Source organism: Mycobacterium pseudokansasii (assembly GCF_900566075.1).
Classification (GTDB): Bacteria; Actinomycetota; Actinomycetes; order Mycobacteriales; family Mycobacteriaceae; genus Mycobacterium; species Mycobacterium pseudokansasii.
Genome location: NZ_UPHU01000001.1, coordinates 2,996,634 through 3,054,304, shown reverse-complemented (window position 1 = coordinate 3,054,304; position 57,671 = coordinate 2,996,634). Strand labels below are relative to the sequence as shown.

At 65.6% G+C, this 57,671-nt stretch carries 46 protein-coding genes, 1 tRNA gene and 8 pseudogenes (2 of these 55 cut by a window edge); 20 read left to right on the top strand and 35 right to left on the bottom strand.

Annotated elements, in window-relative coordinates; all coding sequences use genetic code 11:
• Both EET10_RS13860 and EET10_RS13855 read right to left on the bottom strand, forming a co-directional pair.
• Positions 1–1,597: pseudogene (locus EET10_RS13860) on the bottom strand (Tex family protein); it reaches 709 nt to the left of the window's first position.
• A 103-nt stretch (positions 1,598–1,700) separates the two neighbouring features.
• Positions 1,701–2,405, bottom strand: coding sequence for a potassium channel family protein (locus EET10_RS13855; RefSeq protein WP_122502227.1), 705 nt, complete (start codon positions 2,403–2,405; stop codon positions 1,701–1,703).
• Between the two features lie 152 nt (positions 2,406–2,557).
• Here EET10_RS13855 and EET10_RS13850 point away from each other — a divergent pair, with 152 nt between their 5' ends.
• On the top strand, positions 2,558–4,054 hold the full coding sequence (locus tag EET10_RS13850) for a potassium/proton antiporter (RefSeq protein WP_036403238.1): 1,497 nt from the start codon (positions 2,558–2,560) through the stop codon (positions 4,052–4,054).
• Here the strand turns inward: EET10_RS13850 and EET10_RS13845 are convergent.
• From EET10_RS13845 to EET10_RS13825, 5 genes are all read right to left on the bottom strand, one after another.
• On the bottom strand, positions 4,021–5,373 hold the full coding sequence (locus tag EET10_RS13845) for an acyltransferase family protein (protein ID WP_122502226.1): 1,353 nt from the start codon (positions 5,371–5,373) through the stop codon (positions 4,021–4,023). The two genes, EET10_RS13850 and EET10_RS13845, sit on opposite strands and share 34 nt — an antisense overlap.
• Before the next feature lie 84 nt (positions 5,374–5,457).
• Complete coding sequence (gene mmaA2, locus EET10_RS13840; protein WP_122502225.1) at positions 5,458–6,321, bottom strand: cyclopropane mycolic acid synthase MmaA2; 864 nt, start codon at positions 6,319–6,321, stop codon at positions 5,458–5,460.
• Between the two features lie 135 nt (positions 6,322–6,456).
• Positions 6,457–8,310 carry a serine/threonine protein kinase PknE gene (locus tag EET10_RS13835; RefSeq protein WP_036403244.1) on the bottom strand — a complete coding sequence of 618 codons (1,854 nt, stop codon included), beginning with the start codon at positions 8,308–8,310 and terminating at the stop codon, positions 6,457–6,459.
• Between the two features lie 170 nt (positions 8,311–8,480).
• Positions 8,481–9,221: a hypothetical protein gene (locus EET10_RS13830; protein ID WP_167480175.1), complete on the bottom strand. Its 741-nt coding sequence runs from the start codon at positions 9,219–9,221 to the stop codon at positions 8,481–8,483.
• 91 nt (positions 9,222–9,312) lie between these two features.
• Positions 9,313–10,809: an MFS transporter gene (locus EET10_RS13825; protein WP_036403246.1), complete on the bottom strand. Its 1,497-nt coding sequence runs from the start codon at positions 10,807–10,809 to the stop codon at positions 9,313–9,315.
• A 290-nt stretch (positions 10,810–11,099) separates the two neighbouring features.
• On the opposite strand from EET10_RS13825, the gene EET10_RS13820 reads away from it, so the two are divergent.
• Complete coding sequence (locus EET10_RS13820) at positions 11,100–11,963, top strand: SCO6745 family protein (protein WP_036403249.1); 864 nt, start codon at positions 11,100–11,102, stop codon at positions 11,961–11,963.
• A 165-nt stretch (positions 11,964–12,128) separates the two neighbouring features.
• Here the strand turns inward: EET10_RS13820 and EET10_RS13815 are convergent.
• The 3 genes and pseudogenes from EET10_RS13815 to EET10_RS13805 form a co-directional block, all read right to left on the bottom strand.
• Positions 12,129–12,641, bottom strand: a pseudogene (locus EET10_RS13815) (MMPL family transporter); the annotation flags it as partial.
• Between the two features lie 53 nt (positions 12,642–12,694).
• A pseudogene (locus EET10_RS30850) lies at positions 12,695–13,982 on the bottom strand (condensation domain-containing protein); the annotation flags it as partial.
• Between the two features lie 57 nt (positions 13,983–14,039).
• The gene (locus EET10_RS13805; RefSeq protein WP_036403258.1) at positions 14,040–14,270 is read right to left on the bottom strand and encodes an MbtH family protein; all 231 of its coding nucleotides are present in this window, start codon (positions 14,268–14,270) and stop codon (positions 14,040–14,042) included.
• A gap of 537 nt (positions 14,271–14,807) precedes the next feature.
• On the opposite strand from EET10_RS13805, the gene EET10_RS13800 reads away from it, so the two are divergent.
• From EET10_RS13800 to EET10_RS13785, 4 genes are all read left to right on the top strand, one after another.
• A complete protein-coding gene (locus EET10_RS13800) occupies positions 14,808–15,905 on the top strand; it encodes a GGDEF domain-containing protein (RefSeq protein ID WP_122502224.1) in 1,098 nt (365 codons plus the stop codon).
• Between the two features lie 110 nt (positions 15,906–16,015).
• Positions 16,016–18,553, top strand: a complete 2,538-nt coding sequence (locus EET10_RS13795; RefSeq protein WP_122502787.1) for a glycogen/starch/alpha-glucan phosphorylase — start codon at positions 16,016–16,018, stop codon at positions 18,551–18,553.
• Between the two features lie 86 nt (positions 18,554–18,639).
• A complete protein-coding gene (locus tag EET10_RS13790) occupies positions 18,640–19,296 on the top strand; it encodes a VldE C-terminal domain-containing protein (RefSeq protein ID WP_174719733.1) in 657 nt (218 codons plus the stop codon).
• Between the two features lie 360 nt (positions 19,297–19,656).
• Positions 19,657–20,145 carry a hypothetical protein gene (locus tag EET10_RS13785; RefSeq protein WP_122502223.1) on the top strand — a complete coding sequence of 163 codons (489 nt, stop codon included), beginning with the start codon at positions 19,657–19,659 and terminating at the stop codon, positions 20,143–20,145.
• Here the strand turns inward: EET10_RS13785 and EET10_RS13780 are convergent.
• Positions 20,132–20,617: a pyridoxamine 5'-phosphate oxidase family protein gene (locus EET10_RS13780; RefSeq protein WP_122502222.1), complete on the bottom strand. Its 486-nt coding sequence runs from the start codon at positions 20,615–20,617 to the stop codon at positions 20,132–20,134. The genes EET10_RS13785 and EET10_RS13780 overlap by 14 nt on opposite strands.
• A gap of 327 nt (positions 20,618–20,944) precedes the next feature.
• On the opposite strand from EET10_RS13780, the gene EET10_RS13775 reads away from it, so the two are divergent.
• A complete protein-coding gene (locus EET10_RS13775; RefSeq protein WP_218028462.1) occupies positions 20,945–23,194 on the top strand; it encodes a beta-glucosidase in 2,250 nt (749 codons plus the stop codon).
• A gap of 202 nt (positions 23,195–23,396) precedes the next feature.
• Here EET10_RS13775 and EET10_RS13770 read toward each other — a convergent pair whose 3' ends face one another.
• Positions 23,397–23,687, bottom strand: a complete 291-nt coding sequence (locus tag EET10_RS13770) for a sensor domain-containing protein (RefSeq protein WP_167480174.1) — start codon at positions 23,685–23,687, stop codon at positions 23,397–23,399.
• 40 nt (positions 23,688–23,727) lie between these two features.
• A pseudogene (locus tag EET10_RS30845) lies at positions 23,728–23,911 on the bottom strand (transposase); the annotation flags it as partial.
• Here EET10_RS30845 and EET10_RS13765 point away from each other — a divergent pair.
• The 4 genes and pseudogenes from EET10_RS13765 to EET10_RS30835 form a co-directional block, all read left to right on the top strand.
• Positions 23,906–24,239, top strand: a pseudogene (locus EET10_RS13765) (transposase); the annotation flags it as partial. The pseudogenes EET10_RS30845 and EET10_RS13765 sit on opposite strands and share 6 nt — an antisense overlap.
• 1,054 nt (positions 24,240–25,293) lie before the next feature.
• Positions 25,294–25,479 carry a hypothetical protein gene (locus EET10_RS30225; RefSeq protein ID WP_211187939.1) on the top strand — a complete coding sequence of 62 codons (186 nt, stop codon included), beginning with the start codon at positions 25,294–25,296 and terminating at the stop codon, positions 25,477–25,479.
• A gap of 10 nt (positions 25,480–25,489) precedes the next feature.
• Positions 25,490–25,813: a hypothetical protein gene (locus EET10_RS30840; RefSeq protein WP_051490522.1), complete on the top strand. Its 324-nt coding sequence runs from the start codon at positions 25,490–25,492 to the stop codon at positions 25,811–25,813.
• The gene (locus EET10_RS30835) at positions 25,777–26,058 is read left to right on the top strand and encodes an HNH endonuclease (RefSeq protein WP_321191547.1); all 282 of its coding nucleotides are present in this window, start codon (positions 25,777–25,779) and stop codon (positions 26,056–26,058) included. Before EET10_RS30840 ends, EET10_RS30835 begins: the two co-directional genes overlap by 37 nt.
• 155 nt (positions 26,059–26,213) lie before the next feature.
• Here the strand turns inward: EET10_RS30835 and EET10_RS13745 are convergent.
• The 8 genes from EET10_RS13745 to EET10_RS13710 all read right to left on the bottom strand — a co-directional run bounded on the left by EET10_RS13745 (position 26,214) and on the right by EET10_RS13710 (position 31,318).
• Positions 26,214–26,287: transfer RNA gene (locus tag EET10_RS13745), tRNA-Pro, on the bottom strand.
• 68 nt (positions 26,288–26,355) lie between these two features.
• Positions 26,356–26,823: a lipocalin-like domain-containing protein gene (locus EET10_RS13740; RefSeq protein ID WP_036403274.1), complete on the bottom strand. Its 468-nt coding sequence runs from the start codon at positions 26,821–26,823 to the stop codon at positions 26,356–26,358.
• A gap of 12 nt (positions 26,824–26,835) precedes the next feature.
• Entirely contained in the window at positions 26,836–27,609 is a 774-nt protein-coding gene (locus EET10_RS13735) for an IclR family transcriptional regulator (protein WP_036403276.1), read from the bottom strand.
• On the bottom strand, positions 27,606–28,427 hold the full coding sequence (locus EET10_RS13730; protein WP_036403278.1) for a beta-keto acid cleavage family enzyme: 822 nt from the start codon (positions 28,425–28,427) through the stop codon (positions 27,606–27,608). The genes EET10_RS13735 and EET10_RS13730 overlap by 4 nt, the downstream gene beginning before the upstream one ends.
• On the bottom strand, positions 28,424–28,774 hold the full coding sequence (locus tag EET10_RS13725; protein ID WP_036403281.1) for a beta-D-galactosidase: 351 nt from the start codon (positions 28,772–28,774) through the stop codon (positions 28,424–28,426). Before EET10_RS13725 ends, EET10_RS13730 begins: the two co-directional genes overlap by 4 nt.
• Positions 28,774–29,598, bottom strand: a complete 825-nt coding sequence (locus tag EET10_RS13720) for a cyclase family protein (RefSeq protein WP_036403283.1) — start codon at positions 29,596–29,598, stop codon at positions 28,774–28,776. Before EET10_RS13720 ends, EET10_RS13725 begins: the two co-directional genes overlap by 1 nt.
• A 2-nt stretch (positions 29,599–29,600) precedes the next feature.
• The gene (locus EET10_RS13715; protein WP_063468183.1) at positions 29,601–30,518 is read right to left on the bottom strand and encodes a 3-hydroxyacyl-CoA dehydrogenase family protein; all 918 of its coding nucleotides are present in this window, start codon (positions 30,516–30,518) and stop codon (positions 29,601–29,603) included.
• Complete coding sequence (locus EET10_RS13710; RefSeq protein WP_099188383.1) at positions 30,512–31,318, bottom strand: SDR family NAD(P)-dependent oxidoreductase; 807 nt, start codon at positions 31,316–31,318, stop codon at positions 30,512–30,514. Before EET10_RS13710 ends, EET10_RS13715 begins: the two co-directional genes overlap by 7 nt.
• Positions 31,319–31,645: 327 nt before the next feature.
• Here EET10_RS13710 and EET10_RS13705 point away from each other — a divergent pair.
• A pseudogene (locus EET10_RS13705) lies at positions 31,646–31,900 on the top strand (PE family protein); the annotation flags it as partial.
• 166 nt (positions 31,901–32,066) lie between these two features.
• Here EET10_RS13705 and der read toward each other — a convergent pair.
• Genes der through EET10_RS13675 form a run of 6 tightly spaced genes read right to left on the bottom strand, consistent with a single transcriptional unit; the run spans position 32,067 to position 37,323 of the window.
• Positions 32,067–33,467, bottom strand: a complete 1,401-nt coding sequence (der, locus tag EET10_RS13700) for a ribosome biogenesis GTPase Der (RefSeq protein WP_036403286.1) — start codon at positions 33,465–33,467, stop codon at positions 32,067–32,069.
• Positions 33,464–34,147: a (d)CMP kinase gene (gene cmk / locus EET10_RS13695; RefSeq protein WP_063468185.1), complete on the bottom strand. Its 684-nt coding sequence runs from the start codon at positions 34,145–34,147 to the stop codon at positions 33,464–33,466. The genes der and cmk overlap by 4 nt, the downstream gene beginning before the upstream one ends.
• Positions 34,148–34,176: 29 nt before the next feature.
• The gene (locus tag EET10_RS13690; protein WP_099188381.1) at positions 34,177–34,932 is read right to left on the bottom strand and encodes a pseudouridine synthase; all 756 of its coding nucleotides are present in this window, start codon (positions 34,930–34,932) and stop codon (positions 34,177–34,179) included.
• A complete protein-coding gene (gene scpB / locus EET10_RS13685; RefSeq protein WP_036403292.1) occupies positions 34,929–35,648 on the bottom strand; it encodes an SMC-Scp complex subunit ScpB in 720 nt (239 codons plus the stop codon). Before scpB ends, EET10_RS13690 begins: the two co-directional genes overlap by 4 nt.
• On the bottom strand, positions 35,648–36,463 hold the full coding sequence (locus EET10_RS13680; protein WP_036403294.1) for a segregation/condensation protein A: 816 nt from the start codon (positions 36,461–36,463) through the stop codon (positions 35,648–35,650). The genes scpB and EET10_RS13680 overlap by 1 nt, the downstream gene beginning before the upstream one ends.
• Positions 36,460–37,323 (bottom strand): ParA family protein, encoded by an 864-nt coding sequence (locus EET10_RS13675; RefSeq protein ID WP_036403296.1) that lies wholly within the window; start codon positions 37,321–37,323, stop codon positions 36,460–36,462. Before EET10_RS13675 ends, EET10_RS13680 begins: the two co-directional genes overlap by 4 nt.
• 180 nt (positions 37,324–37,503) lie before the next feature.
• On the opposite strand from EET10_RS13675, the gene EET10_RS13670 reads away from it, so the two are divergent.
• Positions 37,504–39,051 (top strand): DHA2 family efflux MFS transporter permease subunit, encoded by a 1,548-nt coding sequence (locus tag EET10_RS13670; protein ID WP_063468180.1) that lies wholly within the window; start codon positions 37,504–37,506, stop codon positions 39,049–39,051.
• A 9-nt stretch (positions 39,052–39,060) separates the two neighbouring features.
• Here EET10_RS13670 and EET10_RS13665 read toward each other — a convergent pair whose 3' ends face one another.
• Positions 39,061–40,278: a cytochrome P450 gene (locus EET10_RS13665; protein ID WP_122502219.1), complete on the bottom strand. Its 1,218-nt coding sequence runs from the start codon at positions 40,276–40,278 to the stop codon at positions 39,061–39,063.
• 509 nt (positions 40,279–40,787) lie between these two features.
• Between EET10_RS13665 and EET10_RS13660 the strand changes: the two genes are divergently transcribed.
• Genes EET10_RS13660 through EET10_RS13650 form a run of 3 tightly spaced genes read left to right on the top strand, consistent with a single transcriptional unit; the run spans position 40,788 to position 44,515 of the window.
• Positions 40,788–41,843, top strand: a complete 1,056-nt coding sequence (locus tag EET10_RS13660; RefSeq protein WP_425461708.1) for a PPE family protein — start codon at positions 40,788–40,790, stop codon at positions 41,841–41,843.
• A 53-nt stretch (positions 41,844–41,896) separates the two neighbouring features.
• Positions 41,897–43,072, top strand: a complete 1,176-nt coding sequence (locus EET10_RS13655) for a PPE family protein (protein ID WP_063468177.1) — start codon at positions 41,897–41,899, stop codon at positions 43,070–43,072.
• A gap of 51 nt (positions 43,073–43,123) precedes the next feature.
• Positions 43,124–44,515, top strand: a complete 1,392-nt coding sequence (locus tag EET10_RS13650) for an amino acid permease (protein ID WP_051490525.1) — start codon at positions 43,124–43,126, stop codon at positions 44,513–44,515.
• Here the strand turns inward: EET10_RS13650 and EET10_RS13645 are convergent.
• Genes EET10_RS13645 through EET10_RS13620 form a run of 6 tightly spaced genes read right to left on the bottom strand, consistent with a single transcriptional unit; the run spans position 44,501 to position 51,341 of the window.
• Positions 44,501–45,889 (bottom strand): alkaline phosphatase family protein, encoded by a 1,389-nt coding sequence (locus EET10_RS13645; protein WP_036403302.1) that lies wholly within the window; start codon positions 45,887–45,889, stop codon positions 44,501–44,503. The genes EET10_RS13650 and EET10_RS13645 overlap by 15 nt on opposite strands.
• Positions 45,886–47,004, bottom strand: a complete 1,119-nt coding sequence (eboE, locus tag EET10_RS13640; protein ID WP_036403305.1) for a metabolite traffic protein EboE — start codon at positions 47,002–47,004, stop codon at positions 45,886–45,888. The genes EET10_RS13645 and eboE overlap by 4 nt, the downstream gene beginning before the upstream one ends.
• On the bottom strand, positions 47,004–47,855 hold the full coding sequence (locus tag EET10_RS13635) for a TatD family hydrolase (RefSeq protein WP_036403307.1): 852 nt from the start codon (positions 47,853–47,855) through the stop codon (positions 47,004–47,006). The genes eboE and EET10_RS13635 overlap by 1 nt, the downstream gene beginning before the upstream one ends.
• A complete protein-coding gene (locus tag EET10_RS13630) occupies positions 47,852–49,246 on the bottom strand; it encodes a TIM barrel protein (RefSeq protein ID WP_244601939.1) in 1,395 nt (464 codons plus the stop codon). The genes EET10_RS13635 and EET10_RS13630 overlap by 4 nt, the downstream gene beginning before the upstream one ends.
• 26 nt (positions 49,247–49,272) lie before the next feature.
• A complete protein-coding gene (locus tag EET10_RS13625) occupies positions 49,273–50,118 on the bottom strand; it encodes an SCO3242 family prenyltransferase (RefSeq protein ID WP_081260759.1) in 846 nt (281 codons plus the stop codon).
• Positions 50,115–51,341 carry an inositol-3-phosphate synthase gene (locus EET10_RS13620; RefSeq protein WP_036403313.1) on the bottom strand — a complete coding sequence of 409 codons (1,227 nt, stop codon included), beginning with the start codon at positions 51,339–51,341 and terminating at the stop codon, positions 50,115–50,117. Before EET10_RS13620 ends, EET10_RS13625 begins: the two co-directional genes overlap by 4 nt.
• A 133-nt stretch (positions 51,342–51,474) precedes the next feature.
• Between EET10_RS13620 and EET10_RS13615 the strand changes: the two genes are divergently transcribed.
• From EET10_RS13615 to EET10_RS13600, 4 genes and pseudogenes are all read left to right on the top strand, one after another.
• A complete protein-coding gene (locus EET10_RS13615) occupies positions 51,475–52,227 on the top strand; it encodes an O-methyltransferase (protein WP_122502218.1) in 753 nt (250 codons plus the stop codon).
• Positions 52,228–52,356: 129 nt separating this feature from the next.
• Positions 52,357–55,590 (top strand): DEAD/DEAH box helicase, encoded by a 3,234-nt coding sequence (locus EET10_RS13610; protein WP_122502217.1) that lies wholly within the window; start codon positions 52,357–52,359, stop codon positions 55,588–55,590.
• 532 nt (positions 55,591–56,122) lie between these two features.
• Positions 56,123–56,383: pseudogene (locus EET10_RS13605) on the top strand (type II toxin-antitoxin system antitoxin MazE5); the annotation flags it as partial.
• Positions 56,380–56,709, top strand: coding sequence for a type II toxin-antitoxin system PemK/MazF family toxin (locus EET10_RS13600; RefSeq protein WP_036403315.1), 330 nt, complete (start codon positions 56,380–56,382; stop codon positions 56,707–56,709). The pseudogene EET10_RS13605 and the gene EET10_RS13600, both read left to right, overlap by 4 nt.
• A 437-nt stretch (positions 56,710–57,146) precedes the next feature.
• Here the strand turns inward: EET10_RS13600 and EET10_RS13595 are convergent.
• A pseudogene (locus EET10_RS13595) lies at positions 57,147–57,671 on the bottom strand (IS1634 family transposase) (its annotated part continues 843 nt past the right edge of the window); the annotation flags it as partial.

Genomic DNA, 57,671 nt, shown 5'->3' with positions numbered 1-57,671 from the left:
TTGGTGAACGGGCCCGTCTTGTCACGATGGGCGACGATCGCTTCGGCCAGGGACTCGGATATCCCCGACACCCGCGCCAGCAGCGGAACCGACGCCGTGTTCAGGTCAACGCCCACCGCGTTCACCGCGTCCTCCACCACAGCGTCGAGGCTGCGGGCCAGCACCGCCGGGGTCACGTCATGCTGGTACTGCCCCACCCCGATCGACTTCGGGTCGATCTTCACCAACTCGGCCAGCGGATCCTGCAGCCGCCGAGCTATCGACACCGCTCCGCGCAGCGTCACGTCGAGCCCGGGCAGCTCGTGCGCCGCATAGGCCGAGGCCGAATACACCGAGGCGCCGGCCTCGCTCACCATCGCTTTGGTGGGTGCGGGGGCTCCGGCACCGCGGATGTCGCTGATGAGTTCGGCTGCCAGCGTGTCGGTCTCACGTGAGGCCGTGCCGTTGCCGACGGCGATCAATTCGACGCCGTGCCGCGCCACCAGCGCGGCCAACGTCGCCTTGGCCACATCCCATTGCCGTTGCGGCTGATGCGGGTAGATCGCGCACGTGTCGAGCACCTTGCCGGTCGGGTCAACCACGGCAACCTTGACCCCCGTCCGGAACCCGGGATCCAGGCCGAGGGTCGTGCGCGCTCCGGCCGGAGCCGCAAGCAGCAGGTGAGTCAAGTTCGTGGCGAACACCGCGACGGCCTGCTGTTCGGCGCGTTGCCGCAGCCGGATACGGACATCCACGGCTGCCGACGGCATCAGCCTGGTGCGCCACGCTAACCTCACCGTCGCGGCCAGCCACGGCGCCGCGGCCGTCTGCGCCGACAGGTCCACGCCAAGGCTGGCGGCGACCATCGCTTCGTAACCGTCGTCCGCGCCGCCGTCGAAGGTCAGGGCAAGGACCTTTTCCTTCTCACCGCGCAACACGGCCAGCACCCGGTGCGACGGCATCGTCTGCAGCGACTCGGCGAACCCGAAGTAGTCGCGAAAATTCTGTGCGGCAGCGCTATTGGCGACATCTTCGGACCACGGCGCGCTACGAAGCGAGCCTTGCGCCCAGAACTTCTCCCGGACGGCGCCGACCAGCTCGGCGTCCTCGGCGGCTCGCTCGACCACGATGTGGCGGGCGCCGTCCAAGGCGGCAGCAACATCGGCGACGTCAGCGACATCAGCGCACACGAAGGCCGCCGCCGCGGCCTCCGGAACGAGGAAGGGGTCGGACAGCAGTCGATCGGCCAGCGGCTCGAGCCCTGCCTCGCGGGCGATCTGCGCCTTGGTCCGACGCTTCGGTTTGTAGGGCAGGTAGATGTCTTCGATGCGGGACTTGGTGTCGGCGCCCAGCAGCGCTGCCCTCAGCTGGTCGGTCAGCTTTCCCTGTTCCCGGATCGATGCCAGCACCGCGCCCGGCGTTCGTCGAGCTCCCGCAGATACTGCAGACGCTCGGCCAGGGTCCGCAGCTGCCCGTCGTCGAGACTGCCGGTGGCCTCCTTGCGGTACCGGGCGATGAACGGGACCGTCGCGCCGCCGTCGAGCAACCGGACCGTGGCGGCCACGTGGGCTTCCCCGACGGCCAGTTCCTCGGCGAGCCGGGCGGTAACGGATTTGATTGCGGTGCTTGGATTCACGCGCAGGAACCCTACCGAATTGTCCCGACACAGCTCGGGCAACCGGGCACGGCGCGTCGCTAGGCGCGCCCTCCCCGCCGAACCCTCAGGCCGACGGCGGGCGGCCCGGCCTGGTCGAGGCACGTGCGGGTGCGGTGCTGTACATGGCGGCCCACACCGAGCGCTCCAGGAAGCTGTCGGCGATGAACAGCATCTCGTCGCCGGCCCGGAGCACGTCGTCGGGCTGCGGAACTTTGACCGCGTCACCTCGCAGCACGGTGACCAAAGCGGTGTTGGCCGGTAGGTCAAGCTCGCACACTCGCCTCCCCACCAGCGGATTGTCTTCGGGCAGCGTCAGTTTCGTCAGCGCCGCCCGGCCCTCGCGCAACACCATCATCCGCACCAGGTGGCCGACGTCGATGGCACCCTCGACACCGGCGATCATGGCGCCCGGCGTCGAGACCGCCACATCGATGCCCCAGGCGCGGCCGAACAGCCACTCGTTGCGCAGGTCGTTGATCCGCGCCACCACCCGGGGCACCTCGAACTCGGTCTTGGCCAGCAGACCCATCACCAGATTTGCCTTGTCGTCTCCGGTGGCGGCGATCAGCACGTCGCACGTCTGCACCCCGGCCTCGTGCATCGTCGACAGTTCGCACGCGTCGGAGTGCAGCCAGTCCGCGGCGGGAACCGTGTGTGGTTCAAAGTTGTCCCGCTGCCGTTCGATCAGCAAGACCTTGTGGCCGCGATCCAGCAATTCCTGGGCGACCGACCGGCCGACCTTGCCCGCACCGGCAATTCCGATCCGCATTTTTCCCGTCGCCACCCAATCATCTTGTCTCATGGCCGCGGCACTTCCGGCTGTACGCCCGACAGCGGAGCCGACCCGTACTGATTTACTGGCAGCACGCCGCTTCGCGCGCCGAGCTACCGCCGCCGAGATCACATCTGGACGGAAACCAAATGAGCTTGCAGCAGCTGTATCTGGCTTTGTTGATCGGTGGCCTCGTGCTGCTGGCCAGCATTGTGGGCACCCGGTTGGCGACTCGGGTGGGATTTCCCAGCATGCTGCTCTTCCTGCTGGTCGGCGTCGCCGTCGGTGAGGACGGGCTGGGGTTGAAGTTCGACGACGTACAGCTGGCCAGAAACGTTGGTACCGCGGCGTTGGCCCTGATTCTCGTCGAAGGCGGATTGACCACCCGGTTCACCGACATCCGCACGGTGCTGGGACCCGCGGCAACATTGGCCACCGTCGGGGTACTCGTCAGCATGGCGGTTACCGCCGTTGGCGCACACCTGCTGCTGCGCGTCGACTGGCAGGTGGCCCTGTTGCTCGGAGCCATCGTCTCCTCGACCGACGCCGCAGCGGTGTTCTCGGTCCTGCGGGTGCTTCCGCTGCCGCGGCGGGTCGCCGGGCTGCTCGAGGCCGAATCCGGGTTCAACGATGCACCCGCTGTGATCCTGGTGTTGATGTTCAGTGCGGTGCCATTCGCCGTCGAGCCCGGGCGCGCGATCGCCGACCTGCTGTTCGAGCTCCTCACCGGCGCCGCGGTGGGGGTGGCTATCGGCTACCTGGGCGCCTTCGCACTGCGACGGATCGCGCTGCCCGCCTCCGGCCTGTACCCGATCGCGACCTTCGGGTTGGGTTTGGTGGCGTTCGCGGCCGCAGGGGCAAGCCACGCCAGCGGATTCATCGCCGCCTATCTGGCCTCGGTGGTGCTGGCCAACTCGGGACTGCCGCACCGGTCGGCAACCCGGTCGTTCGCCGAGGGGGTCGGCTGGCTGGCGCAGATCGGGCTGTTCGTGCTGCTCGGACTGCTGGTGGACCCCGGCGACGTGGCGCACGACGTGGTGGCCGCGATCGTCGTCGGACTGCTGTTGCTGCTGATTGCCCGGCCCCTGTCGGTGGTGGCATCGTTGGCGGCGTTCCGCATCCCGTGGCACGACCAGGTCTTCCTGTCGTGGGCGGGTCTGCGCGGCGCGGTGCCGATCGTGCTGGCCACCTTTCCGGTCGTCGCGGGCGTCCCGGACAGTTATCGCCTGCTCAACATCGTCTTCATGCTGGTCGTGGTATTCACCTTGGTGCAGGGCCCGAGCCTGCGCCCGATTGCGCATCGGCTGGGACTGATTTCCCGCGAAGCCACCCGCGAGATCCAGGTGGAAGCGGCGCCACTGGACGTGCTGGACGCGGAACTGCTGACCATGACCGTGCAGCCGCCGTCGCGCCTGCACAACGTCACCGTCCTGGAGCTGCGGCTGCCCGACCCGGCCGTGATCACCCTGATCATCCGTAACGGCCACACCTTCGTCCCGATGCCCGACACGCGGATCGAGCGCGGCGACGAACTACTGATCGTCACCACCAGCAAGACGCGGGCTGCAGCCGAGTCGCGACTTCGCGCGGTGAGCCGGCGGGGCAAGCTCGCCTACTGGTTCGACGAGTACGGCGAACCCGACTGACGCGCGGCCGGCGTCGGCCGCGACACCGGACCCGAGCTCGTCCGGGCAGCCAGCAAAGCCGCCAAGAAGCATCCCAGCGCTGTCCACCCCGCGATCCCGCCGAGCCCGTCCTTGGCCATCGCCACCAGCGCCACACCCGCCGTGACCACCAGTGCGCCGGCGGCCACCGCCCGGGCGCCGGTGGCGTTAGCCGGCCCGTCCCACCATGGCAGCCGTCGATGCTCGAGCGGCGCGAGCAGCCGAAACACCACGGCCATGACGAGGGCGAAGACGACGGCGCGCAGCGCCAGGCGAGCCCAGAACCCGAGCGCGTGCACGTCGTATGCGTCGAGGCCCGCGGCGTGCAGGGCAACGGCGGCAACCGCGATCGACGGGATGTGCCACAGGTAGAGCGTCATCGCTCCCCCGTTACCCACCGCGACGGCGTGCCAGACGCGCGGTCGGGCCGCCCACCGCCGGAGGGCGCCCGCGGCGACGACGAACGCGCACGACATCCACGTGCAGTGCAGCGCCAGCAACAACGTCGGCGGCGACACGTTGGACATCCGTTCGGCACCTGTCACCACCAAAGACACGTCGTACACCCCGACCAGAGCGAGGGTGAGCTGCGTGGTGAACGCGCCGACGGCCGTCGCGATCGCCGCGCGAGGGCCGATCAGCCCGCGCGCATAGCCGACACCGACGGCCACCGGGATCAGCCACACGATCACGAAGTTCGCCACGCCCGACTCGGCAGTGCCGACCGCGAACCGCATCTGGTCGACGACGGCGGCTGCCAACAGCAACGACCCGACCGCAACCGCCACCCCGCGACCCGTCCCCAGCCTGGTCAACGCCGGCACGAAGGCAAGCACCACGAGATAGACGCCGAGGAACCACAACAGTGCGACGCATTCGCTCCCGAGTGCCGCCGCGGATTCGGAGCCGACGGTCACACGCACCACGACCAGAGCGGCGATCCACGCGGCGAGGTACCAGAACACCGGACGGCACAGCCGCTGCGCCCGGGTGAACAACCAGGTGCCCCACGGCATGCCGCGGCGCCAGCCGTATGCGCCCGCGGCACCGCCGGCCAGGAAGAACAGCGGCATCACCTGAACCAGCCAGGTGATTGGGGTTAGCGCCGGCAGCTGGCCGAGCAAGTTGGCTATTCGGACACCATGGGAGTCGATGGTGGCCAGCAGCAGCGCGCAGTGACCGAACATCACGACGACCAGCGCGCCGAGGCGGGCGACGTCGACGGCGCGGTCGCGGTCAGCGGGCGTGTGGCGCGCGATGGCACGCGCACTGACAGAGGACTTCAACGTGGTCGCGGGCATGCGACCAGCATGGGCAGCCGCACGGCGCGGCGGATGAGTAGGACTACCCGTCCCAGGGTGTCAGGTGGCCCGCAGCCGAAATCCCTACTTCTGCAAGGTGAACTGGTTGACGTCGATATAGCCGTCGCGAAAAAGTTTGGCGCAGCCGGTCAGGTACTTCATGTAGCGCTCGTAGACCTCTTCGGACTGGATCGCGATGGCCTCGTCCTGGTGCGCCCGCAAAGCCTCGGCCCACAGGTCCAGGGTCCGCGCGTAATGCAGTCGCAGTGATTGGCGCCGAGTCAGGGTGAAGCCCGCCGTGGTGGACTGCTCCGCCACCATCTCGATGGTCGGCGGATGACCGCCCGGGAAGATCTCGGTCTGGATGAACTTCAGGAAGCGGGCCAACCACAAGGTGAGCGGCAGGCCGGCATCGACCATCTGCTGCATGGTCAGACCGGTGATGGTGTGCAGCAGCATGGCGCCGTCGGCGGGCAGCATCTGATATGCCCGCGCGAAGAAGTCCGCGTGACGGTCGTGGCCGAAGTGCTCGAAGGCGCCGATGGACACGATGCGGTCGACGGGCTCGTCGAACTGCTCCCAGCCCGCCAGCAACACCGTCCGGCTGCGCGGGCTGTCGAACTCGTCGAAGGTCTTCTGGACGTGGGCGGCCTGGTTTTTCGACAACGTCAGGCCGACGACGTTCACGTCGTACTTTTCGATGGCCCGGCGCATGGTGGCGCCCCAGCCGCAGCCGACGTCGAGCAGCGTCATGCCCGGCTGCAGGCCCAGCTTGCCCAGCGACAAGTCGATCTTGGCGAGCTGGGCCTCCTCCAGCGTCATGTCGTCACGCTCGAAGTAGGCGCAGCTGTAGGTCTGGGTCGGGTCCAGGAACAGCCGGAAGAAGTCGTCGGACAAATCGTAGTGCGCCTGCACGTCGTCGAAATGCGGCGTCAGCTGTCCAGCCATGGGTTGCTAGTGCCTTTCCGGCCCGGAGACCGATTTATGGTGCCCGCACGAATGCGCACCGACAATATCCCCCAAGGCGTGCCCGGGAAATGCTAGCCGATTCCGTGTCGCGTCGCTAATTCCAAGCGGACCACGTCATCCGGTCAGCCTGGTCAGCCAGCTCGAATTCTGCAGATCCACGGCCTTCTTGCCGTCCCACACGAATGGAGTCCCATTGGCGTTGAACGTGGCGAGGGTCTCACTGGCAGCGGCCGCCTTCGACTGGGCGGTGCCACGGTCACTTCCTGACTTGATGCAGCTGATCGCTGTGGTGTTGGCGCCCACGGTCTGGGCCAGATGTGCCAGTTCGGCGTCGGTGCGGTCGGAGGCGGCGCCTTCCTGGGGCTGGAAGTCGCTGCCGAACAAGGCGGAATAGAAATCGCTGTAGACCTTCGGATCATTTTGGGCCGCGACGCAGTATGAGGCCGCCACCGCACGCGTCGAGTAATTCTTGGTGTGCGATTGGTCGTCGAGGAAGTTGAGCAGGTGATAGCGCACCGCGAGCTTCTTATCGGCCACCGCGGTTTCAATGTCGCTCGCATACGACCTGATGAAAGCGCCGCAAGGCGGGCAGATCGGCTCGTTGAAAATGTCGATCGTTGTCGCGGCGGCGGAACTGCCGACAAAGACGCCGTCATTGAGCACCCGAAGCTCAACCGCGTCGGCCGGCTGCGGCGACGACGTAGGCCCCGGCCGCGGTGCCGACGACCGCCACGGCTGGGCGATAACGATGCCCAGACCGGCTGTTATGGCTACCACGAAGGCCACCGCAACGCCCACCCAAAGCCACGGCTTGCCGCCGCCGGCGGGCGGTACTGAAGGTGGCCCCGGCGGTTGGCCCCATGGCGGTGCCCCGGTGGTGCCGCTGTAACCCGTGGCCCATCCGGTAGCGCCGGCCCAGGACGGGGGCTGCGGTGCTGCGCCCGTCGGCACCGGCGACCCGGGCGCCGACGGCGGGGGCCACCCGGTGCGTGGTGACCCGGCGGGAGTCGGCGGCAGTGACCCGGCGGGAGTCGGCGGCGGTGCGAAAGCCGCGGGCGGCTGGCCGACGACCGCCGCCGGCAGTTGGGCCACCTGGCTGCGCTGCAAGATGTCGGTGGCCCGATCCTGGTCGGGGGTGGCCAGCGCCGCATAGGCGGCCGCGGACAGGTCGCCGCAGGTGGCATATCGGTCGGCCGGATCTTTGGCCATTCCGCGAGCGATCACCTCGTCGAAAGCGGCCGGGATCCCCGGTCGTGCGGCGCTGGGCCTGGGGATGGCCTGACTCAGGTGCGCACCCATGACGCTGAGCTGGTCGCCTCGATACGGCGGTGATCCAGTCAGGCACTCGTACAAGACGCAGGCCAAGGCGTAGATGTCGGCCCGATAGGTGACCTCGGTGTTGCCGAAACGCTCCGGCGCCATGTAGTAAAGGGTGCCCACCGTGCTGCCCAGCTGCGTCAGCTTCTCGTCGGTGGTGGCGCTGGCGATCCCGAAATCGACGAGGTAGGCGAAGTCGTCGCCGCTGACCAGAATGTTTTCCGGCTTCACGTCGCGATGGGTCACCCCGGCGGCGTGTGCGGCATCCAGGGCCGAGCCGATCTGGCGCACCACCGCCACGGCTCGCGGCGGGGTCAGCGGACCGTAGCGCTTCAAAATGGTGGCCAGATCCTTGCCGTCGATCAGGCGCATGTCCAGGTAGAGCTGCCCGTCGATTTCGCCGTAGTCGTGAATGGGCACGACATGCGGTTCGTGCAGCCGCCCCGCGGTGCGGGCTTCGCGCTGCATCCGGGTGCGGAAGACCGGGTCGCTGGACAGTGTCGGCGACATGAGCTTCAGCGCCACGACACGCTCGCGCACGGTGTCTTCGGCCTCATAGACATCGCCCATGGCGCCTCGACCTACCAGACGACGCAGTCGATACGGACCGAATTCCGAACCCTCCCGCGAATCCGCGGCCGAATCACCCATTCCGACTCCTCACCCGCCTTCCGCGCCCACCAACCGACGACCAGCGCCTACGCCTGGAGCCCATTGCCGGTGCCACAGAGCGGTACGCGGTGACGTGCAGGCATAAGGCTAACGGTTTGGCCCTCCGGGGGGCGCGACGAACACCGAGAATGCAAGCGGCGACAGCGAATCTATTCCGTGTCCACCCGCAGGTCGCTCAGCTGCATCGACACCAGCGTCGGGCCGGGCAGCGAACGATTGCCAGGGCCGATCGGGTAGACCCGCCGCCGCGTCTGGAAAACCAGCCCACCGGCGTGCGCGGGCTCGGTGCAGTAGTGCGCGGCCCGTGCCCAGTAGCCGACCACCTCGGCGACGTAGTCGTGTCGACGCAGCCGACCGCTGGCATCGAAATAGAAACTCTGCCGCGGCGAGTGGGTAGGGATGTGCGGCGGGAACGTCGCGTTCAGCCGCCGCCAGGTCTCCCCGCCCTGCTGCCAGGTCCCTGCCTCGTCGACCTCGACACCGGCGCGCGTCAGCAGGTAGGGCGTGGTCAGGTAATTCCACATGGCGTAGCCGGCGAAGTACACCGAATCCAGCGGATCCCACCGAAAGTTCCGGCGCAGGCCCGTGCGGCCGAAGAACATCGGCCGCGGGTTTGCCCGTGAGCTGAGGACGTGGCCGTCGTGACTCTCGATCCGCACCGCCCCGTTGTCGAAGACCCCGCGCTGCCCGTCAACCGGGAACGGGTCAATGACCGTGCGCGGTTCCTGGACGTCGACCGTGATGCGGTAGTCGGCAAACCGGTTGCCCGGGACGCGGGTACGGACCAGCAGCCCGCCGCTGCGTACCCGCCCATGAATTCTGACGGCGGATCGCCATGGCTGCAGCCCGCCGTGGGCTTCCAGCGCCTCATCCAGCAGGGTGCTCGTCATTGCCACATCCTCGGCGTCGATCGGTGCTCATCGAGGTAATCGAACACCAATCGCGGCGCGCGCACTGGCCGGTCGGCCCCGTCGGTGCGGGTCATGAGGGCTGGCCCTCGCGGGCATCCGCCGTTTGGTCGTCCTGCTCGGCGTCGGCCACGGTCAGCGGCAAGGCCAGCTCTTCGAGCGGACGCCGTTCGGCCGCGACACCAAGCCACAGTTCGACCAGACCGGCCGCGGCCATCACCGCCGCACCGATGAGGAACGACCAGAACACCTGGCTGCGCTGGCCGGAATTGATCAACTGGCCGAACAGCAACGGGCCGCTGATCCCGCCGATCGCGGTGCCGACGGCGTAGAAAAACGCGATTGCCAGCGCCCGGGTCTCCATCGGGAAGATCTCGCTCACGGTCAGATAAGCGGCGCTGGCCCCGGCCGAGGCCAGGAAGAACGCCACAGCCAGGACGACGATGAATGTCCAGACACCACCGGTGCGAGTCACGAACAGCACCGCAAGCACAACGGCCACGACCGCGGACCCGATGTATGAGAACGTGATCATGGGTTTGCGGCCGACGGTGTCGAACAGCCGCCCCAGCGCCAGGGGCCCGACGAAATTACTGAGCGCCCACACGATGAAGAACACCGGCACGTGCCCCGATGCGACCCCGTAGAAACCGCTCAGCAGCGTGCCGAGGTTGAACGTCACGCCGTTGTAGAGGAAAGCCTGGCCGATGAACAGCGCCAGCCCGAGTACCGCGCGCCGGGGGTAGCGCGTGAATGCCACCCTGGCGATCTCCCAGAACGAAATCGCATGGCGCTGACGCACTCGCAGTGGGCGCCCTTGCGGCTCGGGCAGCGGTTGGCCGGTGTCGCGCTCCACTTCCCCCTCGATTTCGCCGACGATCCGCTCGGCTTCGTGCTGGCGCCCGTGGATGAACAGCCAGCGGGGGCTTTCCGGAACGTTGCGCCGCACGAGCAGAACGAAGATCCCAAAGATGGCGCCGACGCCGAAGGCCAGGCGCCATCCGATGTTCGCCGGGAAGTGCGAGGTGTCCAACAGGAACAGGGCCCCGGCCGCGCCGGCAGCCGAGCCCAGCCAGTAGGTCCCGTTGATCACCAGGTCCACCCGGCCGCGTACCCGCGCCGGGATCAGCTCGTCGATCGCGGAATTGATGGCGGCGTATTCACCGCCTATGCCCGCGCCGGTGAAAAAGCGCGTCAGGAAGAAATACCACGGCGCAAACGCGAACGCGGTTGCGACGGTGGCGATCAAGTACACCGCGAGGGTCAGCAGAAACAGATTCCGCCGGCCGAACCGGTCCGTCAGGTGGCCGAAGAATAACGCCCCCAGGCAGGCCCCGGCAATGTAGAACGACGCCGCCAAGCCGATGTCGGCGGCGTTGAGCGCGATGCCGCTGCCGTGCTCGGTCAGGCGCGACGACACGTTGCCGACCATCGTGACTTCGAGTCCGTCGAGAATCCACACGCCGCCCAGCCCGACAACGACGCGCCAGTGGAACCGCCCCCAGGGCAGCCGGTCCAGCCGTGCCGGTACGTGGGTGGTGATGATTCCGGTTTGTGCGCTCGCACTCATGGCTGACTCCGTTCTGGGTGGGCAGCACCAAACACCGCCCGCGACACTAGCCAACTCATGGTCAATACCCGTACTCGACCTGTGTTCCGGTAGCTGTCAAGGTGTTTGAGACAGCGTCTCACTATGTGGACACTATTTTCGGTTGTGGGGCCGGTGGGTTGATCCATGCCGCGGTCGGTAGTTTCGGGGGCTCGAACTCTGCTGTCTCAACTAACCCTGCCAGAGAGGGTTCGTCGCTGAGCCGGCGATGCCCGAGGAGGCATACCTCAACCGAGTGGTTAGCTCCAGGAATGCAACGCGTGCCTGAGCTTGCCCGTCATCTCTACGACCGCTTCGAACCCGTCCATGCCGTGACGTACTTCGCGCCGGAGGCGCGTGCGGCCCTGACAACTCTCGGTTACCGGGGATTTTGGATGGGTTATTTCGCCGCTCGATCGGCCCCGCTGGGCCAGGTGCCACCCGAAGTCGTGACCGCGGTGTTCTACAACTTCGCCCACGCGCGGGTGACCAAGGCACTACCGACGGCATGGGAAATCGCCGGGCCGCCCCTTGCGTTGCGGGCCCGGGCAGCGTCGGCGGTGGCGGCGCTGCGGCGGTACGGCCTGCGCGACGACGACGAAAACGTCCGCACTGCAGCACGTTTGGCCGGTGACGCGGCGCGGCGGGCGCCGGTTGACGGTCGAGCATTGTTCGCGGCCAACCTCGCCCTGCCCTGGCCCCAAGATCCGGTTGCCGCGCTCTGGCATGCGACCACGTTGCTGCGCGAGCACCGCGGCGACGGTCATGTCGCGGTGCTGGTCGCTGCCGGTATCTCCGGGCGAGAGGCCAACGTGTTGCACTGCGCGGCGGACGCGGTGCCCCGCGACTACATCATGCAGACCCGCCACTACGACGACGCCGAATGGCGCGCCTGCGAGCAAAGCCTGATCGGCCGCGGTCTGCTCGACGCGGATGGATCGTTGACGTCCGCCGGACGCGATCTGAAGCAGCACATCGAGGACACCACCGACGCGCTGGCGCTGCACGCCTACGACGGTCTCGACGACGGCGAGCTGCAGGCGTTGCTTGATGCGCTGACCCCGATCGCCCGGACGGTGATCGACGGGGGTGACATGCCGGCGGTCACGCCGATGAGGCTGCGGCGCAATTTTTGACTGGCCTGGGTCGATCACCGTGGCCCGGCTGCTCAAAGCGGTTGCTGACGGGTCTCATCGGGTAATTCGACGGCCGGCTTGGTGTGGGCCTCCCCGAGCGCATGCTTCGAAGCGTGTTGTGATGAAACATCATTCGGACCAGCGGCCCGGGCGACGCGGATACCGTCAAAGACGCGGGCCGCCCTGCGGTTGATTCTGCTGGCCGAATAACACGCGGCGGCCGACCACCCGCCAGGTGGAATTGCCGGTTCGCGGCGATGCTGCTGCACACTGTGGCGTGCCGAACGCGCGGACGTGCTCGCTGAAGCCCAGCCGATCATGCAGGCGCGCCAACGGTTTGGGCGCCCACCAGTTCGATCGGCCGAGCACGTGCATGAACGCCGGCACGAGCAGCATCCGCACCAGCGTGGCGTCGACCAGCACCGCCACGGTCAACCCGAACCCGAACAACCACATGAACGAGACCCGCGCGGCCATCAATGCCGCAAAGGAGATCGCCATGATCAGCACCGCAGCGGTGATCACCCTGCCGGTATGGGCCACACCGAATGCGACACTCCGGTCGTTGGCGCCCCATCCGCGGTGTGATGTCAGCCAGTACTCCCGAGTCCGCGCCATGAGGAACACCTCGTAATCCATCGAGAGGCCGAATGCGGTGCAGAACACCAACACTGGCAGTTGCACGCCCAGGGTTGCCGGCGGCCGGTTCCGGGATGAGTTGGCAAGCAGGCCGGCCAGGTCGCCGGCAGCGCGGCGCCGCGGTGATCGGCGACCGCGGGATAGGGCCGGTCGGTCGGAAGTTGCAGGCGATCGGGCATGCCGGCCAGCGCATCTTCCCAAAACCGCACCTGGGCGGCCAGCGGACTTGCCTGGTCGGCCAGATCGCCGAGACTTTCCCGCTGCCACAACGCGTAATCGGCTTACTGCACCGGCAATTCGGCGCAACCCGGGGCGCGGCCCACGCATCGGCTCATATACGCCACACCCACATCAGCGGCCAGCACACCGATCGACCAGCCGTCCCCAGCGATGTGGTGCACCACAATCACCAGTGCATGTTCCTGCTCGGCAACTCTGAAAAGCTTTGCCCGCGAAGGGTTTCCGGTCCCCAGGTCGAAGGGGTAGTGAGTCGCGTCCACCATGGCCCCGGTCAGCCGGGCAGGCGGCCATCCCGCCGCATCGATGACCTCCCAGCCGAAATCGGCCTGTTCTGCAGGGAGAACCAGTTGCCGGGGTATGCCGTCGATTGTCGAAAACACCGTGCGCAGGCTTTCGTGGCGGCCCACCACATCGGCCACGGCCGCATTGAGCGCGGTGACATCAAGGTGGCCGGTCAGCCGCAGCGCCACCGCTCGGTTGTAGACCGGCAAGGAACCCTGCAGCTGGTCGATGAACCACAACCGGCGTTGCGCGAACGACAACGGAATCACCGCGGGCCGCTCAACAGCCACCAAAGGCCTAGGCCCACTTCTATTACCGCCGATACGTGATGCCAACGCGGCGATGGTCGCGGCGTTGAACAGCGCACCCACTTTGAGGTCGGCGTCCAGGGCCGCGTTGACCGCGACAATCGCGCGCATCGCCGACAGCGAGTCGCCGCCCAGGTCGAAAAACGACTCGTCGACGCCAACCCGTTCCGGCGCTACCCCGAAGAACCTGAACGAAGATGTCGACGAGGACCTTCTCGATCGCGCGGTAACTATCGCTGTCGTGGTATTCCGGCACCGGGAGCACCCGCCTGCCGACTTCACCGTCGGCCGTGAGCGGCAACGCCTCCAACACCACCACCGCAACCGGCACCATGTACGACGGCAGCCGCTCCGCCAGCTCCGCGCGTACCCCGGCCGGGTCCAGCGCGCCCGGGAACGATTCGGTGACATAACCGACCAGGTGCTCGTCACCGGGGTGCTGCTCACGGGCGATGACCACCGCCTGCTCGACCCCGGCCAGGTCAGCTGATGCCGCCCGAATCTGACCCAACTCGATGCGATAACCGCGGATCTCGACCTGCCCATCGGCCGACCTCCCACGCGGCTGCTCGTCAGGTTTCATCGGACCGTCGATCCCGAGCGGAATTTAGGCGTCAGAGCCGGCGTTGCGGGCGAGCCTGTCGCGCAGACTCTTCGGTCGTATGTCGGTCCAGTTCTGTTCCACGTAATCGAGGCACTCCGCCCGGGACGCCTCACCGAAAACGACACGCCATCCGGCCGGAATATCGGCGAACACCGGCCACAGACTGTGCTGCTCCTCGTCGTTGACCAAAACGAAAAAGCTGCCGTTATCGTCGTCGAACGGATTGATGCTCACTGGTTCTCCTCAGCGCCTGCACAAGGTCGGGTCAAGGGGCCAAACCGGCGAGCGCGGAACAGTCCGTATTGCGAAATATCGGCTCCAGACCCCGACCGGCGACGTCAACTTAGCACCTCTTCTTTCAATCTGGACGATCTCCGCGACTACCGATCCCACCATCGGAACGGCAGGGACGCCGTCGGCGCTTGCGCAGGTAGGAGCCGCGGCATCGGCGCAGTTGGACGCCTATCCGGCATTCGCCAGGGTCGGGTCATGCGGCCGGATATCCGCAGGTTGCAGCGCACCGATGGTGGCCCGTGCGCGAAGTCGCCGCAGAATTCCCGAGTTCGCCCGATCGTGGTTGCCAACGGCCAGACCCGCACTGACCGGCAGTCGCCGGGCTCAGGGATCCCGCGTTCGCGAGGGACCGGAAGTTGCCTGGTCAACCGGCCATTATCGGCGGATCCAGGGCAACATGTCGTCGACCGGTGTAAAGTACACGACTGCGTTGGCGGCGCCTTTCGCCCAGATGCGGCCAGTTGCACGGAGGTGCGCATGAACGCCCTGCATTTATCTGTGCCCGCCGCTTCGTCATCGCCTCTGCGATTTGCGCTTTTCGACTATGTCAGCGGTATGGAACGCCTCGTGCAGGCCGTCCAGGAATTGTCGTTGGCGCGCAGCCTGCCCGACATACAGCGAATTGTCCGGTCGTCGGCGCGGGAACTCCTCGGTTGTGACGGTGCCACGTTCGTGCTGCGCGAGCACGACATGTGTTATTACGCCGACGAAGACGCCATCGGTCCGCTGTGGAAGGGCAGCCGCTTCCCGGTCGAGGCCTGTATCAGCGGCTGGGCGATGCTCAACCGAGACGCGGCAGTAGTCCCGGATATCTACCGCGACCCCCGCATTCCACACACCATCTACCGCCCCACGTTCATCAAGAGCCTGGTGATGGTTCCGATCCGCAAGCTCGATCCGATCGGCGCGATCGGCAACTACTGGGCACAGCAGCACCGGCCTACCGAACAAGAGGTCTGCTTGCTTCAAGCCCTGGCGGATTCGACCTCGATCGCCATGGAGAACGTCCAGGTCTACGTCGAAATGGAACGGCGTGTACGCGACCGCACCGCGGCGCTGGAAAAGGGCCATGAGGAGATCCGCCGCCTGTCGGTGACCGACGAACTGACCGGGCTCAACAACCGCCGCGGTTTCTATCTGCTGGCCGACGCGGCGCTTGGCGCGGCGCGCCGCCAGGGTCGCGATTGCATGCTCGCGTTCCTGGACGTCGACGGACTCAAACGGGTCAACGATCAACTGGGCCACGACGTGGGCGACACACTGATCGCCGACGTGGCCCGCGTGCTGCGCACCGCACTGCCCGAGTCGGCCATCCTCGCCCGCATGGGCGGCGACGAATTCTGCGCCCTGGTCACTGATGTCGACTGTGATTCCGCGACGCTCAAGGCGCGGCTGGTAGCGGGATTTCGACATTTCAACGAGACCAGCCACCGGTCCTATCGCGTTTCTGCCAGCATCGGCGTGGTGCGGGCGCGCGCGGCTGACGTCAATGCCATCGACGAATTGCTCGCTCAGGCAGACGAATTGATGTATGCGGAAAAGAAAGCCAGCCCCAGCTCGCGGCTCGCCGACTGACGCCTGATCTGATCGCGGGCCACCGGCGGATACGGCAACGACCGGCCAATCCGCAGTGCGATACTCGCATGCACCACGACAGCTGGAATACCAATGAGGGAAGCCCCAACATGACCCATGCCAATCAGCCTGCTGCCCAATCGTCGACGACAGCATCGGCTGCCGGCGCAGCACCCTCCAGCGTCGAGGATGTCCGTACCGGCATGAGTTCCCACGCGCTGCTCCAGGCGATCGAGGACCACCTGCGCTACTCCCTCGGCCGCCCGGCCGCCTTCCTGCAGCCCAAGCACTACTACCGCGCTCTGGCGCTGGCCGTGCGTGACCGGATGCAGCAGCGGTGGATCGAGACCACCCAGACCTATCTCGACCTGTCCCGCAAGGTGGCCTGCTATCTGTCGGCGGAGTTCCTGCTCGGCCCGCACTTGGGCAACAACCTGCTCAACCTGCAGCTCGAGGACCAGGCCCGGGCGGCCTTGGCCGCGCTGGGCCAAGACCTCGACGAGGTGCTGGCCTGCGAGGAGGAGCCGGGCCTGGGCAACGGCGGACTGGGCCGGTTAGCGGCCTGCTACCTGGACTCGCTGGCCACCCTGGAGCGTCCCGCCATCGGTTATGGCATCCGCTACGAGTTCGGCATCTTCGACCAGGAAATCCACGACGGCTGGCAGGTGGAGAAGACCGACAACTGGCTGGCCGACGGCAATCCGTGGGAGATCGCCAAACCCGAACTGAGCTATCAGGTCGGCTGGGGCGGACACACCGAGTCCTACACCGACGAGCAGGGCAGGTACCGGGTGCGCTGGGTCCCGCAGCGCGCGGCCAAGGGCGTCTACTACGGCACGCCCATTCAGGGCTACGGCGTCAACACCTGCAACACCCTCACGCTATGGAGCGCCCGCGCCATCCAGTCGCTTGCCCTGGACGCCTTCAACGCCGGCGACTACTACCGCGCCGTGGATGACCAGGTGGTCTCCGAAACCCTCACCAAGGTGCTCTACCCCAATGATCAGCCGGAAGTCGGCAAGCAACTGCGGCTGGCCCAGCAGCACTTCTTCGTGTCTTGCTCGCTGCAGGACATGCTGCACCTGCTCGAAGACTTCGCCGGCCTGCCGGTCCGGGAGCTCTCGAACCGGGTCGCGATACAACTCAACGACACCCACCCCTCGATCGCCGTCGCCGAGCTGATGCGCCTGCTCGTCGACGAACGTGATCTCGACTGGGACGAGGCATGGCAGATCACCGTGGCATCATTGGCCTACACCAACCACACCCTGCTGCCCGAGGCCCTCGAAACCTGGCCGCTGTCAATGTTTCAGCGATTCCTGCCGCGGCACCTGGAAATCATCTATGAGATCAACCGCCGCTTCCTCGACGAGGTGCGCGCACGGTTCCCCGGTGACGAGGACCGCGTCCGGCGGATGTCGCTGATCGACGAGGGCGGCGAGCGGCGGATTCGCATGGCACACCTGGCGACCGTCGGCAGCCATGCCGTCAACGGTGTCGCGGCGCTGCACTCCGAGCTTCTGAAAACCACTGTGCTCAAAGACTTCTACGAGATGTGGCCGGAGCGGTTCAGCAACAAGACCAACGGGGTGACCCCGCGCCGCTTCGTCGCCCTGTCCAATCCCGGCCTGCGCCGACTGCTCGACGAGACACTCGGGGAAGGGTGGTTGCGTGACCTCGACAGGTTGCGCGAGCTGGCCCCGCTGGCGGGTGATCCCGCGCTGCAGCAGCGGTGGCGGGCCGTCAAGCGGGAGAACAAGGCGCGGCTGTCGGACTACGTACGAGCTAACACCGGTATCGCGGTGGATCCGGACTGGCTCTTCGACATCCAGGTCAAGCGCATTCACGAATACAAGCGTCAGCACCTCAACCTGCTGCACATCGTCACCGCCTACCACCGGCTCAAGCAGCGCCCGCATCTCGAAATAGCGCCGCGTGCATACATTTTCGGCGGCAAGGCGGCACCCGGTTACACCATGGCCAAACTCATGATCAAGCTGGTCAACTCCGTCGCGGAAACCGTCAACGCCGATCCGGACGTCAACGACCGCATGAAAGTAGCCTTCATTCCCAACTTCAACGTCCAGAACGCGCAGGTGATCTATCCCGCAGCAGATCTGTCCGAGCAGATCTCGACCGCCGGCAAGGAGGCATCGGGCACCGGGAACATGAAATTCATGATGAACGGGGCGCTGACCATCGGCACGCTCGACGGCGCCAACGTCGAGATCCGCGAACAGGTCGGTGCGGAGAACTTCTTTCTCTTCGGGCTGACGGTCCAAGAGGTGCAACGCGTGCTGCACGACGGCTATCGACCGGGCGACTATATCCGCGAAAACGAGGAGCTCGCGGCGGTTCTCGGCCTGATCGCCGACGGCCGGTTCTCGCGCGGCGACACCGCGGTGTTCGCCCCGCTGATCGCCAACCTGACCGACCACGATCCGTTTTTGGTCATCGCGGACTACGCCGACTATCTGCGCGCCCAGCAGCAGGTCGATACCACCTGGCGGGACACCGAAAGCTGGACTCGTAAGTCGATCCTCAACTCCGCGCACAGCGGGAAGTTCTCCTCGGACCGGGCCATCGCCGAGTACTGCGACGACATCTGGAACATCACGCCGGTGCCCATCGGATCCCCGAACGACTAACCGCGTGGGGACCCGTGCAAAAAAAGATCAAAAGGACTGCCACATGCGTCGCACACGCCACTAGAGTGCTGTGCGTGGGCACCGCCGTGTTAGCCAACGGGCGAGGCCGCTGGTTGGCAATCGCGGTCTCACTCGTCGTCTCTGCCGCCATGATCTACGCCCAAGCCACTGAGCGGCCGTGCTGCGTCCAGACCCCGGCAGCAACCCCGACGAGTACCGCAGCTGCGCCGCCCGGCACAGCACCCACCGCCAGTCCGGCGGAGGTGGACATGTTGGCGGCAGGCGCACCCGTCGCCGGCCAGGACTTCCAAATGGCATTACCTGTCGGCGTCGCATCCGAGCAGGGGCTGCAGATCAAGACCATCTGGGCGGCCCGTGCCATCAGCGTGCTCTTTCCCCAGATCAGCACCATCTACGGGTTTCGGCAGGATCCCCTGAAGTGGCATCCCAACGGGTTGGCGATCGACGTGATGATCCCCGATCATGGCTCCCCCGCCGGTATCGAGCTCGGAAACCAGATCGCCGGGTATGCCCTGGCAAACGCCAAACGTTGGGGCGTGCTCCATGTGATCTGGCGGCAGAAGCTCTACCCGGGCATCGGCGCCCCGAGCTGGACGGCCGACTACGGCTCCGAAACCCTCAACCACTACGACCACGTTCATATCGCCACCGACGGTGGCGGATACCCCACCGGGCAGGAAAAATACTTCATCGGATCCATGCGGCCCATGCACCCACAGTGATGCCAGTCTTGACCGCGACCAGTCCGTGCGGCCCGGGAGTTGCCTGCATATGCCCGCTATCACATGTGATAGCGGGCATATCTGCCAGAGGCCGTGCATGCGCAGGCTTCACACCTGCCGCCGCGCGAAGGGTTTGAAGCTTATCGCGCCAGGACAGCGGACACGTGGCGCCTCAGTCACCCAGCGTCCTCGGCGACCGGGTAGCCGACTGCATGCATTCCTGGTTGCCGGCCGCCATGATGTTCCGCGAGTTGGCGTGAGAAGCCCTGTGCCACTGATGCTTTCGGGAAGCCAATGGCGCGGTCTGCGGGTGGCCACTGTTTCGCCGAGCACGCCCCGCGGGTTAGGCCTGGCCAGGCTATGACACGGCCGGACCTGGAACAGCGCGTCACGCGAGCCGAGGTGGTGCTCGCGGAACGGCGATTCGTCAGCGCGATCGATGTGTTGGTCGGCCTGAACTGGCTTGTGCCATCGCAGCTCGACATCTGGCGGCAGGGTCGTGTGCCAGCCCCGGAGCAACTCATGCAGGTCAACCCGGCCAAGGTCGCGGCGGCGACGGCGGCGTTGCGGTCGTGGGCGCAGAACCGCGGACTCCATCCGTCGGAAACCGATTACACTGCCCGCATCCGGGACCGCCGCGACCTGCGGTTCAACGTCACCGCCGATGCCGCAATCGAGCGCCGTGCCGTAGCGGCGTCGGTCGGCCCCGGCTTCGCCGGGAGCCCGCGGCAGCGTCTACCTGAGGCCAGCGACACCACGGCACGCTCGGGCTGTGATTGCATTGCCACCGGGTGCCAATTCGGTTGTGCGATGCAATGCCCGGACCCGAGTCTGGTTAACGATCCTTGACCAGGTCCGCGAGAAAAGCCGGTAACCGGCCGGCGCCAAAGTCATAAAGCCGCGCCCAGCGCGGCTCGATCGAGATGCGCACCATCTGCTGATACGTCAACCGCACGTTGTGTTCGAACTCGGCAAGTTGGGCTTCGTCGATTGACCTCCTCGCTGCCGCGAGGTATTCGTCGGTGACGCCGTCGACGGTTTGCGGTGTGGCGAGGCCACGCACCAGCAGGGCCTTCGCCTCGTGTGGGGTGGAGCCGGTGTCGATCGTCAATGCAACTTGCGGACGCCGCGAAAGGGAGCCGACTTTCGGGGAGGTTGGTGCCGTGGAGACAACGATGCGTTCGCCGGTCCAGTAGAACCCGACCGGGATGACCCGCGGGAGGCCATCGTGTCCGTTGTAGGCGAGTCGGGCCAGGGAGCCGGAGAGCAGCTTCTGGGCTTCTGGGTGGCCAAGCTCCCGAGCCAACTCTTGCTTATTCATCACACCGACACTCCTACCCGGTCCGCCTTGGCCTGACACCCACGGGCACCCAGAAACATCAGCCGGTCGGGGTTGTCAGTGGTTGCGGGTTGAGTGGTCGGTAGTTGAGGTAAGGAGCGGGGCACTCTGGAAACGCATCGGGGTCGAAAGGCCCTTTACTGGAGAACGGGCGAGGCCGAACGTCATTGCCAACAAGCGCAAGCTCGGAGCACGTGATCTGGTGGCTGTTGCGATGGTCGATGATTTACCAGAATAAGAACCGAAACGGTAGGAGCTGATCGATCTGACAAGATTTATGGAGCACGATTGATGATTATGCGCAGGTCCTTGCTGAAAGCAGCAATTTTCCTACTGGCATTATTATTTCTGGCCGCCTCGGCTCCAATGTACACGCAATTCGGACAGCCAGTAAATATCGTGCCCAAACACTCATGGGAAAACAAAGACCTCTCGCCGGATGAGCGGGCCGATCTGGTCATCCAGCAGATGACGCTCGACGAAAAAATACAGTTGCTTCACGGCATGGGATGGCGCACTCTGCTTGACGGAACCACATCAGTTCCGGGTGTGCGTTCTCTGGGAGGCGCGGGTTTCATTCCCGGTATTGAGCGCTTGGGGATTCCGGACCTGCAGATGTCCGATGCCGCTGTTGGTGTTGCGCGTGGGGCCGCGCGTAGCCGCTATTCCACGGCGCTGCCTTCCGGCGTGGCTGAAGCCTCGAGCTGGGATCCGGAGATCGCATACGAATACGGTGATCTCATCGGCACCGAGCTTCGCGACCAGGGCTTCAACATGTCGTTGGGCGGCGGAGTCAATATTTCCCGCGAACCGCGTAATGGCCGCACCTTCGAATACAAGGGCGAGGATCCGATTCTCGCCGGCACCCTGGTGGGTGAGGAAATTAAGGGTCTACAGAATCAGCATGTGATCGGCAACATCAAGCACTATGCAGTCAACGACCAGGAGAATGGCCGTCACTTTGCCAACTCCATTATCGACAAGCGCTCGATGCAGGAGTCGGACTTGCTCGCGTTTCAGATCGGCATCCGTAATTCAGGCGTCGGCGCGGTCATGTGCTCCTACAACTTGATCAACGGCACGTATGCCTGCGAGAACGATTACCTCCTCCACCATGTCCTCGACGAGGCCTGGAGATTTAAAGGCTTCGTCGTTTCCGATTGGGGCGGAACGCACAGCACGGTGAACGCGGCCAGAGCCGGGCTTGACATTGAAATGCCGGGCAACGACTATTTCGGCGAACCACTAAAGAATGCGGTCCAGGGCGGAGAGGTTTCCCAGCACCAGCTGAACTCCATGGTGCACCGCGTCCTTCGCACTGAATTCGCCACCGGGGTCATCGACTATCCTGCGCATCCGAAGGTGGTCGACGTAATGCATGGCTTCAAGGTCGCGCAGCGGGTTGAGGAGGCTGGCGCAGTGCTTCTGAAGAATGCGGAGAACCAACTGCCACTGAACGCGTCCTCGATCAAATCCATCGCGGTCATTGGCGGCCATGCCGACGTTGGTGTCATCTCGGGCGGCGGTTCGGCGCAGGTCGATCCCGCCGGAGGCAATCCCGTTATTACGCCCGGTGTCGATAGCGGCGATATCATGGCGCTCCTACCCGAATGGGTTTATCACCGCTCGCCGCCATTAGACGCGGTTATCGAGCGTGCTCCTCAGGCAAGAGTCAAATACAATCCTGGAAACGATCCGGCCTCCGCAGCCGCGCTAGCAAAATCCTCCGAAGTTGCGATTGTCTTTGCTGTCCAGCATGAGTCGGAAGGTGCCGATCTCCCCAACCTCGCTCTCCCCAACAATCAGGACGCGCTGATTCAGGCCGTCGCTGCGGCCAATCCGCATACCATCGTGGTGCTTGAGACGGGAGGAGCAGTAACCATGCCCTGGCTGGATCAGGTGAGCGCCGTGCTTGAATCGTGGTATCCGGGCATACGTGGCGGACAGGCGATAGCCGCCATTCTTTTCGGCGATGTCAACCCGTCAGGCAAGTTGCCGATCACGTTCCCGAAAAGCGAGGCTGATATGCCACATCCGGACCCGACAACACGGCCGGCCGAGCCACTTACCGCCGCGCCAGGCTTACCCGACCCCAAGGTAGACACGAAAGTCTTCGATGTGAATTATGATGAAGGCCTGAAGGTCGGCTACAAATGGTATGACACGGAGAATAGGACGCCTCTGTTTCCGTTTGGATTTGGCCTGTCCTACACCGCCTTCTCTTACTCGGACCTGAACGTCACTCCCGGAGACGCGCTTGAGGTCACGGTCCGCGTGACCAATACCGGTAAGCGCGCCGGACAGGAGATAGCTGAAATCTACGCAGGTTTGCCAGAAGGTGCGCAGGAGCCTCCGCGCAGGCTGGTCGGCTGGCAAAGGGTCGCCCTCGAACCTGGTGAGTCGAAGACCGTCACGGTACATGTGGAACCGCTGTTTCTTTCCATCTACAACGTTGACCGCAACGCATTCCAGCTCGTCCCCGGAGAATATGCGATATGGGCAGGAAACTCTTCGCGCGACCTGCCTCTGGAAGTAGCCGTCACTCTTCAAGGCCGATAGATGCGGCTCAGGAGTTGTCCGTCCCCGGTGAGTGAATCCCCCTTGTTTTCGAGTCCTGTGGCCCCGGAGTGGGACCGGAAGCGACGATGAATCACCGCTCTGGCCGGAGCCCGGCAGAAGCCGCTGGCGGCGCCAGCGACCACAATTAGCTGCGGCGCCGCACGTTGCCCAGTACCGCGCAGATTGCTGACCACCTATCTCGCTATCGCCCCTTAACTTTGGCGACCATTTTGTCGGCTAACTGGCGACCTTCATTGGCGATGTGGTATCCGCAGCCATTGACGTTGACGTCGACGACCACATTGGACACCGCGCTCAGCGCACGCTGGCAGCCCCAGTTGTTACTGGCTCCTACCTGGGTCTCGTTCAGCGTGATACTCGGCGGCTCGCCGTTGAGACTCGCCAACGCCCATTTGACGGTCTCGCCGGCCCTGTTCGTGGTGCTGATCGTCTGGTTGGCGCAGTTCTTCCACTTCTCGGCCGAATTCTGCACGAACTCACCGGCCTTGTCGGCGGACGGAAAGGCCAGCGCGCCCGGCCGTCTCGCCTGCGGTCGACCTCGGCCTGGCGCACCCACTTGCGCAGCGTCTCCGCGCTCATCCCCAGTCGGCCAGAGATCTCCCGCATCGCCGCCCACTCCGTGGCGTAGTCATCGCGGTGTTCGCGAACCAATCGAACCGCCTTGGCTTTGGTGTTCTCGTCGTACTTGCTCGGCATCGTGCCCATCCTTCCCTCAGAAGAAGGTGTGCAAGAAACCCGGTACGGTTCAAGACAGATAACCTGCCACAGCTTCGGCGCGAACGCCGCATGGCTCGAAATCATCTTGACTGCAAACGATCTCGTTACCTGGGCGAAACTACTCGGGTTCCCCGACCAACCCGAGATCGCCCGCTGCGAGATCGCCACCTTCCGCTACCGGGTGCTGCACGTAGCCGCCCGCATCACCCGCGGCGCCCGACAACTGCGGCTGCGCATCGACGCCACCTGGCGGTGGGCTACAGCGATCACCACCGCCTGGCACCGCATCCGCGCAGCCTTCCCCTGACCCCCAACCAACCTGTCCCAACAACCACGAAAGACCCAAGGCCCTGGAACCTCGCCCAACCCGGCGACACCGGACAGGTAAACATGCCGCAAACCGAAAACAATTACCCCACAGCCAATCCAGCGATCAAACCGCCCCTCAACCCACCGGCATGCAAAATCGAGGCTAGCGCTGAATGTAAGTCAGTGCTCTGCCGGCAGTTCGGCTGGTGCAGTCAACAACGTACCGGATGTCTCGTTCACAAATCCGTTCGCGCTCAGTCGATGTCCGCTCAGCAAGGTAGCGTCGCGCGGCTTGACCGAACATCGTCATCGTCACGGTCGACTCGCGCAGTCGTAAGCGGCCCGTTGTCGAGGTCGGCTCCGACGGGGGCTGACGATATGCGTGCGCGAGCCCGCGGCCGACGTCAAGACCAACGGCGCCGTCGCCCGGCTAGTGGCGGTCCACCTTCAATTGCGCAGAGGCCGAGGCGAATCGGCGTCCGGAGCGGCGTCGCGCAAGAACAGCGCCTTCGCGTCAACCCCTGAGCCCACCGGCAACCCGGCGCGTGCCGACGCTGGTCTTGTCCGGCCACGCAACACACGATCCGCCACCAGCATTCCTGTGACGAGACATCGCGGATCAGCCCGGATATCCAACCCGGCAGCTATCCAACACCCAGGTTCTGAGCGACGTCGTCAGGGCGGCAAGCGGATTACCCGAGTCCTCACATCGCGGCACCGGCCGCCGCGTCCTAACTCGAGTAAAGCAATGGGACTCAGCCGTCCCGCACGGGTCAACGAGAGCTCGCGAAAGCACTGCACCGGCCGACGAAGTTCACCTGGCTCGACTGAGGTGCAGTTCCACCGGCCTGCATCACTTAACCTGGACAAACACTGCCGAAGCGAATTCAGCTCGGGCGAAACAACATTGGACGAGTGGCTGCGTCGATACGCCGGCCAGGACCGGCGCGGCAACACCGCCGCGGTATGGGTGATTACGGACGCCAACCACGCGGTTGTCTGCTACGCCAGTTTGTCGATGACCTCCGTCAACCGCGATGGTCGAGCACATCATGGCTACTGGGGCCGAACTGAACATCAAGGCTGCCTGCCGTGCCGTCGTCGTCACCGCTCTCAACGCCGAGGCGTTGCGCTGGTGGCAGCGGTTCGGATTCGAACCACTCGATGCCGACGATCAAGCCAAACTTAACCTCTACCTGCTGACCAAAGACATCGCCGAAACCCTGCCCACCCTGTAAGACTCCAGCCATGGACAGCGCAGTCGAGCTGCACCTTCGCCAACTGATCTTCGAAAGACTTGCCGACATCGTGGCCGAGAATGGCGTAGTCCGTCGGGCCGAACTCGAACAACTTCAAGTCCGAGACCAACACTGGCGAGTCATCGACCGAAACCGCGGCATCCGGAACCCCAGAGAACTCCTGGCCACGTTGTCAGTGATCTCCAACCCCAACGGACCGTACGCAGATATGCATGTAGGCGACTCTCGCTACGCTTACGACTACCTCCGGCACGGCAAGCTCCTCGATGCTGCCACATCATCGGCGACAACAAGCAACACGGCCTTCCGATAGTCCAGAACGGTCTGAGCCTCTGCAAAATCCACCACGCTGCTTTCGACACAAACCTGCTCGGAATCTCACCGGATTACGTCGTCCGCATCAACCGTGCCCTTATGGATGAAATCGATGGGCCGATGCTTCGGCACGGCCTCCAAGAAATGGACGGCCGACCCCTTACCCTTCCAGCGCGAGCCTCCGACCGGCCGGCGGCCGATCAACTGGCCGAACGATTCGACGAATTCCGCGCTGCACGATGACAGACCCGCGAAACAGCCATCCCCTACTTGACCAACGGACAAGTGCGGCGAGAACGGCACGTTGTGCACGAATGGTTGATCCCACACTCCCACGAGCTAAATCGCTGCTGAGGTATCAGCAATGGATCGCTCCAGCTCAAAGCCAATTTCACCAGTCGGGCTGACAGGATTTGAACCTGCGACCACTTGACCCCCAGTCAAGTGCGCTACCAAACTGCGCCACAGCCCGGTCGCCGGTGAGTCCGCCGGCGGCAGGTCGAAAGCCTACCGCAGACCAACCCCAAGCGTGGCCACCACCTAGGCAACCTGCGAACCGGCCTGCTCGGCACGCTTCCACACCAAAGACGAGTACACGGTCCGCCCGTCAGGCAGGGTCAGCTCCGACGACAGGGTCAGCTTGTCACCGTCGAGGTCGCTGTGCCGTAGATGAAACTGGCCCAGGTAGTTGGGCACCAGGGACAGCTTCGCCTCATGACGGAGATCACCCGTGGACTCGTCGACGAAGTACCGTCCGCTGTAGGCGAGATACCCCAGCGCCGCGGCCGCCGCCTGCTCGGTGGTGCCGCCGCTGGCCACCGGCCGGTCGTAGTCGGGCCGCCCGGACGACTGGATCTGCGCCGACATGTACCCGTCCGGGGTGTAGATGATCAAACCCTGCGCATCCGCACCGAGGGGGTATCGCACCGGGCCGTCGAGACTGTCCCGCTCGACGTAGGACACCAGCTCCCAGGCTCCAACCAGATTGTCACGCAATGCTTTTGCCATTTCCAATGCTCCTCACGATGCTTCGAACCAGCTGTTCACTTTCGCCACCCACGCCCGTAATGCTTGGGCCAGCTCTTCCTCGCGGCCGTAGAACCGCTGCGCCGGCACCGGCACGCTGACGGCCACCACCTGATCGGTCACGCCATGCAGCACCGTCCCGACCGCGCAAATGCCGTCGGTCTGCTCCTCGCGGTCGTAGGCGATGCCGTCGCGGCTGATCTGGGCAAGCTCCTCGCGCAACGCTGCTCGATCGGTGATGGTGTTGGCGGTCAGCGGCATCAGCCGACTGGGCAGCGCCTGCGCCTGCCGTTCCGGCGGCAGCGACGCCAGCAGCGCCTTGCCGTTGGCGCAGCAGTACAGCGGAAAGGACTCTCCCACCGCGCTCACCGCGCGCAACCGCCGCGGCGGAACCACCTGGTCGATGAAATCGGCACGATCCCCGTCCAGGATCGACAAGTCCACCGTCTCGTCGAGTTCCCGCGACAACTGCGTCAGGAATGGGTGCAGGTCGGCCACCACGCTGAGGCGCACGGTGCTGGCCATGCGCGCGATCTCCGGCCCCAGCCGGTAGGGTCCCCGCGCCCCGCGCGAGGCCACCAGACCCTCGTCCTCCAATGCGTTGAGGATCCGGCTCACGGTGGACCGGGCCATGCCGACCCGCTCCCCGATCTCGACTTGGCTGAGCCCGCCGGGGTGAGCTTGCAGCACCCGCAAGATCTCGGCCGCGCGGGCAATCACCTGGATGCCGCCGCTGCGGACGTCGCTGTCTTCGGCCCTGGCGCTCATCGTCGAACTCCGGGCAGGCGCAGCAATGCCTCGGCTTCTTCAACGGAGGCGACCGGCAAATCCAGGGCCTGGACAAGACGCATGGTGCGCGTCACCAGCGCCAGGGTGCTTGGCGCCAGCTCACCCTTACGCAAGTACAAGGTGTCCTCCAGGCCCACTCGCGCATTACCGCCCAGGGCCAAGCCCATCGCGGTCAATTCCAGGTTGGCCCGGCCGATCGCGATAACTTGCCAGATCGCATCGGGAGGAAGCCGGCGCACCATCGTTAGCAGGTTATCGGCGGTGGCAGCCATTCCGCCGCGCACCCCGAGGACGATGCTGAACTGCAAAGGTTCAGCCAGCAGGCCTTCTTCCCGCAATCGCAGGCAGGCCTCCAGATGCCCGGTGTCATAGATTTCCAGTTCGGGTTTGATATCCAGCTCGAGCATCCGTGCCGCCAATCGGCGGACGGCATCCGGCGGGTTGCGGAATTCGCCGGCACCGAAACTCATCGAGCACGGGTTGAGGGTTGCCATCCGCGGCCGCAGTTCGACCAGCTTTTCCCGCTCCTCGAACGGCACCGACAGTCCGACTCCCGTCGACAGCTGGATCAGGATCGGGCAACGCTCGCCGATCAGGTCGATGGCCCGCCGTGCGATAGCGAGATCTGCTGTCGGCCGTTCGTTTTCGTCACGCAGATGGATATGTGCCACCGCGGCTCCGACGCGGTAGGCCTGTTCGACCGCGGTTGCGATTTCTTCCGGCGTGGTCGGCAGCGCCGGGTTGTCGGCCTTGGTCGCGATCGGTCCGGTGGGTGCCACGGTGATGACGACGCTCACTCCCCTACCTCCTGCGGATGAGCGATGGCCACCAGTAGCACCGCCGCACGCCCGGAACGGTTTTCCAGCGACCGCACCTCGCCTTTGGCGAAATGCACACTGTCGAGCCGGCCCAAGACCGTTTCGGTTCCCTCGGCGGTGACGACCAGCTCGCCCTCGATCACCACATAGACGGTTTCCTCTCGGGCTACGGCCATTTCGGCGATCCCGCCCGGCCGGTAGGTGGACAGCCCCACCCAGAACCGTTCGGTGTGTCCGGCTTCGTGGCCCTGCAGCCGCACCGTGAGCACGTCACGGTGCAGCGCGGCAGTGTATTCCGTTGCCTGCGACACCCGGGTCACGTTCATCAGGCCCCCGTCTCGATGCGGTAGCTCCCGGTGGGGTCGACGATCGCCACCAACCGAACGATGCAGCCGTCGCCGCCCACCCAGCGCCAGGGGAAGGCGGCAAACGTGACGCGCTTGCCGGTGACCTTGTCCAGATCGCCGCCCACGTTTTCGAAACCGTAGATGCCCTTTGACAGGATCGCGCGGTGGCAGGGCTCCCACTCCGGGAAGTCGTCGAGTACCTTGCGACCCGTCTGCTCCTCGTATTCGCTCACCGCCCAAGGCAATAGGCCGCCTTGGGCTTCCGCGGGGCCGTGTGGTGCGATCGCAGTGGCCAGCGGATGGTCCAGGGCCTGGGTGTCGGTGCCGACCGCCTTGACGCCCTTGGCCGCAAACCACTCCCCCGCTTCCTTGTAGAAGCCCGGCGAGTAGGCGTAGTACTCGGCACTGTCGGCGTATTTGTGGTGCCAGCCGGTGTTGACGATGACGATGTCGCCGGGCCGGATTTCAGGGCTGGCCTGCTCGAGATCCTCGGCGGTCACCACTCCCCACTTGTTTTTCGGGATCGACACCACCACCCCGGTGCCGAAGAAGGCGCTCAGTGGAATCTCATCGAGGAACGGCGTTCCCTCCACCACGTGCGCCGGTGCATCGATGTGGGTGCCGGAATGCATGACGGTGGTGATCTTTTGCGTCAGCACCCGGCTCTTGGCCATGCCGTGCAGCCGTTCGATCTTGACGTCCTCGAAATACGGCCAGGCCGGCACCCCATGTCCCCACGGGTGCGACAGGTCGTAGAACTCCAGCTTGGACTCGGCATCACCGAGGGGCCACGTGACAGTCATGGCTAATTACTTCCTTTCGTGTTCCGGTCTTGTGCCAGTTGCGCATTGATGTGCTGGGCAAGTCGTGCCGCCGTGCGCTCCCGGGCGCCCGCGGGCCAGTCGAGGAAACCGTGTCCGGTGCGCGCTCCGAGTTGCCCGTCGGCAACCAGCCGGCGCAGCAGCGGGCTGGGATGCGGGTCGCTGTTGAGGCTGGGGATTACCGCATCGTGGATGGCCAGGGTGAGGTCGAGGCCGATGTAGTCGGCGTTTTCCAGCGGGCCCAGGGTGGCCAGCCGGAGTCCAATGGTGTTGTGCACCACCAGATCTACCGTCTCGGCGTCGCAGACGCCTTCAGCGACCAACGCCATCGCCTCACGCCACAGCGCATGCTGAAGCCGGTTGCCGATGAATCCGGGGACGTCGCGTGCGACCCGCACCGGCATCTTGCCGGCCTCGGTCAGCAGCGCCACGATGCGTTCCACCGTGTCCGGGGAGGTTCGATCGCTGGGCACCACCTCGACGACCGGAATGAGGTCGGGCGGATTCCAGAAGTGCGTACCGATGACTCGGCTGCCGTCGTCGACGCGCTCGGCGACGCCGCCGATCGGCAGGACGGACGTGTTGGTCGCCAGCACCGCATGTGGGGCCAGGTTCGCCAGGCGTTGGAAGAGTTCCTGTTTGACCGCCAGGTTTTCGACGATCGCCTCGACCACCAGATCGGTGTTGTGCACCGCCGCCGCCAGATCACCGGTGGCGGTGACCGATCCGCGTTCTGCGCCGGTCACTGCGGCGGCTTCCGCCGCTGCCGCTTCGAGGATTTCGGCGTTGGTGTCGGTGATCGCGACCTCGAGCCCCGTCGACGCCAGCACGCCGGCGATGCGCCGGCCCATCAAACCGGCGCCGACGACGGCGGCGCGAGAAAATCCGTGAGGCGTCAGCATGCGGTGTACCCCCCGTCCAGATACATCACCTGGCCGGTGTAGAAGCTTGACGCGTCGCTGAGCAGATAGATCAGTGCGCCGACGAAGTCTTCGGGTTCGGCAAAGCGGCGCAACGGGATCCGGGCGAACATCGCCTCGCGGGTGGCGCGTCCCTTCTCGTCGTCGGCGTACATCCACTCGGTCAGCTCGGACCGGAAAACAGTTGGCGCAAGGGCATTTACCCGGATTCCGTCAGCACCCCATTCGGACGCCAGGGATTTGGCCAGCAGATCGGTGCCCGCTTTCGACGGGCAGTAGGCGCTGTAGCCGGCGGGGTGACCGAGCGCTCCGCGGACCGATGAGACCAGCACGATGCTGCCGCCGTCGCCCTGCTCGAGCAGAACCCGCCCGGCCGCTTGGCAGACCAGCCAGGCGCCGCGCAGATTTGCATCCATCACCTTGTCGAAGTCCTCGACGGCCATCTCGGTGATCGGCGCGACGTGGTTCATGCCCGACGCCACCAGAACCCCGTCGAGGCGGCCGTGGTGGGCAATGGCCGCAGCCACCATGGCCTCAGCGTCGGCCGGAGTCTCGGGCCGACGCTCGACCATGACCGCGTTGTCGATGCCGGCGTCCTCAACCAACTCGGCCAGGCCGGCAGCGTTGCCGCCGGTCAGAGTCAGCCGCGCACCTGCATCCGCAAGCGCCCGAGCGGCGACGCTGCCCAGCGAACCCGTGGCGCCGGTGATCAATATGGACTTGTCTTGCACGCTGAACCGCGTCAAGCCCGGATTTGGCGCTTGCTGTGTCATCGTCACCATCTCTCACCGTTCTCCTGCAATGCAGGCGTATCGACCCGTTATGTGAGAGATGGTATGGGGGTAGCAAGCCGGACGTCAACCAACTACTCCTGTGATATAGGCCGCTATAGCCGTATCGCGGGATTTGAGCCGGATTGCTGACCGGATGGATCGCGGCGGTCAATAGAGCGCACGTTGCTCGACCCGCGCGATTACCGAGGGGCCGAATGGCTCGATACGGCGCCCCGGCGGCGGCTCGACAAAGACGCCGGTGAGCCAACTCAGCTGGCGTGCTGGGGATACGCTGGTTGTTTCGGCGGTCGATGATGACCGAGTGGGAGTACTGCGATGTCCTACCTGGTGGCGGTCCCAGAAATGTTGGCTTCGTCGGCGGGGGATGTGGCGAGTCTTGGCGCGGCGCTCAGCGCGGCAAACGCGGCAGCTGCGAAACCCACGAAGGCGATGCTGGCGGCGGGTGCGGACGAGGTGTCGGCGGCCATTGCGTCATTGTTTTCCAAAGAGGCCCAGGCCTATCAGGCGCTCAGCGCCCAGATGGAAGCGTTTCATCAGCAATTTGTCCAGGCGTTGAACGCCGGCGCGGGACTAAGGCTTTCGTGACGGCTGAGCCATGTTGTTCAGGCGAACCGAGGAACCCGGCATCGTTTCGCCGAAAGCCGTCGACCTGTCAAAGTACTCGACCCTCTACCGGCCCATCTGACACGCGGACTGATAACTCGTGCACCCGGGTGATCCGCCCGCGCGAACGCGCTCAGCGGCGCTTGGCGCCCCGCTTTTCGCGCACCCGCACGTTGATCCGGATCGGACTGCCCTCAAAGCCGAATGTCTCGCGCAGCCGCCGCTCCAGGAACCGCCGGTAACCGGCCTCCAGAAAACCTGTGGTGAACAGCACGAACGTCGGAGGCCGCGCGGTCGCCTGGGTGGCGAACAGGATGCGGGGTTGCCGGCCGCCGCGCACCGGGGGCGGCGTCGCGGCCACCACTTCCTTCAGCCAGGCGTTCAGCGGGCCGGTCGCTATCCTCGTGTCCCACGACTCCAGCGCGCTCTCCAGCGCCGGCACCAGCTTCTGCACCGCCCGACCCGTCTTGGCCGAGATGTTGACTCGCTGCGCCCAGCGCACCTGCACCAGTTCGCGGTCGATCTCCCGCTCCAGCAGCTCGCGCCGGTCCTCGTCGACCAGATCCCACTTGTTGAAGGCCAGCACCAGCGCCCGTCCGGCCTCGATGACCATCGACAGCACCCGCTGATCCTGTTCGGTCAGCGGCTGTGACGCGTCGACCAGCACGATCGCCACCTCGGCGGAATCGATGGCCGCGTGGGTGCGCACCGACGCATAGAACTCGTGTCCGCTGGCCTGGCCGACCTTGCGGCGCAGTCCCGCGGTGTCGACGAAACGCCATACCTTGCCGCCCATTTCGATGAGCGAATCCACCGGATCGACCGTCGTGCCCGCGACTTCGTGCACCACCGACCGCTGATCGCCGGCCAGCTTGTTCAGCAACGAGCTCTTGCCCACGTTGGGTTTGCCGACGAGCGCCACCCGCCGGGGACCGCCGGCCACCGGTGCCGCTTCAGACACCAAGGGCAGCGCGGCCAACACCTCGTCGAGCAGATCGGCCACACCGCGACCGTGCATAGCGCTGACCGGATGCGGCTCGCCAAGTCCCAGCGACCACAACGCGGCCGCGTCGGCTTCGCCCTTCTCGTTGTCAACCTTGTTGGCGGCCAGGAAGACTGGCTTACCCGAGCGGAGCAGGATGCGGGCGGCGGCCACGTCGGCAGTGGTGGCACCGACACCGGCATCGACCACCAGAACTACGGCATCGGCGGTGCGCATCGCCACCGACGCCTGCTCGGCCACCAGTTGCTGCAGACCTTTGGCGTCCGGCTCCCATCCACCGGTGTCCTGCACGACGAACCGGCGTCCACTCCACAGGGCGTCGTAGGACACGCGGTCACGCGTCACGCCCGGAACGTCTTGTACCACCGCCTCACGCCTGCCCAAGATCCGATTGACCAGAGTCGACTTGCCGACGTTGGGCCGGCCCACGATCGCCACGACCGGCGCGGGCGCCGACTGCGACAGCTCGGCCGAATCGGAATCGTCAAGCTCCCAGTCGCTTTCGTCGGACCAGGTGCCGTCGTGGGTCACCGCAGGGCTCCGCTATGCTGCGTCACCAACTCCAATAGGTGATCGACGACTTGGGCCTCGGTCATGTCGCTGGTGTCGACGACGATCGCATCAGCCGCCGCTCGCAACGGCGACACCGCGCGGGTGGAATCCAGATGGTCGCGCCGGCGCACGTCGGCCAGCACCGCGTCGTAATCGTCGACCAAACCGGCCGCGACATTTTGATCGTTGCGGCGCCGGGCCCGCGTTTCGGCCGACGCGGTCAGAAAAATTTTGACCGGGGCATCGGGGAACACCACGGTCCCGATGTCGCGGCCCTCCACGACGATGCGGTCCGGCCCCCCGGCCAAGGCACGTTGCAGTTCGACCAGCCGCTCACGCACCACCGGCACCGCTGACACCGCCGACACCGCCCGGGTGACGTCATCTCCCCGGATCTCCGCCGAAACATCTTCTCCGGAAAGGCAAAAGCTGCTCGCATCCGGGCTGTCGCCGACCGACAACTGCGCAGTCGATGCGCAGTCCCCGACCGCCTGGGCGTCTGCCGGATCGATTCCGGCGCGCAGTATCGCCAGCGTCACCATCCGGTACATCGCCCCGGTATCCAGAAAGCGTGCTCCCAGCCTACGAGCTAATCCCCTGGAAACAGATGACTTTCCAGTCCCAGCCGGACCGTCGATGGCGATAACCGTGCCCGCCACAGGCTGAGGACCGGCTTGGCTTGCGTCGCTCACAGGCCCACCGCTTTGTACAGCTGTCCGATCTCGTCACGACCCAACGCCCGCACGCTGCCCGGGCGCTGCTTTCCCAGTCTCACCGGGCCGATATCGGTGCGCACCAATGCCTCCACCGGAAATCCCGCCGCCGCCAGCAGCCGGCGCACAATTCGATTACGTCCTTCGTGCAGCGTCACCCGCACCAACGTCTTGCCCGGGATCGCGTCCACCACCGCGAAATCGTCGACCTTGGCCCGCCCGTCGTCCAATTCGATTCCCGCCCTGAGCTTTTTGCCCAGCCCCCGCGGCACCGTCCCGGCCACCGTGGCCAGATAGGTCTTGGGCACCTCGTGTGAGGGGTGCATCAACCGGTGCGCCAGCTCGCCGTCGTTGGTCAGCAGGATCAGTCCTTCGGTGTCGGCGTCCAGCCGCCCGACATGAAAAAGATTCTTGTTCCCCCGGACTTTCCGCTCGATCAGGTCGCCGATACACGGCCGGCCGCGGTCGTCGGCCATGGTCGAGTGCATCCCCCGAGGCTTGTTCAGCGCTAGGTAGACCAGCGACTCGTCGACCACCACCCGGGCCCCGTCGACCCGGATGACCGAGATGTCCGGGTCGACCCGGGTGCCCAGCTCGGTCACCAGCTTTCCGTCGACCTCGACGCGGCCGTCGATGATCATCTTTTCGGCAGCCCGCCGAGACGCAATTCCGGCCTGGGACAACACTTTTTGCAAACGAATGCCCGGTGACTGCTCAAGCTCAACCATCAGTCATTGTCCACGTCGAACGTCAACGTCTGGTCGGATGGCTGGCCGCCGGCGAGTTTGATGAAACGCGGCTCGCTTTCCAGAGAGGCGCTCAGGTCATCGATCGTGTCGACGTCGGGAAGCAGCGGCGCAAGATCGGGCAGCTCGGACAATGACGTCAAACCCAAGCGCTCCAAGAACAAGTCGCTGGTCGCGAACGTCACCGCACCGGTGTCCTCGTCGGTACCGACCTCGGTGATCAGGCCGCGCGCCAGCAGGGTACGCATCACGGCGTCCACATTGACCCCGCGAACCGCACTCACCCGCGCACGCGTCACCGGTTGACGGTAAGCTACGACCGCAAGGGTTTCCAGCGCGGCCCGGGTGAGCTTGGTCCGCGCTCCGTCCAGAAGCAGCTTCTCGACGTAGGGCGCGAATCGGGCCCGGGTATACAACCGCCAGCCGTCACCGCTGTGCCGCAAATCGATGCCGCTGTCGCGTTCGGTCAGTTCGTCGGCCATCAACCGCAGTTTCGCCGCGACCCGGTAGACCGGTTGTTCGGTGGCCGTGGCCAGCGCCTCGGCGGTCACCGGGGTGTCGACGACCAGCAGCAGTGCCTCTAACACCCGTCCGAGTTCGTCGGGATCCATCTCGGTGGGCTCAGCGATCTCCGGGATGCCCGATGACAAGGCATAGCCGAGATCTTGGTCGGGATCTGTGTCATCACTGGCGCCGGTCATCATTGGTCTTGCACTTCCACCAAGGCTTCGTTGGTCGGCCGTTCCCCGGTCCACGAAATCTGGAGCACCCCAAGGGGCTCCGACTGGTCGAATGCTACCGCCCGGGACCTATACAGTTCGAGCAGCGCCAGGAAGCGCCCCACCACCTCGATCGGCGCCCGACAGTCGGCGACCAGCTCAGAAAATGTGGCCCATTGGCCACCGCCCCGCGCTTGCAGCATTGCGAGTAGGTGTTTGGCCTGCTCGGCGACCGAGACGCTCTGCTCGTGCAGGTGTGCGGTCGCCACTTTGGGTGCCGGTCGCGGAGTCAGGGCGACCGCGGCGATCTCGGCGAAGCGTCCGGCGTCGACGCCCAGCATCACCTCGGGCAGCAGGCCGGCGAACCGGTCTTCCAATGACACCGCACGCGGGTAACTGCGCAACGCGGTGGCCTCCAGCTCGGCGAACATCTCCGCGACATGCTTGAACGCCCGGTATTGCAGCAGCCGGGCGAACAGCAGATCACGCACCTCGAGCAGGGCGAGATCCTCTTCGTCGTCGACCTGCCCGGCCGGCAGCAGCCGGGCCGCCTTGAGGTCGAGCAAGGTCGCGGCGACCACCAGAAATGCCGTGGTCTCCTCCAGGTCCAGCTGGGCGCCAATGGCTTTGGTATAGGCGATGAAGTCGTCGGTGACCTGATGCAAGGCCACTTCGGTGACATCGAGGCGGTGCGCGAAAATCAGCTGCAGCAGCAGGTCGAACGGCCCCTCGAAGTTGGTCAGCCGGACGTGAAAACCGTTCTGAGGTGCGGTGTCTGGGTTCGCGGTGTCGTTCACACGCCGAATCGGTCGATGAACTCGCGGGCCAGGGCTCGGTAGGCCACGGCACCGCCGGACTTCGGGGCCCAGGTCGTGATGGGTTCGCCCGCGACGGTGGTCTCGGGGAATCGAACCGTGCGGGTGATCACGGTATCGAACACTAGGTCACCGAACCGCTCGACGACGCGGGCCATCACCTCTCGGGCGTTGACGGTGCGCGGGTCGTAGCGGGTCAGCAGGATGCCGCTGATCTCCAGCTTGGGGTTCAGCCGGTCGCGCACCTTGTCGACCGTATCGGTCAGCAAGGCCAGGCCGCGCAGCGAGAAGAACTCGCATTCGGTCGGGATGACCACACCGTCCGCGCAGGCCAGCCCGTTGACGGTGAGCAGACCCAGCGACGGCTGGCAGTCGATGAGCACGTAGTCGTAGCGGTCCAGCACCGGATACAGCGCGCGACCCAGGGTCTGCTCCCGGCCCACCTCGTTGACCAGCTGGATCTCGGCGGCCGACAGGTCGATATTGCTGGGCACCAGATCCATGTCCTTGACCCGGGTGTGAATCAGCACGTCGTCGATCGACACGCGCGGCTCCACCAGCACGTTGTGGATGGTCTTTTCCAGCTCGTAATGCGGGACACCCAGGCCTGCGGACAACGCCCCCTGCGGGTCCATGTCCACCAGCAGGACTCGCCGGCCGTACTCGGCCAGCGCGGCACCCAGGTTGATGGTCGACGTGGTTTTCCCGACGCCGCCCTTCTGGTTGCACATCGCCACCACCTTGGCCGGCCCGTGTGAGGTTCGCGGCACCGGGTCAGGGATCGCCCGCGGCGGCCGTCCGGTCAGGCCGACTTCGATGCCGCTGTCGGGGTGGTCGGTCATACCCGGTCGCGGCTGAGGGTGACGGGCGTCAGGGTGGACATCGCAGGAAAGTCTAACGGCTTCCTCCGCCTGCGCCGGGAGACCCGCGGGCAACTATGGGAGCTATGCCGTCGTCGGCAGCAGCGGGACCGCGGCGCTGTGACATGCTTCTCCGGCAAGGCGCATTAATTGGGAGCTGCCATGGATGACACGAGCACCGGCCAACGTAGCCACACCGATCAACTCGACGCCCGGCTACTGCGGATTGCCGGCGTGTGTGTCCTGGGCTCGATGATGTCGATCGTGGACACGACGGTGGTCACCGTCGCGCAGCGCACCTTCGTCGCCACGTTCCACACCACTCAGGCCATGGTCGCCTGGACCATGACCGGCTACACCCTTGCTTTGGCGGCGGTGATCCCGCTGGCCGGTTGGGTAGCCGACCGGTTCGGCACCAAGCGACCCTTCATCGGTTCGCTGCTCGCGTTCACCTTCGGCTCGCTGCTGTGCGCGATGGCGCCGAACATCACCATGCTGGTCGCGTTCCGGGTGGTGCAGGGCCTCGGCGGCGGCATGCTGATGCCGCTGGTGCTGACCATCCTCGCCCGAGAGGCGGGCCCCCGCCGGCTCGGGCGGGTGCTGGCCATCTTGGGCATTCCGATGCTGCTCGGCCCCGTTTTCGGCCCGGTGCTGGGCGGTTGGCTGATCGACAGCTACGGGTGGGAATGGATCTTCTGGATCAATGTGCCAATCGGGCTGGTCACATTGCTGCTTGCGGCAATCGTCTTCCCGAGGGATCAGCCGACACCGTCAGAGTCATTCGACGTCCTCGGCATGCTGCTGCTGTCCCCCGGCCTGGCCACATTCCTGTACGGGGTGTCCGTTGTTCCCGCGCGCGGAACGGTGACCGACCGCCATGTGTGGATACCGGCCGCGCTCGGTCTGGCGCTGATCGTCGGGTTCGTCTTACATGCCAGCTACCGCGCCGAGCATCCGCTGATCGATCTGCGGTTGTTCACTAACCGCGTGGTCGCACTTGCCAACTCGGCGATGTTTCTGTTCGCCGTCTCCTTTTTCGGCGCCGGGCTGCTATTCCCCAGCTACTTCCAGGAGTTGCTGCACCAGACCCCGCTTGGGGCCGGGATGAGCATGGTCCCGAGGGGAATCGGCGCCATGGTGACCATGCCGCTGGCCGGATCCATGATGGACAAACGCGGACCAGGCAAGATCCTGCTGGTCGGCGTGACGCTGATCGCCGCGGGAATGGGCATCTTCGCCTACGGGGTGGCCAGACAAGCGGCGTACCTGCCGACACTGCTCATCGGATTGACGATCATGGGCCTGGGCATGGGTTTGACGATGATGCCGCTTTCCGCCGCCGCGGTGCAGACCCTGGCCCCGCATCACATCGCGCGGGGTTCGACGTTGATCAGCGTCAATCAGCAGGTGGCCGCCTCGGTGGGTACGGCACTGATGTCGGTGATCCTGACCGGTCAGTTCAACCGCAGCGCAAACATCTCCGCTGCCCACGCAACCGAGGTGCTGCGCGACAACGCCGCTCAGCGCGGGGTACCGCTTGACGAATCAGCCCTGCCGCCGGCGGCACGCGACCCCACTTTCCCGGTCGCTCTGGTGCACGACCTTGCCCACGCCTACGCAGTGGTGTTCGTGTTCGCGGCCGTGCTGGTCGGGCTCACCTTCGTTCCGGTGGCGTTTCTGCCGAAAAGTCAAGCAGCACAACGGGTTTAGGCGCGCAAGCTAGCTCACGTCAACGTCGAACTCGATGGGCAGCGTGACCGGGCCCGTCAGTGGCGTGAACGGTCGCCACGGCGCCGGGCCGGTGCGCCGCGGGTTGCGCAGTCGCTGGGTCATGACCGTCAGTCCCAACCCGAGCTCGGCCCTGGCCAGGTGCGCGCCGAGGCAATGGTGCACCCCGGCACCGAAAGCCAGCCTCGCGGAAGGATCGTCACGGGTAATGTCCAGGCGCTCCGGATCTTCGTATACGTCGGGGTCTCGGTTGGCCGCGGCGATGTTGACACTCAGCTGCGTGCCGGCCGGAACGACCACGCCGGCCAGTTCGACGTCCTCGACGGCTTGGCGGATGACAAAGAAAACCGCCGGAGTGTGCCGCACCAGCTCGGCCACGGCGGTTGGGGCCAGCTCGGGGTGCCGGCCGAGCAGTGCCCACTGCTCCGGGTGGTCGCAGAGCACCTGAACGGCGGCGGCCAGCTGGTTGCGGGTGGTGTCGGTGCCGGCCATCAGCATTGCCGATACCAACCTGCACAGCTCGTCGCGGTTGAGCCGGTCGCCGTCCTCCTCGGCGCGGATCAACTCCGAAATCAAGTCGTCGGTGAGGTTGTCGCGCCGCTGCACGACCATGTCGTCGACGTAGGCATCGAGCTGGTCGTAGGCATTCATGATGACGGCCTCGTTCCCGGCGGCGTTCCAGGTGAACATCTTGAAGATGTCGTCGGCCCAGTCGGAGAACAATTGCCAGTCCGTTGCGGGAGCGCCGAGCAAGGCGCAGATGACCGGAATCGGATAGCGCTGAGCGATATCGGTGACGACGTCGCACCGGCCAACCACTGTCAGCGGATCAACGAGCGAGGTGATCACTTCCGTGATCGTCGGCTCCAGCCGCACCGTCGAGCGTGGCGTGAACGCCTTGGAAACCAGCCGGCGCAGTCGGTTGTGTTCGGCACCGTCCAGACTCATGAGGTTGTTACGGAACCGTTCCCACAAGCGACCCGACGTGATCCCTTGGGCGGCAAGGAAAAGTCCCTTCGGCACGGTGAACCGGCTGTCGATCAGCACGCTTCGTACCAGTTCGTAGCTCAGGATTTCCGGACCTAATAGGCCCATGGCGATCGGGGCCTGTTCGCGTGCTTGCCGGATGAGGTGGTGCGCTTCCTCCGGACTGCGGGCGTCTCGATAGGCCAGCGACGGCAGGTCGGCTTCGAACACGCTCGGACACATGGACTCCCACACTAACGTCGCCGGCCACCAGGATCGAGCACCAGGTGTCGGGCGAGACGCATTTGTGGGTCAAGCCGCAGGTTCGGAATTACATTTCAATTTGCCCCTTCCTGGCTGACGCAACGCAACGCTTTACTCACCGGAATTGATTTGGGGCCCGAGATTAGGCGTGCGGTGATTTTATTCTCGTTCACCACCCCTAGCTGGGGTTTAACAAAGCGGCAATTGCAGCACGGCCCCCTGATCTCGACGACGGCCGATACAGACTAGGGCACTGTTTGCCGACATCGATGTCGCGACCGGGCCGCGTCAGTCCCAAGCGATGGGTGGTGCCGATGACCGTCAATTTCCCTGCCAACGAAGCTCACCACGTCGATGCCGCTCGGTGCCTCGCTGCGTTGCGCTCACGGGGGGCGCGCGATGGGGCATCGGCCATGGTGATCGGACGGTAGGGCGTGCCCGGCGTACAAAACTTTCCCGTTGCCCGCAGCCCGCTGGGGGCCGGCAACATCAGCCCATGTGCGCTATCCGACTTCGCGGCGTTGCCACCCGAGATCAATTCGGGGCGTATGTACAGCGGCCCGGGATCGGGGCCCCTGATGGCCGCCGCCGCGGCGTGGGACCGGTTGGCGGATGACCTGGAGACCGCGGCGACTGCCTACAGCTCGGCGGCCTTGGAGCTGGCCAGCCTGCGGTGGCGGGGCCAGGCAGCCGATGCGATGGTGGCCGCCGTTCTGCCGTTTGTCAGCTGGCTGAGTACCACAGCGGTGCGTGCCGAACAGGCCGCAATCCAGGCCAGCGCGGCCGCAGCCGCCTATGAGTTCGCGTTTGCGCTGACCGTGCCACCGCCGGTGATCGCGGCCAACAGGGCTTTGTTGACGGCACTCGTCTCGACCAACTGGTTCGGGCAAAACAGCCCGGCGATCGCGACCGCCGAAGCCCACTACGCCGAGATGTGGGTCCAAGACGCCACCGCCATGCACGAATACGCCGGCGCCGCGGCGATCGCCTCGGTATTGACGCCGTTCGCTCCGCCGCCGAACGTCGCCAACCTGTCCCCGGCCGCACTTCCCTGGAACACCTTGCTGCAGTACTGGACCACGATTCTGGACGCCTTGGCCATCTCGGAGGCTTTCGTTTACGACGCCGGCGGGCTCACCCTGAACTCCCTGCAGTTCGTGGGGGCGATGTTGTGGTCCAGCGCTTCCAACGTCGAAGTGCCGGCCGCGGCGGCCGGGGCGGCAGCCGGTGCTTCCAGCGCCGCTGCGGCGTGGAGCTTGTCGCAGGTGGGCGCCGGGCCGGTAGCGATCAGCGCAGGTCTGGCCGTCAAGATCGGACCGATGTCGGTGCCACCGGGGTGGACCCCGCCGCCCTCTTCCGCAGGCGCGAAGGTGCTGACGATACCGGCCCGCGGAGTTCGTGCCGGCGTCCGGGCCGGCGAATTGTCTGGCCTGCTGCAGAGTGTATCGCCGTCACGGTCGAGAGCGGCTGAGGACGGCGGCAATTTCGGCCGCCGATATGGATCACGAGTCCGGGTGATCTGTCGACCGCCGAACGCCGGATAGCCGGTTCAGTGATCGACCCGGCGGGCCGCGACAACGTAAGGAGCTCATAGCAAATGGATTTCGGGGCACTGCCACCGGAAGTCAACTCGGGGCGCTTGTACGCCGGCCCGGGTTCCGCGCCCATGGTGGCGACCGCATCGGCCTGGAACGGATTGGCTTCCGAGCTGAGTCTGACCGCTGACGGCTACGAAAGGGTGCTGACGACGCTGCACTCCGACGAATGGCTGGGCCCGGCATCGGCCTTGATGTTCCAAGCGGTCGCACCCTATCTGGCATGGATGCGAGCCGCCGCCGCGCAGGCCGAACAAGCTGCCAGCCAGGCGCGGGCGGCAGCGGCAGCCTTCGAGACGGCGTTTGCCTCAGTGGTCCCCCCGCCGCTCATCGCGGCCAACCGCGCGCAGCTGGCATCGCTCGTCGCGAAAAACGTCTACGGGCAATTCGGTGCCGCCATCGCAGCCCTGGAAGCTCAATACGCTGAGATGTGGGCCCAGGACAGCAGAGCGATGTACAGCTACGCGGCTTCCTCGGCCAGCGCCGCGAAGCTCACGCCATTTACCCCGCCGCCACACATCACCAGCCCGTCCGCGGTCGCTATGCAGTCCGCCACGGTTGCCCAGGCCGCTGCCACCGCGGCGGGCACGGCGCAGAGCACACTGTCCGGGCTGATCTCTGAGCTGCCGGGCACACTGATGAGCCTGGCGTCTCCTCTCGCGTCCGAGTTGGCGTCGGTCGGCGCCTCCTCGATTCCGGCGTGGCTGCAGTGGCTCGTCGACTGGTATTTGCCGATATCCCAGCTCATCTACAACACCGTGGGTCTGCCGTATTTCGCTATCGGTATCGGCAACAGCCTGATCACGTCGTGGCGGGCGCTGGGCTGGATCGGCCCGGAGGCCGCCGACGCGGCCGCGGGAGCGGCCTCGGCTGCCGCCGGCGCCGCCCCGGCTGCCGTCGGTGGCGCCGGGCCCATAGCCGCGGGACTGGGCAACGCATCCTCCGTCGGTAAGTTGTCGGTGCCTCCCGCGTGGACCGCCGTCGACCCGGGCGTGGGCCCGGCAGTAGCGGACGCTGCACCGCTGGCCAGCGACATCGTCAATCCGCCGGAGGTCGCCGCGCCGGGAAGCCTGTTGGGCGGAATGCCACTGGCCGGCCCGGGCGCTGCCGCTGCGGGCGCCGGTCCCAAGTACGGGTTGCGGGTCACCGTGATGTCCCGGCCGCCATTTGCGGGGTGACCGCCGCCGCTGTGGTGCACAATTCAACCCACCACGTGATGAGGACCCCACATGCCGCACCTGCAACGCAGGCTCGCCAACCGTCATATTCAGTTGATCGCCATCGGGGGTGCGATCGGCACCGGCCTGTTCATGGGGTCCGGACGCACGATCTCCCTCGCCGGTCCCGCGGTGCTGGTGGTGTACGCGATCATCGGGTTCTTCGTGTTTTTCGTCCTGCGGGCGATGGGTGAATTGCTGCTGTCGAACCTGAACTACAAATCGTTCGTCGATTTCACGGCTGACCTGTTGGGACCCGCCGCAGCTTTTTACCTGGGGTGGTCGTACTGGTTCGCCTGGGTCGTCACCGGCATCGCAGACCTCGTCGCGATCACCGGCTATGCCAGGTTCTGGTGGCCCGCCTCGCCGGTTTGGTTACCGTCGCTGCTCATCGTCGCCCTCATCCTCATGGTCAACTTGTTCAGCGTCGGCCATTTCGGCGAGATGGAATTCTGGCTGGCGTTGATCAAGGTCGTCGCGATAGTGAGCCTCATCGCGTTGGGCGCATTCCTGGTGGTGACCAACTTCGTCTCTCCGCAAGGTGATCGAGCGACGATCGAAAACCTTTGGAACGACGGCGGATTGTTCCCCCGGGGCTTTATGGGCGTGGCCAGCGGCTTCCAGATCGCGTTCTTTGCCTACATCGGTGTCGAACTCGTCGGCACCGCCGCCGGCGAAACGGCAAACCCACGCCGTACGCTTCCCCGCGCGATCAATGCCGTTCCGGTGCGGGTGGCGATCTTCTACGTCGGTGCTCTGGTGGCAATCCTGGGCGTGGTGCCCTGGCGGCGCTTCGCCAGCGGCCAATCCCCGTTCGTGACAATGTTCTCGCTGGCGGGCCTGGCCGCGGCAGCATCGGTCGTCAACTTCGTGGTGACCACCGCAGCGGCCTCCTCGGCGAATTCCGGCGTGTTTTCCACCGGCCGGATGTTGTTCGGCCTGGCCGACGAGGGCAGCGCACCAAGCGTCTTCCAACGCCTCAACCGGGGTGGCGTGCCCGCGTCGGCCATCATGTTCACGGCTCCGCTGCTGCTGACCTCCATCCCGCTGCTCTACGCGGGCGGGTCGGTCATCGGCGCCTTCACGCTGATCACCACCGTCGCCTCGCTGCTCTTCATGTTCGTATGGGCAACGATCGTCCTCAGCTACCTCGTGTACCGCCGACGGCATCCAGAGCGTCACGCCGACTCCGCCTACAAGATGCCCGGGGGCGTACGAATGTGTTGGGCGGTGCTGGCCTTCTTTGCATTCGTGATCTGGACCCTGACCACCAACCCCGAAACAGCGATCGCGTTGGCATCGGCCCCGCTGTGGTTCGCGGTCCTCACGCTGGGTTGGATCATCGTCCGGAGGCGAACCGCCAACGCCAGAGCGGTCCGCGTCGAGCCTTCAGTGTTGCCGTAGGCCGTGGGCGTCCAGCACCACGTCTCGCACCGCGGTGACCGGCAGGGGCGCAGCCTTATCCGGCAGCAGGTTTGGTGACGAGGTGATGATCAGCGGCGTGTCCTCGTCGGAGTCCGGCAGTCTGCCGTGCGTACCGCCGACATGCCTGCCGTGAAGAGCGATGACTCCCATGGTGTATCGAAGACCCAACGCCTTCTTGGCCAGTGCCGCGGCGGCCTTGGCTTTGACGGTCCGATCGTCGGGGTTCATCAGCAACTCGGCGGGGTCGTATCCGGGCTTGCGATGGATGTCCACGCACGGCGCGAACTCCGGTGCCCGGGCGTCGTCGAGCCAGTAGTAGTAGGTGAACCAGGCGCCCGGCTCGGCGACCGCCACCAGCTCACCTGCCCGCGGATGATCAATTGCCAAGCGCTGCTGTGCGTTTCGGTCCATCACCTGATCCACGCCGTCAAGCTCGGCGACCAGAGCGGCCACCCGGGCGATGTCGGACTCGTCGCGCACATAGATATGGGCGGCCTGATGGTCGGCGACGGCGAACGCCCGCGATGTCCACGGGTCCAGGTATTCCCGGCCCTGCTGGGTGTAGACACTCAGATACCCTTCCCGCCGGAGTTGACGGTTGATATCCACCGGGCGCTCAGCCGGTGCGATCCCGTACTCGGAGACGACGATGGTCGTCATGTCGTGCTCGGCGGCCGCGGCCAGCAGGGGCACCAGCGCCGCGTCGACGTCGGCGGCGGCGGTGATCGCCTGCGGTGAGTGCGGACCGTAGCGTTGAAAGTCGTAGTCCAGATGCGGGATATACGCGGTGAGCAGGGTGGGCGAATAACGTTGCAGGATCTCTATCGACGCAGCCACCAGCCAGCGCGACGACGTGATGTCGGCCGTCGGGCCCCAGTACTGAAAGAGCGGAAACACGCCCAGCTTGTCGGTCAGGATGTCGTGCAGATCCGACGGCACGACGTAGCAATCCGGCGATTTGCGTCCGTCTTGGTGATACACCGGCCGCGGCGTGACGATCACGTCGTTGCTCGCGTTCATCGCATACCACCAGCCGACGTTCGCCGAGGTGTATCCGTCGAAGCGACCGGCAGCGGTCTCCCAAACCTTCTCCCCCGCAACCAGCTTGTTGCTCTGCCGCCAGAGCAGCACCTCGCCCAGGTCACGGAAATACCAGCCGTTGCCGACGATTCCGTGCTGGTTGGGCATCAGGCCGGTGACCATCGACGACTGCACCGAGCAGGTGACCGCCGGAAACACCGGTGCCAGTTGTCGCATGGCGCCCTTGGCGGCAAGCGCGGCGAGATTCGGCATGTGCCGCAGCAGCGGTTGGGTGAGCCCGACGACGTTGACCAGCAGAACTCGTCGGGTCATGCCGCGTCCCGTTCGCGCAACAGGTCTTTCAGCCAACGGATTTCGGCCGCGATGTCCTCGGCCAGGCTGCCCATCCGCAGCGACGACGGAAGGACTTCCCAGGTGTAGGTTTCGATTTCGACGTCGATGGGCTCAGGCAGCGCCCCCGTGCTCAACATGCGCATGACATCGGCCAGCACCTGCGACGTGTTGCTCAACGGTGCCGGCGGAGCTAGGTGCAGCGGGACGTGGTAGTGCACCCGGGCGCTGCCGGTCCGCGGTGTCGACGGGTCCGCGAAGGACAGGTCGTCGCGGAACCACTGGCGCCCGTCGGCATCGACGCCGTTGACCTGATGCAGATACGGCGACCCCGCGAACTCGGCGAAGGCTTCGGTCACCCCGTCGGCGGCCAGGTCGTCGATCGCAATTGCGTTGGAGGCCTGGATCTTCACCACGTCGATGCCGATGTCGGCCAGACCGGCCACCACCTCGGCCGGGTTCTCACCCATCACGGCCAGGTGGCAGGTGTCCAGGCACAGTCCGATGTAGCGGGTATCGATGTTGCCGCGGCCGAACCAACCGATGGCGTCGCGGCATGATCCGATCACGCAGCCGGGCTCGGGCTCGACGGCCAACCTGATCCGATGCCCGGACTCCTGCTCGATGCGCCGCAGATCGTCGCTGAGCGCGGCCAGCGTCTGCCGGGCCCGGTCGTCGGCCGCCTCGTCCCATGGGTTGTTCCAGCCCAGCGGCAGTGTCGAGATGGTGCCGTGTTCGGTGCCGGCCAGCAGGTCACTGAGCACCTCGGCGCAGTGCCGGGTGTATGTGAGCCGCTCTGGCGTAGTCCAATCAGGTTGGTAGACTTTGTGTTTCACCGAAGCGCCGTGGAATACCCCGTAGGGAAAAGCGTTCATGGTCACCACGGCAAGCCCGTTGTCGGCCAGGATCGCGGCCAGCCGGGTGCGCGCTGCTCGATCAGTGGACAACCGGGCCATGGTGGCGGCCGGCAACCACAGGCCGACGCCGAGGCGTTCCAGTCCGGCGCGTTGCCGAGCCGGCGCGAACACCGACAGCAGTCGGTGCTCCAGCGCCTGCAGACTGTCGGCAGCGACGACATTGCTGCAGTAGGACAGCATCAGCGCTTTTCTCCGCGGTTGACGGTGTTGCCGGCGAAGGCCGCCTGCTGCCCTTCGCTCAACAGGCGAAGCTGCCCGCTTTGGCCGTAGAACTCGACCGGGTTGCGCCACAGCACCCGGTCGACGTCGTCTTCGCTGAACGAGGCCGCCAGCATCGCCTTCGCGGTCTTGACCGTCTTGAGCGGATCGGATCGTCCCCAATCGGCGGCCGAGTTGACGATGATCCGTTCGAGGCCGAAACGCTGCATCAAGACGACCATTCGCGCTTCGTCCATCTTGGTGTCCGGATAGATCGAGAAGCCCATCCAGCATCCGCTGTCTCGGGCCGGCTCAATGGTCACCTCGTTGAGGTGGTCCAGCAGCACCATCCCGGGATCGATTCCGACCCGCTTCACCAGCTCGATGCTGGCCAGCGTGCCCCCGAGCTTGTCCCGGTGCGGGGTGTGCACCAGCGCGGGCAGGCCGTATTCGGCGGCCATCTCCAATTGCGTGTGGAACACCGAGGTTTCCTCGGGTGTCATGGAGTCGTAGCCGATCTCACCGACGGCGACCACACCGCTCTTCGACAGATACCGCGGGATCTGCTCGAGCACGGCCCGGCAGCGGCTGTCGTTGGCCTCCTTGGGATTCAGCGCGATCGTGCAGTTGTGGGCGATACCGAACTGGGACGCTCGGTAACGCTCCCAGCCGATGAGACTGTCGAAGTAGTCGACGAACGATCCTGCGCAGGTGCGGGGCTGGCCCATCCAGAAGGCCGGCTCCACGACGGCACGCACGCCCGCGGCATACATCGCCTGGTAATCGTCGGTGGTCCGTGACGTCATGTGAATGTGCGGGTCGAAGATCCTCACTCCGGCACCTCCGTCATCGTGGCGGCCAGCTGCTGCAGCATCCTCACGTCGGCCGATACCGGCCGTCCGGCGGCAGTACGTTCGCTGATGTAATCGGTTGCCATCCGGCTCAATTCCGCATCGGCTCGGATGCGCAGGCCGGGTACGGCCCGTAACGGCACCTCCATGAAGATCAGCTTCATCACGCCATGACGCCAGGTGGGCTGGGCCAGGAACCGGGTTCCGAATCCACCGAGCGCCGCGCCGACCAGCCGCGGATCGTTGCACCGCAACGCATCCTCGGCCAGCGTCACGCCGGCCGCTGCGGTAACCGGTCCGAGGTTGCCGTCCAGCGCCGCCGTCTCCAGGCCGCGGAGCACGGCCAGGCGTTCGTCGCTATCCCCCCATTGGTACAGCCTTTCGACGAGCGGACCCGCTGTCTCGTCGGGAATTTCGGCTACCAGGGTGGTCAGCAGTTGTACTCGGGCCATGAGGGTCTCATCACCGGAGCCCTGCGACATTGCGCGCTCGGCTTTGGGGAAGACTTCCAGGATCTTGTCCGGGCCGCTACGGATCTCGGCCGCAGCGTTGTCGATCCACGAGCGCGCCGCGATCGGCAGCCTGGCGCGATTGATGGCGGACATGCTGCGCCGCAGCACATTCGGCGCGTCGTGGGAATGACGTGGCAGCTCGACCGAGGCAACCCCGCCGAAGCCGCTGGTCTGCAGGGCATCCATCACCGCCCCGAGATCGAGGTCGCCATGGCCGAACTCGAGGTGTTCATGCTTGAGCGGTGTCATGTCGTCGAGGTGGACGTTGACCAGTTTGTCGCCCAGGTCGGCGATGGCTGCGTGCGCGCCCGCCGGCTCGGTCATCACGCAGTGACCGACGTCGAGCGTGATGCCCAGTCGCGGCGGATCACCCAGTGCCCGGCACACGCCGCGGGCTTGTTCCACGGTCTCGACGAACATTCCGGGTTCGGGCTCGAATCCGAGCGTGACCGCCTTGCGGTCCGCATAGTCGACCACCTGCGCCAGCCTGCTGACGAGCAACTCCCGGGTGGTGTCGGGGTCGCTGTAGTCGACGGCGTAGCCGGACCACAGCGACACGCAGGTGGCCCCGAGGTCCGCGGCGATATCGATTGCCCGCCGAAGGAATTCGACGCGGGGTTCCGCGGCGATATCGACGAGCGCAGGTTTGTGCTTGACCTGCGGATCCAGCAGATAGCGCGCTCCCGTTTCGATCGCCACCTGCAATCCGTGAGCGTCCAGCAGCGCGCGCACGGCGCCCAGCTGCGCACCGAGATCGGAGTCGAAGGGCCGAACATGCGGGTAGCCGATGGTCAGCGCGACGGCGGTATACCCGTGATCGGCGATCAGCGCGAGCGCGTCGGCAAGCGGGTGGTCGGTCAAGCCATTCGTATTGTAGCCAACATGCATCAGGTCACCTCAGTGGGTTGGGGCGCAGAAACTTTGAGCCGCAATCCCATTGCGAGCCCGCACAAGGCCAGCATGGTGCGCGGCGCCCGGGCGGCCAGCATGGCCTGGACCGCGATCGTCGACGCGATGCCAGTGCGCACCGCGCTGCGCAGCACCGTGGCGGTCGGCTGTTGCCATGCCTTCCACAAGCCGGGCCCAAACGACCACGCGTACACCGCCGCGGCGGGTGCGGCGCGAAAACCCGGTGTGCACACCATCGCCGAGGCGGCCACCGACGCCGCCATGCCCCCGACGACGGCCGGCAGGCTGCGTTCTGAACCCGTGACCTCACTGCGGGACAGTACCGTGATCGCCGTGGTGTGCCCGCCGATCACCGAGGCCGGAACCAGCGCACGACGATAGTTGGGGCCGGCGCCGAGCATCACGTCGAGGAACCGGCAGCCGGCCATGACCAACGGCCCCGCGGCCGTGTCCTTGGCAACCAGGTCATAAGCCGCGACGCACAACGTGATTCGGCCCGCGGCGGCCAGGCCGTGGCGGCCGCCGGCCGCCGTTGCGGTCGCGAGTCCCGCCGCGGCCAGCGCGGCAGCGAAAGACACCGCCCTGCCGGCCGACACTTCACCGGACGGGATCGGCCGTTCCGGGCGTTCGATGGCGTCGCGCTCGCGGTCGGCCCAGTCGTTGAGCACCATGCCGCTCCAATACAGCAGCGCCGACGCCAGCGGGAGCGCCAGCCGGCGTCCGGTCAGCGGACGCCCAGCCCAGATGGCGCCCACCGCAGTGTCACCGAGCACGGTGAGCGCAGCAGGCGCCCGCATCAGGTCCAGGTACGCCTTGACCTTCACTGGTCGGCCGGAACCGGTGCCGCAAAGGACTTAGCCCACTGCACCAGCGCTTCGTATTGCGCCGCAAGTGAATGCGTCGACGAGCCCCACGGTTCCTTGAAGAAGAAGCCGAGTTGCCCGACGACGCCGTGCGCACCGCGCAGTCGGGCCATCGCCAGCAGGCGGGCCACGTCGAGAACCAACGGCGCGGCCAATGCGGAATCCGGTGCGGACCAGATGGTTTGCAGGGTGATCTGACCGCCCAGGAATCCGGTGGCGTGGATGTGGTCCCAGGCAACCTTGGTTTCCCCGAGGTCGGGCACGTAGTCGATATGCAGCGGAGCGTTGACGGCGCCGCCGAGCATCTGCTGGACGCCACGTTGCTTGCTGGCGAGCTTGGACTGCACAGCAACCGGGTCGGCAAGCGTGGCACCGTCACCGCCGCCTAGCAGATTGGTTCCCGCCCAAGAGTGTACGGTCATCGCGCGGCTGGCAAACATCGGCGCCAGGACGGTGCGCAGCAAAGTCTGGCCGGTCTTGGCGTCCTGGCCGCCGTAGAGAATTTCCGCGTCGTCGGCCAGGCTGCGCAACGCGGAAACGCCAATGCTGGGCGACGGGGTGAAGCAGGAGTAGGCAGCGCCATTGCGGATCGCCGCCAGGGCGGTCAGCGCGCTCGCCGGCAGCACCATACGGTCCTTCTCGCACAGCGCTGCCCGCAATATGTCCGGGTCGTGGTACTCGGGGCGGTCCGGCACCGGCGGCTGCGTCGATGCCACGTCGATGACCACGAAGACGTCAAGTGCGTTGCGCGAGATGAAAGAGCCCATGGCGTCGCTGAGCCGGTCGATCAGTTCGGCTTGGGTGCTGGCACCGACGGTCGACGGGTCCGGCGTGGCCACACAGGACGGGCCGACGATCTCGTCCTCGGTGGCCGCCAGGCGATCTGATACTGCAGCGACCACCCGGTGCGGCAGCAGTCCCGCTTCGACCAACGCCTCGGCGCGCTTGACCAATGGGACGGTCGACAGGTCTCGCCCGGCCACCACGAAATCGGCATATTTCGGCAATGGCACGCCGGCGAAGGCGGCGGTCGCCGTCACGCAGCCGGTCTCGGGGATCAGCCCGGCGCTGAGTGCATACAGACCCACGATCGACGTGGTCGCCACCGACCCCCGCGCGCCACTAAGCCACAGGCCGCAGCGCGGCCGCGCGGTCACCCGGGATGCGGTGTCGTAGCGGTCCATCGCGCCGTCCTTGCTCGCCGAACGCTGTAAAAGTCTGATGTATCGAGCATGACAAACTAGCTTTTCTAAGCAAAGGATGCTAACACCGCGCATTGGTCTCGGCTGATCAATGACTGTACGTATGCTGGCAACAATGAGCTTCAGAGCGCGCATAGCCCCGTTGCGGTGGTCGGTCTGGCGCATGGCGCCCGGGATCCGCAACCTCACCCGAACGGGTCAGATCGGTGACGGCCGCGAAGCAGCCGCCGTCGACTACGTACTCCGGCACGCTCGAGCCGGCGATATCGACGACGTGCTGGCCACCATCGACAAATTCGCCTATGAAAAGTCGATGCTGATCAATATCGGCGACGAGAAGGGGCCGATACTCGACGCCGCGGTGCGGCGGGCCAATCCCGCACTGGCGCTCGAGTTGGGCACCTACTGCGGCTACGGCGCACTGCGGATCGCCCGGGCGGCTCCGAACGCCAGGGTGTACTCGGTAGAGCTGGCCGAAGTCAACGCCGCCAACGCCAGGCAGATCTGGGCCCATGCCGGCGTCGCAGACCGGGTGACGTGTGTGGTGGGCACCATCGGCGACGGCGGACGCACCCTGGACAAGCTGTCTAATGAACACGGATTCGCTTCTGGCACTCTCGATTTCGTTTTCATCGACCACGACAAGAAGGTCTACCTGGACGACCTGCAGAGCATCTTGGAGCGCGACTGGCTGCATCCGGGTTCGATCGTGGTAGCCGACAACGTCCTGGTGCCGGGGGCGCCGAAGTACCGCGCCTACATGCGGCGTGAGCAAGGCAGGCGGTGGAACACCCGGGAGCACAAGGCCCACCTGGAGTACCAGACCCTGGTGCCCGACCTGGTGCTGGAATCGGAGTACCTGGGTTAGTCGCCGTGGTGGCGCCCTGGTCGCCACACCCGACTCCTGAGCCTCATCCGCACCACTTTGTCCACTGGGCAGGCGTGGCTGCGGGGTTCTGTCGGACTGGGTCGTTACGGTGCGGGCGTGCAGTCATTGATGTATCCCTCGATCGACCTCGACGACGCCGCATCGCATCTGGGCGCCGACACCTATCGCCGCGGCCTGGACTACGCGCGTGAAGGACGAGTGGTGCGTTGTTCATGGAACCCCGGCGACGACAGTCTCACCGGGAGCGTTCGCGGTAACCGGGGCCGCACCTACACCACCACCGCGCAACTGTCGATGGATGACGCCGATTCCTGGAACCTCGAGATCGGGTTGTGCACCTGCCCCGTGCAAGTGGACTGTAAACATGTGGCCGCGGTCCTCATCGCGGCCAGCGGGACCACCAAGACACGCTCGCAACGCCCATCGGCCGCGCAGCCGGTCCTGCCGGCCCCGGCGGCATGGCGCACGTCACTGGACTCGTTGTTCCCGACATCTTCGCCGGCCAGCACCGCCGGCACGCCGCTGGCGATCGAGCTGAACCTGTCGGCAAGCGGCTTGGACGCGCGGGTGGTGCGCCCGGGTAAGCGCGGTGGCTGGGTCGCCGCCGACCTGAGCTGGGGCCGCTTGTCCGCGCTTCGACACTACGGTTATCCCGACGCGCACCTCCACGCGCTACAAGAGTTCTATGCCGCCTACCGGGCGGGGGCTCCGAATCTGACTGGCTACTACAGCTATTCGTATACCTCGTATGGGGACGCGAAGACGATCTCGCTGCTGAAGTTCGAGTCAGCCCAGTTATGGCCACTCCTGGCCGAGCTGCGCCGAGTCGGCGTGCGGTTGGTGCAGGCACAGGACCACCACGACGTGCTGCCGCATGCCGCGGCGCGCCTGTCCTTGGACGTCGCCGCCGACGCGTCGGGCAACCTCACGGTCATGCCCTTGCTTGAAGTCGACGGGGCGGCGGCACAAGCGGCCGCGTTTATCGGGTCGTCGGGCCATGGCGTTGTCTGCACCGACGGCGGGCTGCGGCTGGCACGGATGGACCAGCCGGTCTCGGTGACGTTGCAGCGGATGACCCTTGGCCGTCAGATCCTGGCCATCCCCGCAGCTGAGGCGGCGCAGTTCACCGCCGAGTATTACCCGAAGCTGCGGCGGATCGCGGCCATCACGTCGTCGGACACCTCGTTCACGCCGCCGGCGATCACCGGGCCGATGTTGGTGCTGCGTGCCGACTATCGGGATGGACACGAGGTCGAGTTGACGCTGCAGTGGGCGTACCGGATGGGCGACAACGAGTTTCGCGTCAGTGTGGATACGTCCGGTGATCCAGGCTACCGCGACCCGGGCACGGAGGCCGGGCTTGCGCGCGGCATCGACGCCCCGCTGGAGCGGTTCGGGCTCCGCGCCTCCGACGGCAGACTGATTGCCCGAGCCCGATTGTGCGGCCTGGAGACCATGCGGTTCGCCACCGAACTCCAACCGCTGCTCACCGGGCTGTCCGACGTCGTGCTGGAGGTGACCGGCGACCCCGTCGACTATCGGGAGGCGGGCGAGTCCCTGGTCATCGGTGTGGCCACGGATGCGGTGCCCGGACAGACGGACTGGTTCGACCTGGACATCACGATCACCGTTGAGGGCAAGCAGATTCCGTTCGTCGGCGTGTTCACCGCGCTGGCCTCCGGCCAGTCACATGTGCTACTGGCCGACGGAGCCTACTTTGCGGTGGACAAGCCGGAGCTGGTGAAGCTGCGCCGGCTGATCGAGGAAGCCCGCGCGCTGACCGATGCCGACGAGGGACCGCCCCGGATCAGCCGGTTCCAGGCCGGGCTGTTCGACGAACTCGCGGCATTGGGAGTGGTCACCCAACAGGCCGACGAGTGGCGTCGGCAGGTTCGCGGACTGCGCGCGCTACAGGGAGTGGAGCCGGTGCCGGTGCCCAGCGGCTTGCGCGCCGAACTGCGGCCCTACCAGGCCGACGGGTTCTCGTGGCTGGCGACGCTTTACGCCCACGGGCTGGGCGGGATCCTCGCCGACGACATGGGCCTCGGCAAGACGGTCCAATCGCTTGCACTGATCTGCCATGTCCAACAAAAGGATCCGAGTCCGGCCCCGTTTTTGGTGGTGGCGCCCTCGAGTGTGGTTGCCAACTGGGCCGCGGAGGCCGCGCGGTTCGCACCGGAACTGTCGGTGGCTGCGATCAGCGATACTCTGCGCCGTGCCGGCATCGTCCTTGACGAGCTGGCCGCCGGCGCCAACATCGTCGTTACCTCGTATACCTTGTTCCGCCTCGACTTCGACGCCTACGCCGCCCAAAGCTGGTCCGGCCTCATCCTGGACGAAGCCCAGTACGTAAAGAACCGGCACGCCAAGACCTACCAGTGCGCGCGCCGGCTACCCGCCCCCATCAAGGTGGCAATCACGGGTACGCCGATGGAGAACAACGTGATGGAGCTGTGGTCGCTGCTATCGATCGCCGCCCCGGGATTGTTTCCCAGCCCGGCCAAGTTCGCCGACTACTACGCAAAACCCATCGAGAAGAGCGGCGACCCCGAGTTGCTGGCGCTGTTGCGCCGCCGGATCAAGCCGCTCGTCAAGCGTCGTACCAAGGAGCTGGTGGCCGCCGAGCTGCCCGCCAAGCAAGAGCAATTGCTCGATATCGAGCTGCCGCCCAGACACCGCTCGCTCTACGACAAGCGGCTGCAACGCGAACGCCAGAAAGTGCTCGGCTTGCTCGACGACATGCAGCGCAACCGATTCACGATCCTGAAATCTTTGACTGTGCTGCGCCAGATGGCCCTGCATCCCGGGCTTGTCGACCCTGCGCATCACGCGCAGGCCTGCGCGAAAATCGATGCGCTTGCTGAGCACCTGCGTGACGTCGCCGACGGCGGCCATCGCGCGCTGGTGTTCAGCCAGTTCACTCGCTTCCTTGGCCGGGTACGAGATCGCCTCGGCGCCGAGGGCATCGACTACTGCTACCTTGATGGGCGAACCCGCAACCGCCCCAAGGTGATTCAGCAGTTCAAAGAAGGGACTGCGCCGGTTTTCCTGATCAGTCTCAAGGCCGGCGGTTTCGGGTTGAACCTCACCGAGGCCGACTACTGCTTCCTGCTCGACCCGTGGTGGAATCCGGCCACCGAAACCCAGGCCATCGACCGCACCCACCGCATCGGCCAGAACCGTAATGTCATGGTGTACCGGCTCATTGCCCGCGACACCATCGAGGACAAGGTCATCGCGCTCAATGCGCGCAAAGCCAAGCTCTTTGCCAGCGTAATCGACGACGGCAACGCCTTCGCCTCCGCGCTGACGGCCGACGACATCCGCGGACTGCTCACCTGAAGTCTGGGCACTTGGCGATTATCCACAGTCAGAAGTTGGGCGCCATCTTGCTGTACCCGCGCGCCATGATCGATTGTATTTGCCACGAAAGGGTTTTCGTGCTGTTCTGGGCGGTTTTGATTGGCTAATGCACGTCCGCGTTCCATCGGTGAAACGAGGGAGGCGCACGCGGTGCGGCTCTAGGTTTAGGGGTTAACCCACCAACCTCAAACCGGAGGACGACCGCCCGGGGCGCGGTACACCCGCGACTTCGAGAGGCCCGAGGTCGACATGCTCTTGAACATGAGATCACCTGCTGCCAAGCAACGGTCACGCAGCCGTGCCGTGACCCCACCCCGAGGGCCGGATCAAGAGCGACTCACCACCGACACCCCACCAGCAGGCAACTCCAGCGGCACTGACCGCCGAAACCACCAAGTCGAAGAATCACACGACGACGTCATACACCACGTCCCTGGACTTGACCTCTGCGATGGTCCGAGTGGCCCGTGCAGGCCGGGAATACGTCACCAGAAGCTGGCATGAGAGTTTGCCCTGGACGTGGCATAATAGTGGCATGAATCGCATACGTCTGAGCACTACTGTCGACGCTGGGCTGTTGAGCAGTGCACGCGACGTGCGGGCAGGAATCACGGACGCAGCTCTCATCGATGAGGCTCTCGGGGCATTACTTGCTCGCCATCGATCGGCCGAGGTGGATGCGAGCTATGCGGCCTACGACAAGCACCCGCTTGATGAGCCAGACGAGTGGGGCGACCTTGCGTCGTGGCGGCGGGCTGCTGGAGAGTCGTGAGCGCACTTCCGGCACGCGGAGAGGTGTGGTGGTGTGAGATGGCCGAGATCGGGCGGCGTCCTGTCGTTGTGCTGTCGCGCGATGCGGCGATCCCTCGGCTTCGACGCGCACTCGTCGCACCGTGCACCACCACCATTCGGGGGCTGGCCAGCGAGGTTGTTCTTGAGCCGGGTTCCGACCCGATCCCGCGCCGTTCTGCGGTGAATCTGGATTCAGTCGAAAGTGTCTCTGTCGGGGTGTTGGTGAATCGGCTTGGCCGACTCGCCGACAACCGGATGCGCGCCATTTGCGCGGCCCTCGAGGTCGCGGTCGACTGCTCTGGATGACGCATCAGCAAACTTGTCGACCGTCCCGACACCGGGTCCACCGATCGGTGGACCCTCTGTAGGCCGGTTGGGGGATGGGCGTTGTCAGCTGCCGCATTTACGCTAATGCCCGGCTCCCCGGCGGCGAGGGCACAGCCTACCGGTGGCACCTTGCGGCATAGGGAAACCGATGAGCTGACGGCTCACCGCGCCAACGTTCGCCCCCACAATTTGCGAAGCATTTTTCTGTCTCAATGCCTTGCCAACTTCATCGACCGCCGTTGCTGCGGTTGGCCATCACCGAAAGGTCCACGACACATGACGAGACCCGCCCGCGATCCGGCACCTCAACCCAACGCCAACGCGATTGATTCTGGCTCGACTCACCTGCAGTCTCGGGGCGGCAAACCGTTGCGACGCAAAAGGTTTGCTACCGCGGTACTAGGACCTGACTTCGGTCATTTAGTGCGTAGGTCGGCTCCGCTGATTTGGGCGAGGGCGTCGCGTAGGTCGGCGGGCAGTGGATCGGCGGCGGTGAGGGTGTGTTGGCCGGCTCGGATGTCCACGGTGCGGTATCGGCGTGTGGTGCGCACGAATTGCCGGATACTCCAACCGGTTTGGTGTTCGATCCAGTGGCTGACTGCGAGCGCGGCGAACACGATGTTTAGGTGGGCCTCGATGGACTCGCGTTTGTGGTGGTAGATCGGGCGGGCGGCCAGGTCGTGCTTGGACATCCGGAACGCCTTCTCGATCCGCCACAACTGGTGATACGCATCGATGACGAAGTCTGCGGTCTGGCCGGTCAGGTTGGTGGTGTAGCCCTTGATCCCGGCCAACTCGCGGGCTTTGGCTTCTAACTCCCGGTTCACCGACCGGTTCTCGCCGGTCACGGTGATGAACCGGTTGCGTTTGAGGGGGGCCTTCCCGTCGACGGCGGCCTGGGCTTTGGCTACCTGCTCATCGATACCACGCAGGGTGCGCCG

Excerpts from the sequence above, each read along its gene's own strand:
- EET10_RS13855 (WP_122502227.1), bottom strand. The coding sequence starts at position 2,405 with ATGCGGATCGGAATTGCCGGTGCGGGCAAGGTCGGCCGGTCGGTCGCC.
- EET10_RS13850 (WP_036403238.1), top strand. The coding sequence starts at position 2,558 with ATGAGCTTGCAGCAGCTGTATCTGGCTTTGTTGATCGGTGGCCTCGTG.
- EET10_RS13845 (WP_122502226.1), bottom strand. The coding sequence starts at position 5,373 with ATGCCCGCGACCACGTTGAAGTCCTCTGTCAGTGCGCGTGCCATCGCG.
- mmaA2 (WP_122502225.1), bottom strand. The coding sequence starts at position 6,321 with ATGGCTGGACAGCTGACGCCGCATTTCGACGACGTGCAGGCGCACTAC.
- EET10_RS13835 (WP_036403244.1), bottom strand. The coding sequence starts at position 8,310 with ATGGGTGATTCGGCCGCGGATTCGCGGGAGGGTTCGGAATTCGGTCCG.
- EET10_RS13830 (WP_167480175.1), bottom strand. The coding sequence starts at position 9,221 with ATGACGAGCACCCTGCTGGATGAGGCGCTGGAAGCCCACGGCGGGCTG.
- EET10_RS13825 (WP_036403246.1), bottom strand. The coding sequence starts at position 10,809 with ATGAGTGCGAGCGCACAAACCGGAATCATCACCACCCACGTACCGGCA.
- EET10_RS13820 (WP_036403249.1), top strand. The coding sequence starts at position 11,100 with ATGCAACGCGTGCCTGAGCTTGCCCGTCATCTCTACGACCGCTTCGAA.
- EET10_RS13800 (WP_122502224.1), top strand. The coding sequence starts at position 14,808 with ATGAACGCCCTGCATTTATCTGTGCCCGCCGCTTCGTCATCGCCTCTG.
- EET10_RS13795 (WP_122502787.1), top strand. The coding sequence starts at position 16,016 with ATGACCCATGCCAATCAGCCTGCTGCCCAATCGTCGACGACAGCATCG.
- EET10_RS13785 (WP_122502223.1), top strand. The coding sequence starts at position 19,657 with ATGACACGGCCGGACCTGGAACAGCGCGTCACGCGAGCCGAGGTGGTG.
- EET10_RS13780 (WP_122502222.1), bottom strand. The coding sequence starts at position 20,617 with ATGAATAAGCAAGAGTTGGCTCGGGAGCTTGGCCACCCAGAAGCCCAG.
- EET10_RS30225 (WP_211187939.1), top strand. The coding sequence starts at position 25,294 with ATGGCTACTGGGGCCGAACTGAACATCAAGGCTGCCTGCCGTGCCGTC.
- EET10_RS30840 (WP_051490522.1), top strand. The coding sequence starts at position 25,490 with ATGGACAGCGCAGTCGAGCTGCACCTTCGCCAACTGATCTTCGAAAGA.
- EET10_RS13740 (WP_036403274.1), bottom strand. The coding sequence starts at position 26,823 with ATGGCAAAAGCATTGCGTGACAATCTGGTTGGAGCCTGGGAGCTGGTG.
- EET10_RS13735 (WP_036403276.1), bottom strand. The coding sequence starts at position 27,609 with ATGAGCGCCAGGGCCGAAGACAGCGACGTCCGCAGCGGCGGCATCCAG.
- EET10_RS13725 (WP_036403281.1), bottom strand. The coding sequence starts at position 28,774 with ATGAACGTGACCCGGGTGTCGCAGGCAACGGAATACACTGCCGCGCTG.
- EET10_RS13720 (WP_036403283.1), bottom strand. The coding sequence starts at position 29,598 with ATGACTGTCACGTGGCCCCTCGGTGATGCCGAGTCCAAGCTGGAGTTC.
- EET10_RS13715 (WP_063468183.1), bottom strand. The coding sequence starts at position 30,518 with ATGCTGACGCCTCACGGATTTTCTCGCGCCGCCGTCGTCGGCGCCGGT.
- EET10_RS13710 (WP_099188383.1), bottom strand. The coding sequence starts at position 31,318 with ATGGTGACGATGACACAGCAAGCGCCAAATCCGGGCTTGACGCGGTTC.
- scpB (WP_036403292.1), bottom strand. The coding sequence starts at position 35,648 with ATGACCGGCGCCAGTGATGACACAGATCCCGACCAAGATCTCGGCTAT.
- EET10_RS13675 (WP_036403296.1), bottom strand. The coding sequence starts at position 37,323 with ATGACCGACCACCCCGACAGCGGCATCGAAGTCGGCCTGACCGGACGG.
- EET10_RS13670 (WP_063468180.1), top strand. The coding sequence starts at position 37,504 with ATGGATGACACGAGCACCGGCCAACGTAGCCACACCGATCAACTCGAC.
- EET10_RS13665 (WP_122502219.1), bottom strand. The coding sequence starts at position 40,278 with ATGTGTCCGAGCGTGTTCGAAGCCGACCTGCCGTCGCTGGCCTATCGA.
- EET10_RS13655 (WP_063468177.1), top strand. The coding sequence starts at position 41,897 with ATGGATTTCGGGGCACTGCCACCGGAAGTCAACTCGGGGCGCTTGTAC.
- EET10_RS13650 (WP_051490525.1), top strand. The coding sequence starts at position 43,124 with ATGCCGCACCTGCAACGCAGGCTCGCCAACCGTCATATTCAGTTGATC.
- EET10_RS13645 (WP_036403302.1), bottom strand. The coding sequence starts at position 45,889 with ATGACCCGACGAGTTCTGCTGGTCAACGTCGTCGGGCTCACCCAACCG.
- eboE (WP_036403305.1), bottom strand. The coding sequence starts at position 47,004 with ATGCTGTCCTACTGCAGCAATGTCGTCGCTGCCGACAGTCTGCAGGCG.
- EET10_RS13620 (WP_036403313.1), bottom strand. The coding sequence starts at position 51,341 with ATGGACCGCTACGACACCGCATCCCGGGTGACCGCGCGGCCGCGCTGC.
- EET10_RS13615 (WP_122502218.1), top strand. The coding sequence starts at position 51,475 with ATGAGCTTCAGAGCGCGCATAGCCCCGTTGCGGTGGTCGGTCTGGCGC.
- EET10_RS13610 (WP_122502217.1), top strand. The coding sequence starts at position 52,357 with ATGTATCCCTCGATCGACCTCGACGACGCCGCATCGCATCTGGGCGCC.